39 protein-coding genes and 2 riboswitches (1 of these 41 running past the window's edge) are annotated in these 57671 nt (G+C 47.5%); of the genes, 20 read left to right on the forward strand and 19 right to left on the reverse strand.

Features of this window, described 5'->3' with window-relative positions:
- The 8 genes from BMW79_RS11840 to BMW79_RS11875 form a co-directional block, all read right to left on the reverse strand.
- On the reverse strand, nucleotides 1-321 hold the start of the coding sequence (locus BMW79_RS11840; RefSeq protein ID WP_089896867.1) for a hypothetical protein. 627 nt of this gene lie to the left of the window's left edge; the window shows 321 of its 948 coding nt (coding positions 1-321); it begins with the start codon at nucleotides 319-321; its stop codon lies off the left edge, out of view.
- A gap of 34 nt (nucleotides 322-355) precedes the next feature.
- The gene (locus BMW79_RS11845; RefSeq protein WP_218150302.1) at nucleotides 356-1507 is read right to left on the reverse strand and encodes a DUF5074 domain-containing protein; all 1152 of its coding nucleotides are present in this window, start codon (nucleotides 1505-1507) and stop codon (nucleotides 356-358) included.
- Nucleotides 1508-1521: 14 nt separating this feature from the next.
- The gene (locus tag BMW79_RS11850) at nucleotides 1522-3555 is read right to left on the reverse strand and encodes a TonB-dependent receptor (protein WP_218150303.1); all 2034 of its coding nucleotides are present in this window, start codon (nucleotides 3553-3555) and stop codon (nucleotides 1522-1524) included.
- A 121-nt stretch (nucleotides 3556-3676) separates the two neighbouring features.
- Nucleotides 3677-3884: riboswitch (cobalamin riboswitch) on the reverse strand.
- Between the two features lie 65 nt (nucleotides 3885-3949).
- A riboswitch (cobalamin riboswitch) is annotated at nucleotides 3950-4171 on the forward strand.
- A gap of 210 nt (nucleotides 4172-4381) precedes the next feature.
- Nucleotides 4382-4843: a nuclear transport factor 2 family protein gene (locus BMW79_RS11855; protein WP_089894933.1), complete on the reverse strand. Its 462-nt coding sequence runs from the start codon at nucleotides 4841-4843 to the stop codon at nucleotides 4382-4384.
- A 78-nt stretch (nucleotides 4844-4921) separates the two neighbouring features.
- Nucleotides 4922-6460, reverse strand: coding sequence for a DHA2 family efflux MFS transporter permease subunit (locus tag BMW79_RS11860; protein ID WP_089894935.1), 1539 nt, complete (start codon nucleotides 6458-6460; stop codon nucleotides 4922-4924).
- Between the two features lie 53 nt (nucleotides 6461-6513).
- Nucleotides 6514-7248, reverse strand: a complete 735-nt coding sequence (locus BMW79_RS11865; RefSeq protein ID WP_089894937.1) for an SDR family oxidoreductase — start codon at nucleotides 7246-7248, stop codon at nucleotides 6514-6516.
- Nucleotides 7249-7300: 52 nt separating this feature from the next.
- Nucleotides 7301-7885, reverse strand: coding sequence for a TetR/AcrR family transcriptional regulator (locus BMW79_RS11870; protein ID WP_089894938.1), 585 nt, complete (start codon nucleotides 7883-7885; stop codon nucleotides 7301-7303).
- Nucleotides 7886-8143: 258 nt separating this feature from the next.
- The gene (locus BMW79_RS11875; protein WP_089894940.1) at nucleotides 8144-8881 is read right to left on the reverse strand and encodes a class I SAM-dependent methyltransferase; all 738 of its coding nucleotides are present in this window, start codon (nucleotides 8879-8881) and stop codon (nucleotides 8144-8146) included.
- Nucleotides 8882-8999: 118 nt separating this feature from the next.
- Between BMW79_RS11875 and BMW79_RS11880 the strand changes: the two genes are divergently transcribed.
- From BMW79_RS11880 to BMW79_RS11945, 14 genes are all read left to right on the forward strand, one after another.
- Nucleotides 9000-9572: an RNA polymerase sigma-70 factor gene (locus BMW79_RS11880; protein WP_089894942.1), complete on the forward strand. Its 573-nt coding sequence runs from the start codon at nucleotides 9000-9002 to the stop codon at nucleotides 9570-9572.
- Nucleotides 9573-9627: 55 nt separating this feature from the next.
- Nucleotides 9628-10695, forward strand: a complete 1068-nt coding sequence (locus BMW79_RS11885; protein ID WP_089894944.1) for a FecR family protein — start codon at nucleotides 9628-9630, stop codon at nucleotides 10693-10695.
- Nucleotides 10696-10715: 20 nt separating this feature from the next.
- Complete coding sequence (locus tag BMW79_RS11890; protein WP_089894946.1) at nucleotides 10716-13910, forward strand: TonB-dependent receptor plug domain-containing protein; 3195 nt, start codon at nucleotides 10716-10718, stop codon at nucleotides 13908-13910.
- 3 nt (nucleotides 13911-13913) lie between these two features.
- Entirely contained in the window at nucleotides 13914-15380 is a 1467-nt protein-coding gene (locus BMW79_RS11895) for a SusD/RagB family nutrient-binding outer membrane lipoprotein (RefSeq protein ID WP_089894949.1), read from the forward strand.
- A gap of 266 nt (nucleotides 15381-15646) precedes the next feature.
- Nucleotides 15647-18541, forward strand: coding sequence for a SusC/RagA family TonB-linked outer membrane protein (locus BMW79_RS11900; protein WP_089894951.1), 2895 nt, complete (start codon nucleotides 15647-15649; stop codon nucleotides 18539-18541).
- A gap of 9 nt (nucleotides 18542-18550) precedes the next feature.
- Nucleotides 18551-20059, forward strand: a complete 1509-nt coding sequence (locus BMW79_RS11905) for a RagB/SusD family nutrient uptake outer membrane protein (RefSeq protein ID WP_089894952.1) — start codon at nucleotides 18551-18553, stop codon at nucleotides 20057-20059.
- A 9-nt stretch (nucleotides 20060-20068) separates the two neighbouring features.
- Nucleotides 20069-21079 carry a BT_3044 domain-containing protein gene (locus BMW79_RS11910; protein WP_177192129.1) on the forward strand — a complete coding sequence of 337 codons (1011 nt, stop codon included), beginning with the start codon at nucleotides 20069-20071 and terminating at the stop codon, nucleotides 21077-21079.
- Nucleotides 21080-21107: 28 nt separating this feature from the next.
- Nucleotides 21108-22154 carry a DUF5007 domain-containing protein gene (locus BMW79_RS11915; RefSeq protein ID WP_089894956.1) on the forward strand — a complete coding sequence of 349 codons (1047 nt, stop codon included), beginning with the start codon at nucleotides 21108-21110 and terminating at the stop codon, nucleotides 22152-22154.
- A 12-nt stretch (nucleotides 22155-22166) separates the two neighbouring features.
- A complete protein-coding gene (locus tag BMW79_RS11920; RefSeq protein ID WP_177192130.1) occupies nucleotides 22167-25286 on the forward strand; it encodes a SusC/RagA family TonB-linked outer membrane protein in 3120 nt (1039 codons plus the stop codon).
- A 10-nt stretch (nucleotides 25287-25296) separates the two neighbouring features.
- A complete protein-coding gene (locus BMW79_RS11925; RefSeq protein WP_177192131.1) occupies nucleotides 25297-26763 on the forward strand; it encodes a RagB/SusD family nutrient uptake outer membrane protein in 1467 nt (488 codons plus the stop codon).
- Nucleotides 26760-27467: a fasciclin domain-containing protein gene (locus BMW79_RS11930; RefSeq protein ID WP_089894963.1), complete on the forward strand. Its 708-nt coding sequence runs from the start codon at nucleotides 26760-26762 to the stop codon at nucleotides 27465-27467. The genes BMW79_RS11925 and BMW79_RS11930 overlap by 4 nt, the downstream gene beginning before the upstream one ends.
- Nucleotides 27468-27477: 10 nt before the next feature.
- Nucleotides 27478-29082, forward strand: a complete 1605-nt coding sequence (locus BMW79_RS11935; protein WP_177192132.1) for a DUF5008 domain-containing protein — start codon at nucleotides 27478-27480, stop codon at nucleotides 29080-29082.
- 8 nt (nucleotides 29083-29090) lie between these two features.
- A complete protein-coding gene (locus tag BMW79_RS11940; protein ID WP_177192133.1) occupies nucleotides 29091-30764 on the forward strand; it encodes an alkaline phosphatase family protein in 1674 nt (557 codons plus the stop codon).
- A gap of 26 nt (nucleotides 30765-30790) precedes the next feature.
- Nucleotides 30791-32443: a LamG-like jellyroll fold domain-containing protein gene (locus BMW79_RS11945; RefSeq protein ID WP_089894969.1), complete on the forward strand. Its 1653-nt coding sequence runs from the start codon at nucleotides 30791-30793 to the stop codon at nucleotides 32441-32443.
- A 114-nt stretch (nucleotides 32444-32557) separates the two neighbouring features.
- Here BMW79_RS11945 and BMW79_RS11950 read toward each other — a convergent pair whose 3' ends face one another.
- A complete protein-coding gene (locus BMW79_RS11950) occupies nucleotides 32558-35146 on the reverse strand; it encodes a hypothetical protein (protein WP_089894971.1) in 2589 nt (862 codons plus the stop codon).
- A gap of 745 nt (nucleotides 35147-35891) precedes the next feature.
- On the opposite strand from BMW79_RS11950, the gene BMW79_RS11955 reads away from it, so the two are divergent.
- From BMW79_RS11955 to BMW79_RS11975, 5 genes are all read left to right on the forward strand, one after another.
- Nucleotides 35892-39032 (forward strand): SusC/RagA family TonB-linked outer membrane protein, encoded by a 3141-nt coding sequence (locus BMW79_RS11955; protein WP_177192134.1) that lies wholly within the window; start codon nucleotides 35892-35894, stop codon nucleotides 39030-39032.
- A gap of 11 nt (nucleotides 39033-39043) precedes the next feature.
- Entirely contained in the window at nucleotides 39044-40930 is a 1887-nt protein-coding gene (locus tag BMW79_RS11960; RefSeq protein WP_089894975.1) for a RagB/SusD family nutrient uptake outer membrane protein, read from the forward strand.
- Between the two features lie 23 nt (nucleotides 40931-40953).
- Nucleotides 40954-41643 (forward strand): DUF3823 domain-containing protein, encoded by a 690-nt coding sequence (locus BMW79_RS11965; RefSeq protein WP_089896869.1) that lies wholly within the window; start codon nucleotides 40954-40956, stop codon nucleotides 41641-41643.
- A 71-nt stretch (nucleotides 41644-41714) separates the two neighbouring features.
- On the forward strand, nucleotides 41715-43055 hold the full coding sequence (locus BMW79_RS11970) for a glycoside hydrolase family 71/99-like protein (RefSeq protein WP_089894977.1): 1341 nt from the start codon (nucleotides 41715-41717) through the stop codon (nucleotides 43053-43055).
- Nucleotides 43056-43077: 22 nt separating this feature from the next.
- Nucleotides 43078-44307: a hypothetical protein gene (locus tag BMW79_RS11975; protein WP_089894979.1), complete on the forward strand. Its 1230-nt coding sequence runs from the start codon at nucleotides 43078-43080 to the stop codon at nucleotides 44305-44307.
- Between the two features lie 86 nt (nucleotides 44308-44393).
- Here BMW79_RS11975 and BMW79_RS11980 read toward each other — a convergent pair whose 3' ends face one another.
- The 10 genes from BMW79_RS11980 to BMW79_RS12025 form a co-directional block, all read right to left on the reverse strand.
- Nucleotides 44394-46766, reverse strand: a complete 2373-nt coding sequence (locus tag BMW79_RS11980; RefSeq protein ID WP_089894980.1) for a TonB-dependent receptor — start codon at nucleotides 46764-46766, stop codon at nucleotides 44394-44396.
- Between the two features lie 125 nt (nucleotides 46767-46891).
- Nucleotides 46892-47437 carry a cysteine hydrolase family protein gene (locus BMW79_RS11985; protein ID WP_089894982.1) on the reverse strand — a complete coding sequence of 182 codons (546 nt, stop codon included), beginning with the start codon at nucleotides 47435-47437 and terminating at the stop codon, nucleotides 46892-46894.
- Between the two features lie 35 nt (nucleotides 47438-47472).
- Nucleotides 47473-47880 carry a hypothetical protein gene (locus tag BMW79_RS11990; protein WP_089894984.1) on the reverse strand — a complete coding sequence of 136 codons (408 nt, stop codon included), beginning with the start codon at nucleotides 47878-47880 and terminating at the stop codon, nucleotides 47473-47475.
- A 251-nt stretch (nucleotides 47881-48131) separates the two neighbouring features.
- Complete coding sequence (locus BMW79_RS11995) at nucleotides 48132-49067, reverse strand: helix-turn-helix domain-containing protein (protein ID WP_089894986.1); 936 nt, start codon at nucleotides 49065-49067, stop codon at nucleotides 48132-48134.
- Nucleotides 49068-49072: 5 nt separating this feature from the next.
- Nucleotides 49073-49936 carry an NmrA family NAD(P)-binding protein gene (locus BMW79_RS12000; protein WP_089894988.1) on the reverse strand — a complete coding sequence of 288 codons (864 nt, stop codon included), beginning with the start codon at nucleotides 49934-49936 and terminating at the stop codon, nucleotides 49073-49075.
- A 98-nt stretch (nucleotides 49937-50034) separates the two neighbouring features.
- Nucleotides 50035-51282, reverse strand: a complete 1248-nt coding sequence (locus BMW79_RS12005; RefSeq protein ID WP_177192135.1) for an OprO/OprP family phosphate-selective porin — start codon at nucleotides 51280-51282, stop codon at nucleotides 50035-50037.
- A gap of 265 nt (nucleotides 51283-51547) precedes the next feature.
- On the reverse strand, nucleotides 51548-52162 hold the full coding sequence (locus tag BMW79_RS12010) for a hypothetical protein (protein ID WP_089894993.1): 615 nt from the start codon (nucleotides 52160-52162) through the stop codon (nucleotides 51548-51550).
- 112 nt (nucleotides 52163-52274) lie between these two features.
- A complete protein-coding gene (locus BMW79_RS12015) occupies nucleotides 52275-52796 on the reverse strand; it encodes a DUF3237 domain-containing protein (protein ID WP_089894995.1) in 522 nt (173 codons plus the stop codon).
- A 55-nt stretch (nucleotides 52797-52851) separates the two neighbouring features.
- On the reverse strand, nucleotides 52852-53709 hold the full coding sequence (locus BMW79_RS12020; protein WP_089894997.1) for an RNA polymerase sigma factor: 858 nt from the start codon (nucleotides 53707-53709) through the stop codon (nucleotides 52852-52854).
- Between the two features lie 63 nt (nucleotides 53710-53772).
- Nucleotides 53773-54576: an SDR family NAD(P)-dependent oxidoreductase gene (locus BMW79_RS12025; RefSeq protein WP_089894999.1), complete on the reverse strand. Its 804-nt coding sequence runs from the start codon at nucleotides 54574-54576 to the stop codon at nucleotides 53773-53775.
- 298 nt (nucleotides 54577-54874) lie between these two features.
- Between BMW79_RS12025 and BMW79_RS12030 the strand changes: the two genes are divergently transcribed.
- Nucleotides 54875-57487 carry a DUF7133 domain-containing protein gene (locus BMW79_RS12030; protein WP_089895001.1) on the forward strand — a complete coding sequence of 871 codons (2613 nt, stop codon included), beginning with the start codon at nucleotides 54875-54877 and terminating at the stop codon, nucleotides 57485-57487.
- Nucleotides 57488-57671: the final 184 nt, after the last annotated feature.

The following is a 57671-nucleotide window of genomic DNA, read 5'->3' on the forward strand; positions in this document are numbered from 1 at the left end:
ACCCGGTACATTTTTGATGGTATGGTCGAAACCCATAACCACATAGCCGCCGAAGCCACCAAGGGAAATCATATCTTCTTTTGCCAGCGCAGTGAGGGCATAATCTGCCATCTGTTTGGCGCTGTCGCCGGTTTTCCAAACGGGCAGGCCATTGGTAAACTGACCGGGCGCCGGGAAGTATTCAAACACTTTGGTCACCTTGTTCTGAAAAGGACCTGTTGGTTCCGGATCTTCTACAGGTGGTTTCACGTCTTTGTCTTTCGAACAGCTGCTGACAATAGCGGCCATCATCATAGCAGCGAGTAGATATTTACTTTTCATCATGTGCATTTAGATAGTTATAATAAATGGTTGGTTATTTACTGGACGCAACAAAAACAATATGTGCAGGTATTTCACCGGTGGTGACAGCCCATTTCTTTTTCCCGGAAGGATCAAAGCAATACAAAGTGCCGGATGATACATAGTCCCTCGCATCTGTGACGAAGATCTCCCTGGTACCAGGATTAACGGCAATGCCATAAGGCATTTTGATGCCATTTTCCGTACCATCGGTGATGAAGTTTTTATTCAGCACGGTTTCTGTTTTTATATTGACCATGTTATACGAGATAGTCCATTTGCCGGTGATGTAGCTGAACGAAGAACCGTATACATAGGCGGTATCGCCGGAGATAGCGAGATTGCTGACAGGGATGTCAAATGTTTTTTTTACCGCATCTGTTTTTGTATCTATCAGGAAAAGATTGGATGGCACTTTGTAATAATCACCCCGGGAAGTCACGTATATATCGCCATCGCTGTCGGCTTTTAAGCGATCGAGGTTAATGGCCACATCAATTTTTTTGATCTCTGTAAAAGTATTCAGGTCTATCACGGATACGGTGCGGTCGTAGTTGGGCACGCGGTAACCGCCTGAATTGGCTACATACAGTTTGTTGCCGACAACCGCCATTTCTTCCGGCTGATAGCCTACGGTTACTTTACGGGTAATGGTGAGCGTAGCAGTATCTACTTCCAATACCTGTCCTATCGGGGCATTGGGTTCTATCAGGACGGGGCCTGCATAAGAACTCACATAGGCTTTACCGTTAGCAAACGTTACATAGCGGCAATTAAGAATGTCGATCTGTTTGATGCGTTTGGTGGTAGTTACATCCATCACTTCTACCTTATTGGATACGTTGATAACGGCGTACAGTTTGCTGCCATAAATCTGTATATCATTTCCCACATCTCCCAGTTCCTTTACCGCTGTTGGATTTGCAGTAGCGTAGATGTTACTTTTATAGATGCCGGTAGTGTAATCATAATAATCCAGGGACGATTTATTGCTGCCCATATTGCCTTCATTCAGCAGGTAAAACCCGTTGTATGCAGCATGCGGATGAGCGGTGTCTACCGGTGTTACTTCCGGTGGCACGATGCTGTCTCCTTTTCTGCAGGCGGTGAACAGCAGCATGGTAGCGGCTATGGGGAGGACTGTGTTTCTTAACTGTTTCATCATGACATTCATAGCTGTTAAATATTCACGGTAAAAATGAACCGGTAATTTCTTCCCGGCATGGGGTAATTGTAAATCACATCATAGTACTGATTAGCCACATTATTGACTTGCGCCGTAATATGAAAGCGGGTATGTTGCAGCTGAAACTGCCTGCCAACAGACAGATCGCTGGTATACCACGGTTCCACATAATTTTTCTGTTTGTTTTCCTTGCTGTTATATCTTTCGCCGGTGTAGATAAAGCTGTAATTGGCTTCCCATTGTTTGTAGTCAGCGCCCAGTATCAGCGATCCGCTGTGCCGGGGAATATAGATGATCTGATCGCCGTAAAAGCTATCGGCGGGATCTGTAAAGTCCTGCGCCCGCTGGAAGGTGTAGGTGAGTTTGGTATTGAAGTTTACCTGTTGGAATAATTTCCAGACGGCGGAAGCTTTCACATCGAGTCCTTTAATTTTCACTTTGCCCAGGTTCATCATCATCCATCTGAACTGGTTATCGCCGGGTACGGCCACTATTTTGTCGGTGACTTCGTTATAATAGGCGTCGGTTTCAATGGCGGCTTGTGTGAGCCAGCCATTGGACCAGGTTTTATTCCAGGTGATACCAGCGTCGTATTGCTTGGCAAATTCCGGTTTCAGGAGATTGTTGCCCAGATCCGTGTAATACAGATCGTTGAAAGTTGGCATCCGGAAAATTCTTTTGTAGTAGGCGCGTACCCTGAAATCGGGCGAGGGCAATGGTTGCCAGGATATAAATACGGCTGGTGTGAATTGTTGCTGGTAAGGCGCTCCTGCGTTCAATTTCACGTCTTCACTCACAAAAGTGCCCAGTAAACTGGCCTGTGCGCTGAAGCGGGAAAAGGTCAGGTTGGTGGCAGCTGCGGTGAGCGTGGTATAACGGGTAGGGTAGGTGAAGTTCCGGAGATCAGCATCCATCCGGTTCCATTGAAAATCGCCAGAGGCGGAAACCGTCCACCATTTGGTGAGGATGTACTGATGGGCCATCGAAAAATACATTTCGTACTGGCGGTAATGGTTGTCGATATACAGCCTTGCGGTATCCGGTGCGAGGTAACGCGTATAGTCGTACGCGTATTTTGCATTCAGTAAAATGCTGTAATGTTTGGTAATGTCTTTGCGGAAATGTCCCTGTATGAAAATGTTCTGATCCCATTGCCGGTCTACATGCGAAAACACATTGTTGACTATGGTGCCGGGTAGTCCTCTTTCGGATTGGTAGTAGTAGATTTTAGTATTCCATTCCCCGCCATTCAATATGCCATTGAAGCCGCCTTCCACACGTACCGCGTTGATGTCGCCATTTTTCCGGTAGGCGCTGGTATCATAGGTTACATGTCCGGCGTCATCGAGTTTCCGGTAGCGGAATTTATAGCGGCCGGTAGCATTTACCCATTCTGTGCTGAAGGAGGCGGATATTTTATCTGTTACTTTTTGTTGCCAGAGCAGGGATGGATTAAACAATCCGAAGGAGCCGGTTTTGATGGTGCCGCGCAGATGTGTTTTTTCGCCGGGTGCAAATTTAGGTTTGAGGCAAGTCATGTAGATGGAGCCGGCAGACCCGAAATCTTTGGCGGGTTGGAAGATGTTGCTTTTCTGTCCGTTGTAGAGAGCAATTTCTTCCATGTTGTCCAGGGAAAATTTACCCAGGTCTATCTGGCCATTCTGTGCATTGCCCAGCTGTATGCCATCATAAAATACGCCTACATGATTGGTGCCCATGCTCCGGATATCCACGGTTTTCAATCCGCCGATACCGCCATAGTCTTTGATCTGCAGGCCTGCAAAAAAACGAATTGCATCCGCTACGGAATGGCTGCCCAGTCTTTCCAGCTCTTTTGCCTGCATTTTCTGACCGGGATTTACTTCCCGGTCGGCACGCGGAGCGGTGACAGCTACTTCCCGGAGGTCTCTGGTCTTTATACTGTCTGCCTGCTGTGCATGTACGCGCAGCATACCGCAGCAGAGCATAAAGAACAACATCCCGGATGTTTTCTTCCGCCAACCCGCGTGTTCCTTGAAACACTTCATGTATAGCCTGTTAATATTACATCAACAGCTTTCGCAATAAAAAAAGATAACCAGGAAAAGAGACAAGATGCAGGAGTTGCCTGCAGGTTGCATGTATTCCAAGCTTCATTCCACGAAAGCTTAAAAAAATAAGTGCATGGCAGGTATTCTGACTTATCTCTGCTTCGGGCGACCTTCCCATTGATGTTTCAACAGTGGTCTGATTGGTAATGCCCGGGCATTGTAGGAGACTTACAGCAGCGGGACTGTCCCGGATTTACACCGGTGTTCCCTTTTAATTATGCAGACCCCTGGATGGGGCAGCATAAACCATTGCGGAACAAAAGTAGGTTATTATTTGGTCGATTCAAAACGGAGGGAGATGGCGCTATTTGGTGATTCGTATTAGTTCCCTTAAGTTTGCGGCTGCTTTGGTTACCGGGCTTTATACGCCTTGTATTAAAAGGGAATCCGGTGTGATACCGGAGCTATCCCCGTAGCTGTAATCCTGCATACCTGCTGCCACAGGTATTGTCTTTCCGGAGTGAATACTCCCCGCCACTGTTCTGGTTTTCAGAACGGGAAGGCATCCGGAAAAGCAGGAAGCCAGAAGACCTGCCAATGGCTTTTAATCGTCAGTGCTTTCGGGTGAAAGGCCGGCGTGTTGTGAATACCTTTTTTCGTTACTTATCCTTGGTTGTCATTGAACAGCCAGGCTATTCCACTGCGGTGGCGTGGTACATGACAGGTTGCTTTTCGCGGAAAGTGATCTTTTTTTATTTGCTTATGCAACCAGTATTCTATCAATAAACCCAGGTGCCGGCGGACTTAAATGTCGTCGGCATCTTTATTTGTTTTCTATACAGTTTTCTTTACGGCGGGTATCGAGGATATGCAGGATTTTCCAGCTATTGGAAAGCTTTACCAGCAGGAAGGCATCTACGCCGCAATGGGAAAACTGGCCTTTGAAAAAGAAGCGGTACGGTGTCCAGATGGAAGCCATATTGCCATCGATCAGCACATTGTCAAACACAATGCGTTCATCGGCCGCATTGGCGGGCAGGTTTCCCACTACTGAGGCAAATTCCGGAATCGGCGTATCCTTAACGACGGTGTTGCCGGCTTTATCTTCCGTAACAGATTTCAGGGAAGCTCCTGGTGCAAAGCAGGCCACTATACCGGCGCTGTCGCTGTTGCGCATGGCAGTGAATAACTGATTAACAATGGCTTTTGCCGATGTTTCCGGCGTTTGTGCACAGGCGTTAGCACAGCCAAAAAGGAGGAGGGTGGACAAGAATAAGGGGCGCATTTTTTAATTACAATATAATGTTTTTGCATGAGCCGCCATAGGGTAATACAGGGGCGTTTGCCCCTGTATACAACTGTTTTAATGGTCCATTACAATAACATTGGCCGCCTTTTTCTTATTGCGGGATGCCATCAGCAGTAATGGCAATGCGCCAAGAAATATCAATCCTACCAGCAGAAACGCATCACTGAAGCTGAGCAGGGTGGTTTGCTTTATGACGGAGTTATCGAGCAGTTTGAGAGCCTCGCGATGGGCATCCGTTACCGTAGCGCCTTTGCTGGCGAAAAAATGGGTGTATCCGCTGAGGCGGTTGGCTACTGCTGGGTTGTCGGTATGCAGGTTACTGACGAGGTCGTAGCGGTGTTGTGCATTGCGGTTGGCGAGGTAAGTGTTTACCATGGCGATGCCAAAGGAACCGCCCAGTTGCCGCATCATGTTGTTCAGGGCGGCGCCCTGCGCGATGTCGGCCGGTGCGAGGGAAGATACCGCCAGGGTGGTAAGGGGTACGGTGACGAGCGCAAGCCCGACACCCCGCCATACCAGTGCCGTGGTGACTGCCGAAGCGCTGGCGTCCTGGTTTAATGAGGACATCTGCCAGCTGAATAGAATGAATAATCCCATACCCGATATGATCAGGAACACGGGCGAAACGCCGCGTTGCAGTAACCTCGCGGAGATGATCAGTCCGCCGATAGCCAGACAGGCGCCGGGCAGCAGCAGCATGCCGGTTTGCAGGGGCGTAAAATTCAGCAGCCGTTGTGCAAACACCGGTGTCAGGAAAACAGAACTGAAAATGCCCATGCCTGATACAAAGGTGAGTACCGCTGCAATGCTGAGGTTCCTGCTTTTCAGCACCCGGAGGTTTACGACGGGTTCCTTGATCCGCAGTTCCCACCATACAAACAACGCAATACTAAAGGCGGCGATGACCGATAACCAGGTGATGTAGGGAGCTTCAAACCAGTCGTCTGTTTCACCTCTTTCCAGCACAGTTTGCAGGGCGCTTACTCCTACGGCGAGGAACAGGATACCGTTCCAGTCGATCCGTTTGGACGTGGGGGTGGTAGCAGGTTCTTTCAGCAGGATGTAACAAACGCTGGCCACGATGATACCGATAGGTACGTTAATGTAAAAGATCCAGGGCCAGGAATAGAATTCAGTGATGTAACCGCCCAGGGTGGGGCCGATAGTGGGACCAATAAACACGCCTACCCCAAACAGTGCGCTGGCTACGTTTTGTTTTTCTTTGGGAAACTGTTCAAAGATAATTACCTGTGAAACCGATAGGAGGGCGCCACCTCCGATGCCTTGCAGGAAGCGGAACACCACGAGCATCCAGATGTTGGTGGCTTGTCCGCACATCAGGGAAAAGAAGGTGAAGGCGATGATGGAGCCGATATAATAATTACGTCGTCCCAGTTTTGCCGCCAGAAATCCTGTGATGGGGATAATGATCACGTTGGCAATGGCGTAGGCAGTAATGACCCAGGAGGTATCTTCCAGTGTGGCGCCCAGGTTACCACTCATATGCGAGAGGGCTACATTTACGATAGAAGTATCTATCAATTCCATGATGGCTGCTGTAATTACCACCAGGATCAGTACTGTCCGTTTCATTGCTGTTAATTAATATACCGGATGGTATATTTATGGAGACATTTTTTTGCTGCTTATTTTCCTGCATTCATGGTTGCGAGTGCCGCTGCGGGGGAAGTGAGCATCAGTTGATAGATTTGTTCGGTGTTGCCTACGTGTATTTCGTACTCGTTTTTTTCCAGTGCAGCGATGAATTCCGTGGCTACCTGTGCAGGAGGGATACCATTGGCTCCGCCAATTTCTTCGGAGAAATCTGTATTTACCAAAGGCGGCATCAGTTCAAAGATATGCAGCTGCGGGAAGGTGATGCGGAGTGCCTGGGTATAAGACCGGAGTGCGGCTTTGGTGGCGGAGTAGGTAGGTATATGCAAGCCGGGAACAAAGGCCACGATGGAAGTTACATTTACGATGGCGCTTTCCGTTTGTTGCTGCAGTAATGGCAGTAACTTTTCTGTGAGGCGGATCACAGCAAAGAAATTAGTATCCATTTCTTCTACTGCTTTGGCGGCAGCGTTGGCGGCGTCGGACAGTTTGTAGGCAAAAGCGCGGCCGGCGTTGTTAATCACCATATTCAGGGAAGGATAATCCTTTTGCAGGATGGACACCAGTTCGCAAACTGCTTTGTCGCTGGTTACGTCGCTCACAATGCCTTTTACGCCGGGTAATGCCTGGGTCGCTTTTTCCAGTCTGGCGGCGTCTCTGCCGGTAATAATCACCTGGTTGCCAAGTTCGGATAAATGTCTGGCCAGTTCAAGTCCGATGCCAGCGCTACCACCGGTAATTAACACGGTGTTTCCGGATGTTTTCATGTCTGTTTGTTTTATTATACCGTTCGGTATATTTATAGTGAAAAAAATGCGTTTATAGTCCGTTCACCATTTTTTCAACAGATTGCATAATGGTGTTGCGGTAATTCATTTTGCCGGTCAGTTTGGCGATCATGATACAGCCTTCAATAGTGGCGATCATGGTAAGGGCCGTTTGTTCGGCATTTACGTCTTCGCTGAATTCCCCGTTGTCTTTTCCTTTTTCGATCAGGTCCATGATCACTCCTTTCCAGGAAAGAATGGCGTCTGTTGCTTTTTGTTTCAGTAAAGGATGGGTATCGTCTGCTTCGGTGGCGGTGTTGAGAATGGGGCAGCCTCCTATGGGAAACGGATGTTTCAGGAAGTTCTCATATACATGCACATACACCAGCAGTTTGTCGCGGTAAGTTTTTTGTTTATCTAATTCCTGCCGGATAATGGTGGTTACCTTTTTCAGGTTGTAGTCAAAACAGGCCAGGGCCACTTCGTCCTTATTGGCGAAATTGCCGTAAATACTGCCTTTGGTAAGCCCGGTGGCATTGGTCATGTCCGTTAAAGAAGTGCCGGTATAGCCCTTTTCATTAAAAACAGGGGCCGTCATCTCCACAATAAACTGTTTTGTTTTCTCCGCCTTGTTCATATCCCACGTTCTTTTGACGATACAAAAATATACCATTTGGTATAAAATGAAAAATATATTTTCGGGAGAAGGGAAGAAGCGGGGTTAAAGGAAGGGAAATCCTTTGCCATGGCTGCTTTGGGTGGAGAAGACGCCCTGGATTTACAGATGGGTGATTTGTATTGCCAGGATGAGCGTATGGGGCGGTCCCCTTCTTATAAGAGCAGAGCAACCTGATACCTGCTCCCTGTGGGCAAACACATTTCATCATTATAAAATTCAACCAGGTTTCACTGCACTCACCAGCAGAAAGATAGGCCGCCGGGTTTCATCTTTCATTTCAGGATACGCCGCTATTACGTCCGGAGCCGGTTGTGGTTCTGATATGGCTGTTATCCGGAAACCGGCACCGATCAGGGCATTCAGCAACGTAGCCAGCGTCCGGTGATACTTGACCACGTCTGTATCGAGAAAGCGGGTATTCCGTAATCCTTCCTGCTGATACTGATCCACAGGCCAGTGCAGGCGATGCCCGTTAGCATCGTGGTACCAGTCCTGCGCCGCAATAGCTGTAAATACCGGATGCTCTACAGAAAGCACAAAAGTGCCACCGGGCGTTAAGCAATCAAATACTTTCCGGCAAACCGTTTCATAGGCCGCTACATAATGGAGGGCGAGTGAACTGATCACCACATCAAAAGTTCCTTCCGCAAAATCAATGTCTTCTACCGGCAGTTGAAGATATTCAATGGCGGGGTCCTGTGTGGTTTGCCGGGCGCGTTCCAGCATCCTGGCGGAAATATCCACGCCTGTTACCTGCCGGGCGCCCTGCTCCCGCGCATAGCGGCAATGCCAGCCAAAGCCACAGCCGAGATCCAGCAAACGCTTATCCTTTAATGCGGGAATCATGGTGCGGAGTAGGTGCCATTCGCCGGCAGCGTTCAGACCATCTACCGAACGCGGCATCTGGCTGTATTTTTCAAAAAAGGATGGATCGTCGTATTTGTTCTGCTTCATAACAAAGCGAATGTAAGAAGATTGCCGTATCTGGCGGGAAATGGGTGATACATAAAAATAATGTAAAAAGTTAGCAGAGCTGCTTATATTGTGTTGACCAGAATTTTTATAAATCGCTATGGAGGATTTGTTGCGTCGTATCCAATACGAAGGTGACCAGGCGGCTTTCAGGGAGTTCTATTTATCCCAGGCCCCGCAACTGCTCAACTTTGCGTTTGTATACATAAAAAGCAAATTTATTGCGGAAGAGGTAGTGAACGATGTATTTATGAACCTGTGGCGCTCGCGTCAGCGGATTCATGAAATAGCGAATCTCCGCGTTTACCTGTATGTGGGCGTACGCAATGGCATCTCCAGTTATTTCAGCCGGAATAAAGACTGGCAGCATGTGGATATCGATACGGTGTCGGAAGCATCGCTGGATTTTACCGCAGATCCGGAACAGCAACTGATTACAGCAGAACTACGCCAGCGCATTGAAGGCGCCGTTGCCGCACTTCCTCCCAAATGCCGCATTATTTTCAAAATGGTAAAAGAAGATGGACTGAAATACCGGGAAGTAGCAGAAATTCTGAACCTCTCCGTCAAAACAGTCGAAAACCAGCTCACTATTGCCATCCGCAAGATCAGTGCTGAAATATTCCTTTGTACCGGAGATCCACGGAAAACAGGTTATTTATCCAAATTATAAACACTTTTTGGGGGTTTTTGACAAAAAGTGTGTCCTTGTTACAGTATTTACATTAATGGAAGAACGAATCGATTTATTATTAGCCAGGAAATTATCAGGGGAAGCGACGGAAGCCGAATTGCAGGAGCTGCAACAATGGCTCAAAGCGCATCCTGAAACCGGTTTTGTGATGGAGGTGGTTAATACAACTCAATCTCTCTCCCCTAACAACAACCAGGAATGGGCCGCAGATAGCTGGGCCTCCCTGGAGGCGGCGATGAATGCACCGGAAGCAGCAGCCGATCCCGAGCAAACGGCCGAAATACCGGTGACCGGAAGAAAAATACGCCGTTTCCCGCAATGGGCAATGGCCGCCGCTGTGCTGGCCGTTATCGCCATCGCCGCAGCGTTCCTGTTCAAACCCCACCCTTCAAAAGATAGTATCAAAGGAACGGAGAACAATACCATTGCCACCCGCAAAGGCGCGCGGTCCAGTGTACAACTGCCGGATGGTACCACCGTATGGCTCAATAGCAGCAGCCGGCTGACCTATGGCGATGGCTTCGCCCACGGCGCCCGGGAAGTGTTTCTCCAGGGAGAAGCATATTTTAAAGTAGCCGGCAATGAACAACACCCCTTTATCGTACATGCCGGTAATATACAGGTACGCGTATTGGGTACCACCTTTAACGTAAAGGCCTATACGGGCGATGATAAACAGGAAGTGGTACTGCTGGCCGGAAAAGTAGCCGTTTCTACCGACAGGCAGCCCCGGGAACTTATCCTCGCACCCGGACAAAAGATACAGGCCTGGTCTGCCAGCGCCCCCGACAGTCTGCAGCAGCAACCTCTTGTTGTGACTACTCTTCAACTGGAAAAAGGAACAGATTCCTGCGATGAAACTGCCTGGATCAACAATCAACTGGTTTTTAAGAACCGTACTTTCCTGTCTCTCACAAAGGATATGGAAAGATGGTACAACGTAAATATTCATATCCAGGACGCCTCTCTCGAAAACGAGCTGTTTAATGGCGTCTTTCAGAAAGAGAATGTAACAGAGGCCCTGAAAGCCCTGCAGATTGCAACACCTTTTACTTTTTATCAATCAGGATCAGAAATCTATATTAAGAAGGCTGGAAGTTAAATGTCCCGACCGCGTCCGATATGAAGTCGCTTTTAGTGATCTGTACGCTTATCGCTTTGCTGGTAACCAATTATGCCACAGCACAGCAAAAGTTCACCTTTTCCTACCGGAATATCAGCATGGAAAAAATGCTGGCGCACATGGAGGAAAAGAGTGGATACAGATTTCTATACAATCCAAGGCTCATTTCCCCCGCGCCCGTCAGCCTCAAAGTACGTAACGCCACCCTGTCGAAGGCCCTCGATAAACTGCTCGGTGATTCACTGACTTACCGCTTTCTCGACAACAAACTGGTGGTCATCTCCCGGAAAACACACACAACAGCAAAAGATACCACTACCGCTACCACACAGGAACAGGTACACGACCTCCACGAAGTAATGGTAACAGCATTGGGTATACGAAAAGAAGCCCGTTCCCTGGGATACGCCTTGCAGGAGCTGAAAATAGAAGGCTCTGTGATGGTGAAATCCCGCGAAGCAAATGCCTATAGCTCGCTTTTTGGAAAAGTAGCCGGTCTTACTGTCAGCAATTCCCGTTACCTCTACAATGACCCGCAACTGTATCTCCGTGGTAAGCAGCCGCTCATCGTGGTCGATGGAGTGCCGGTGAACTCTGATTCCTGGGATCTCAATATAGAAGATGTGGCGTCTATAGTTGTGCTTAAAAGTGCTGCTGCGGCGGCACTGTACGGGCAGGAGGGCGCACGCGGCGCGATCCAGGTGATCAGTAAACGCGGCACCAGCAGCAAAAAAGGTTTCGAAGTATCCGTGAACAGTACCACCGAACTGCAAAGTGGCGCTGTGGCTATTCCGCATGCACAGCATAGCTACGGCCCGGGCGACTATTTTAAATACGCCTTCGTAGATGGTAAAGGCGGCGGTACCTACGATTATGATTATAACCTCTGGGGGCCACGGCTGGAAGGCCAGCTGATCACACAATGGGACAGTCCGAAAGATGCCGCAGGCAACCTGGTACCGCTTCCCTGGGTCGCTAAAAATAATCACAACCTGGAAGATTTTTTGCGTACCGGTATCCTGGCTACAAATAATATAGCCGTTGCCGGTAGAAACGAACAGGGCGATTTCCGGCTCAGTTTTACCCAGATGAATCAACGCGGTAGTATTCCCAATACCAGGCTGGGTATCACCACCTTCATGATGTCCGGGGGCTACAAGCTCGGCAAAAAAGTACGGGTAGACGCACAGCTGGCCTACAACAAACAATACGCCCCCAACTATCCGCAGATTTCCTATGGGCCGGAAAGTCCGATCTACGAATTGCTTATCTGGGGCGGCAGCAACTTTGATATCAAAGATCCCCGTCTGAAAAATTACTGGTATCCCGGCAAAGAAGGGCTGCAACAGCAATGGGTGGAATATACCCGCTACAACAACCCCTGGTTCAATGCCTATGAATATCAGAAAGCTTTTTACAAGGATGTATTTACGGGTTACGCATCTATGGCTTATCAGTTCAACGATCAGCTGGATATGCAGCTAAAAACAGCCTTTAACGGATACTTTACGAATCAGCATACCAACTACCCCGTATCCGGTTTGTACTATGGCGCCGATTTCAACAAGGTAGGCGCCTATGCAGAAACCGCCAACCGCTATAACCAGATCAATAATTCCCTGTTGCTCAACTATCATCGCTCACTGCTACCGGAGGTGAGCATGAAAGCCACTACAGGAGTGAATGTACAAACCATCCACTACCAGAACAGCAGCGCACATACGGCCGGTGGCCTCGTTATTCCGGGTATCTATACGTTGCAGAATTCCGTGAAGCCGATAGATAACGCGCAGGACTATACGGCCGCCAGGCAGATGCTCAGTGCTTTTTTTATGACCGACTTCAGCTATAAAAATTTTCTGTTCCTCGATCTGTCGGGCAGGGTAGATAAGAACTCCAGCATGCCGGCCAATCATGATACTTACTTTTATCCGCAGGCAAGTGTAAGTGTGGTGCTGTCTGATATATTGAAGCTGCCTTCACCGGTTTCTTTCCTGAAGCTGTCGGCTTCTGTGGCAAATGTAGGAGAAGGACTGACCACCTCCATCGCTCAGAATTACTCACTGGAACAGACCTACGATAAAGGCACTACCTGGCAGGGTTTTCCCTCTGTGAACTACGCCACAGATAATATTCTCTACAGCAAAGATATCCGTCCCGAATTCCATACTGCCTACGAAGCTGGTCTTGAAATACGTTTGCTGCAAAATCGCCTTGGACTTAAAACACAGGCCTACCGCAGTGTAGATGGTCCGCAGATCTTTAATTTATCGATCTCCAACACCTCCGGTTATAACTACCGTAAAGTAAACGGACTTGTTACCGAAAGACGGGGACTGGAACTAACGCTGGAGGCTACACCGTTACAACGTCCGCAACTTCGTTGGGATATGGCCATGAACTGGAGCAGTAATATCAGTTATCTCCGGAAAGTATATGATACGCTGGCGAATTATATGCGTGTGAAAGTGGGGGAGCGGATGGATCAGTTGTACATTAACCCGTTTGAACGCAATCCTGCCACCGGTGCGATCCTGTATCACAGCGATGGTACACCCATTATCAATGAACAGGTGTATAAATTTTACGGCTATACGAATCCCGACTGGATCGTGGGCACTACACAAACAATTACCTGGAAACAGCTATCACTGACCCTTGAGTTTGACGGCAGTTTTGGAGGTAAGATATTTAACCTGCTCAATTACAAAATGTGGCAGTCGGGCGCCAACCCGCAATCTGATAATATTTACCGTTACCAGGACTGGCTGCACCGCAATGATCCGGGCTATAAAGGTACACGTATAGGCGTGGGCGATATTGTTACCAGCGGAGAAGTAAAGTATGACGCGCACGGAAATGTTGTATCAGACACCCGCAAATTTGCGCCCAACACCACGCCGGTACTGGAGCAGAACTGGGCCAACAGCTATGAAACCGCAGACGAAAGAAACTACCAGAGTAAAACATATTTCAAACTGAGAGGTATTACGTTTACTTACCGGATGCCGCCCGCACTCATTGGTAAAATAAAGGGATTGAGTGCTGCCAGCTTGTCGCTGGTGATGCGTAATGTGATGTACTTTGCCCAATTGAAACAGATAGATCTGGACCATTGGGCATATAATGCAGAGAGCGAGCTGGAAGAGCCTTCCATGCGGAGTTTTGGCCTGAACCTGAATGTAAAATTCTAAGTTATGCAGCGTATTTGTATGTTGTTGCTGATGGTATGTACTGGTTGTATAAAGATGAACGACCTGAAAAAGAATCCCAATAAAGCGACCATTGCGCCGCCTGCCGTGGTATTGTCGGGTATAGAACAATCTATGTTTGAAAAGCCGTGGGGTGATGCGCAACGTCATGCACAGTATTACTGTATCACTTATAGTTACTACGGTAACCAGAGTTATGATTTTGGCGCTGCTTCCTTTTATTACAGTGCCCTCCGCAATATCGCGCAACTGGAAAAAGAAGCCGGCCGTATTGGTGGTGATCAGATGCGTCCATACTATGCGCTGGCTAATTTTTTACAGGCCTGGTTTTATATAAAAATGACGGCGCAGGTAGGGGATATACCGATGAGCGAAGCCATGAAAGCAGAACAAGGTATTGACCGTCCGGCATACGATACGCAGCGCGATATATACCTGCAATGCCTGCAACTGCTGCAACGCGCGCATGATACCATCGCTATACTTAATGCTACCAGGCATTATACCGTGGATGGCGATATTTTCTTTAATGGTAATCTCAAACAATGGCAGAAGCTGATCAATGCATTCCGCCTGCGGGTATTGATCAGTCTGAGTAATAAAGCCGGTGATCCGCAGCTGGCGTTGAAAGAAACATTTGCAAGTATTCTGAAACTGCCCTTGCCGGAAAGCAACCAGGATAACCTGCAGATCACTTACGGTACATCAGATGTAAGTAACTATTATCCTGCCTATACGCTTACACCGGAAGCAGATGCCAAAAGAAGTCCGCTTGGCGCCACTTATATCAATCTTTTGAAAGCATTGCGGGACCCACGCCTTTTTATCGTGGCTTTACCTGCGGCTATAGACAATGCAGATAGTTTACACAACAATGATTTTTCTTCTTATCGCGGCGCTGCTACGGGTACCCTGCAGGGCGCCCTGAATGATTCGGCGAGCAAAGGCTTTTTTTCCCTGCCGGATTATCATTACTGGTTTTCTTCTCCTGCCGGGCATCCTACGATTTTGCTCGGTTATGCAGAAGTGAATTTTTCCATTGCCGAAGGGATACAACGGGGATGGATACACGATGTTCCTGCATCCAACTATTATGAAGAAGGTATCCGTGCAGCTATGAAAGAATATGATCTTCCGTCAGATACCATCCGGAAGTACCTTGCACAACCAGTTGTGCAATACCAGGCAGCCACCGGTTTGCAGCAGATCCTGCAACAGAAGTACCTGGCTTTTTTCCAGCACGCCGGTTGGGAAGCATTTTATAACCAACGGAGAACGGGTATTCCCGCCTTTATCACGGGCCCTTCCAACCAGAACCATGGCCTTATTCCCCGGCGCTGGACATATCCGGCATCTGAATCTATCGATAACCTTCCCCATCTTACAGCAGCTTTAAAACGACAGTACAATGGCGCCGATAATATCAACGGCGTAATGTGGCTGCTGCAATAATTTTTCTCCTGCATCATTGTATTTACTTCCCGGAAAAAATATTTTTTTTCTTTTTGGGGGTATTTGAAATATTCTGTCTCCCTTATACAACAACCTGTAATCAGAACATCGTTTTATCAATCAAGTGAACAGTGAACAGCGCTTAGACAGTTAGTTTCCGGGCATTGTCAATTAATACAACAGGCTTGCAGATGCAGGCCTGCAGGGCATGCCATGGCATATCCCTAATGAGATTTTTTTGTATTGGCTAAATATCATTCACCTTGATGAATTTATTTTTACCCTTTAACCGGCCTGGTATCCTGTTGCTCCTCGCTGGTATCCTTGGAACACAAACCGGCAACTGCCAGCAGGCGCCCGGCGATACTTCGTACAGGCGTACTGTCTGGAAGAATACTGCCTTCTTTTCTGCAGCCGGTGATACACTGTCTTATAAAACGGTAAGGGAATTGCCATACCTGTATACCGGGCAATTACTGGAAGGCAGAGTGCCCGGGGTTACGCTGTTGCGTAATTCGGGGGAACCAGGTGTATCGCCGCTGACATTGATCCGGGGTATTTCCAATCCCATTGGCGGTTACAGGGATGTATACAGTAACCAGCCACTGTATGTAGTCAATGGAATGCCGCTTGTAAACAATAATAATCCATATGCACGTGCCATCAAAGAATCTGATTTCACCGATATTGGAAGTGGCATTGATGTGAACGCGCTGATAGATATGGACAACGTGCAGCAGATCCATGTGCTGAAAGGGCCGGAAGCGGTGGCATTGTATGGCGCCCGTGCAGCCAACGGTGCGATTCTTATTACTACTACAGATCCGGAGCCGGGCAAATACCATATTTCGTTTAATGCGTATGGCGGCGTAGCGGTAAAGCCATCCGTGAAAACGGCAAACGGTGATTATCAACGTAAATTCCTGCTGCCGTTTTATAACGAATATGCTACTCCTGCACAATGGAGAAGTTTTCCTGCCTACCTCGCAGATTCTACCAAATCCGTGTATTATGGTCCGGCCAACTGGGACGATCTGTATTACCGTAACGCTGTTCAGCATGGCGTAGGACTCAGCATCGCAGGTGGCAGCAACCGTGCAAATTTCCGTTTTGGTGTTGGCGAGCGCACAGAGAACGGCGTAGCCGACCAGACAGCATTGAAACGTTACAATGTATTCTATGACATGACCGTAATACCGGTAGAACGGCTGTATGTAAATACCTATGTGCAGGCACTTACTTCCCGCAGAAACCGCAACCGGTCTTTGCTGGAGCGGCTGGCAGAAGAGGAATACTATACCAACCAGCAGTATCCGCTATCACCCAATAAAGCCTGGCTGGGACAGTATTATACTTTGCTGGATAACGGAACAGACCGTAACCTGGGCAATGCTATCCAGGCAGCTATTGATGTGCGGTATGATCTGATGAAAACGCTCAGCATCCATACACAGGCTTCGATTGATTATAATGATAATAACCGCGACCTGTTTGTTCCTGCTTCCCTGAATGATGCCAACAGCTACAACGCTTATTTTACAGGCGTTAACAGGCGTATACGCTGGAATAATTATTTGTCGTATGATCGGGGGCACCTGCATGCACAAGCCGGCCAAACACTTGAAGAAGATCAACTGAAATACGATTATATCCGTGCTTACCGGGGTCCTTCAGATTTTATAAAAATCCCGGAAGTACAGACGGATAGCTCTTTCTGGCTTACGCATGATAAAACACTGACGTATGCGTATAAAGACTACCTGAAGCAAAGAACGCTGTCTTTTTATGGTAATGTGTCCTACGACTGGCAGCATAAATACACCGCTACGGTATCCCTTCGCAGCGATGGTTCCTCTATGTTCGGTAATGGTTACTGGTGGGCCGTTTCACCGGTAGCTTCTTTCAGCTGGAATATGAAGCAGGAAAACTGGCTTCGTAATGCTGCCGCCCTGGATGCGCTGGAGCTGCAAATCAGCGCCGGCCGCACCGCCAGGATGCCCGCTACGGATATGTATGGTTATGGACCTTATTATACCGTGGGGATCGGCTGGACAGGCGCCAGTAAAATATCTACCTACGGTTCTATGCCCACCCTGGGCATGCCTTACGACAACGGCTATACGGGAGGTGGCGTTAAATGGCCTTATGATGAACACCTGGATCTCGGGCTGCGTATGCAGGCTTTTCATTGGTTGTCTGCCAATGTAAATATCTATTCACGCACCAGCAGGGATCTGATGATACAGGTGCCGGTAGATCCCGCCTATGGCTTCAAAGGTAAAGTACTCAATGGCATGGATGTACGCAATAGCGGTATTGAACTCAGTTTGCAGGGGAATTTCCGCTTATCACAATGGCGTTGGTCCAGCAGCATCGTGATGCAGTACAACCGCAATAAACTGTTGCAGCTCCCCGGCGGCCTCACCACCATGGATTATGGGCAGCGTCACCTGGAAACTGGCAAACCTGTTGACCAGTTCTGGTTACTGGAAAATGAAGGCATCTACAAAAATGATAATGAAATACCGGTATCTGATAAAGGAAAAGTACTGACCTATAACGGACTGGCTTTACATGCCGGCGATCCCCGCTGGAAAGACCAGAACGGCGACTATGTGATCGATGAAAAGGACCGTGTGATGCAGGGCCATACTACACCACCATTACGTGGTGGCTGGAACAATACGCTGCAGTATAAAAAGTGGTCGCTGGATGCATCTTTTTCTTTTGCAGTGGGAAATTACCTGTTGAACAGCGCCGTGGCTAACCGCTTTGACTTTGCCAACCGGGAAGGTGCGGAAGGATTGGCAGGTATAAAAGAGATTACTTTCTGGCAACAGGTTCCCGGCGCCGGCAAGTATCCGCATTATAATCCCTGGAGCCTGGTGAAGCCTTACCAGGCGGAGCAGACATTGTTTTATGAGAAAGCATCCTGGCTGAAACTGCAGTCGCTTACTCTCAGACGTGACCTGGCAGGAGGAAGCTTTATAAAGCATACCGGTTTGCGTAAGCTCCAGGCTTATGTTACAGCGCTGAATGTATTTACGTTATCGCCTTACACCGCCGGAGATCCATCGCTGGCAGATTATTTTGGCTACAGCAGCGGATATGCGCAACCGTTACCCCGCACTTTCACCATTGGCATCACCGCAGATTTTTAAAAGTTTATTATGAACAGATCTCATTTAACGATAAAAATATTACTGGTGGCGACCCTGTTTACCACTGCCTGTAAACATACGCTGGAGGTAGATCCTACCCACCTGGTGCCGGAGGAGCATATGTGGACCACAAAGAATGATGCCCGTTCCGCTGTATTTGCCACGTATGGTTTGTTTCGTGCGGCACTTGCTGATAATAACGCCTATCTTGTATATGGGGAAATGCGCGCCGGCGATTTTAAAAGCACTACCCGCAGCGATCTGAATGCGGTAACATCCAACCAGCTGAATGCCACTTCCACAGCATTGGAAGAATGGAAGAACTGGCGCCGCTTTTATGCAGCTATTGCACAGGCTAATCTTTGTCTCGAAAAATTATCGCTGGTACATAAGAACGACTTCCGTTATACGGCGGAGGAAATGAAACTGGACATTGCCAATGTCCGTTTTATGAGGGCGCTCACCTATTTCTATCTTGTGCGTATCTGGGGAGATGTGCCGTTACTGACCAATACCGGTGATGGAAATTTTACACCCGTAAAAAGGTCGCCGGCAGATAAAGTACTGGAATTGGCTGCTCAGGATGCCACTGTGGCGCTGGCGGGGTTACCCTGGAACTACAGTGATATATCCCCTGAAATGCCCTCGCCTTACTGGGCACAACCCGGCTCGCTATGGAAAGGAATAGTTGCCACTAAAGGCGCCGCCTATACATTACTGGCCCACATAGCAGCCTGGAAGGGCGATTATCTCACTACGGAAAAGTATACACGGCTGGCAATAGATAATAAGTCGAAAGGGGGCTATACGTTTGTAAATACGGCCGGACTTACAGGTGATGCCGGTACTTTCAGCGGCGCAGGCGACAATATTATTTTCGCGCTTCCCTTTAAAAATATTTACCAGGAATCTTCTGGCAGTGGTCATATTGAAGACTGGTCACTCGCAGAACCTTATATTTCGCGTATTACGCCCGATATCTATGTTCCTAACGATACCATCCTGCGGATCTTTAACGAAAGCAATGATGAGCGTTTTAAAGTAACGGATGGTGGCGTAGCCGCCGGAAGTTATTTCACCGGCTTTGGTAACCCCATTCCTCTTTTTACCAAAATCAAACAACTGAGTGTATCCGGAAGTAATCCGCTCCGCATGTTCCAGTCGGCCATTATTGTTTTCCGCTATGAAGAGCTGGTACTGCTGCGCGCAGAAGCATTGCTGTTTCTCGGAAAAGATGCGGATGCTATCCTGCAGCTGAACGGGGTGAGAGCGCAAAGGGGATTGCCTGACTATACTGCTGCAAAGGGGCCGCTCAGAAATGCCTTGTTGCAGGAACGCCGGAGGGAGTTGCTGGGAGAAGGATGGCGCTGGTATGATCTTGTGAGATTCGAAAGCCTGGGCGCCTACACCGGTCTCAAACCGGCAGATATTGCCAATGGGGCGCAGTGGTGGCCTGTTTCAAAAGCGGTGCTATCGGTGAATAGTGAAATCACACAAAATAAATTCTGGCAACAATAAATGAATTATATGCAAGGAAAAATCAGCGTCGTTTTATTGCTGCTCTGTTGTCTGACAGGTTCATCCTGTAAGAAAGACAATACCTACCGGCAGGAAGTGCCCGCGCAAAACTTCCAGGGTACCACCTATGAATATCTCCGTTCGCAACCTTCCAATTTCAGGAATGTATTGCAGATGCTGGAAAAATGCGGGCTTGCACAAACGCTGCAGAAAGACAAGGTCACGCTGTTTGCCCCTACAGATCAAAGCCTGGAGGCGGCATTGCAGAATTATAATGTATATCGTAAAACCATGCAACAACCGCCGGTAACGTTGAATGATATTGATTCTTCTTCCTGGCGCACCATACTGGGTAATTACCTGTTTACCGGCAGCTGGGCTACCGGCGATTTTGCAGGTCAGGATGGAAAGACACTGATCAGCATGGCGTTACGGGCCATGGATCTGCGGCTGGTACAACGCACCGCCTCCGGCGCTTCGCAACTTGGCTCGGAAGTGGTGCGCCTGTCGCACATGAATGGCTCCCGCTTTGTAAAGTATTGGTTATCTGCCTATGCTACTACCTCTGATATTCATACGGCCAACGGCATGGTGTTTATCCTGGAGCCCAGTCATGTGGTAGGTTTCAATACCTTTTCCGCCAAAGCAGCTGAATACCAGAATCTCTATTCTGAATCAAAAGCTTTTGCAGATGGCTCTGCCACGCTGGCCAATGGTACTATTACCCTGTGGAATTTTTATGCAAAGAAACTCACCGCTGTAAATGCCAACACCGTAGAAACCGAAGTAGCCGACAAAAAAGCATTGAAATATTTTATGCGGCTCACCGTGCAGGCCGACAATAAAGTAACAGTGACGCCGGCACCTAAGTCGGTGATCCAACAGGTAGAGCAACATGGCGCCTGCTTCTTTGATCCTGCAACATCCTTATTTAATCTGAACTATACCTATACAGATACCAATGGTAAACAATACCAGGTATTGGAAGTAATCCGGTATATCGCTGTCAGGGAGCAATAAATAATATAAAACGACAAATGTTTTTCAGATGAAATGGCAAGATTATTTACAATGCACGCTGGTACTCAGTATCCTGGTAACCGCCTGCAAAAAGCTACCTGAGAAGAAAGATTATCTCAGCCAGAATGCCAACTTCAACCGCAAGGAAATATACGAACCGGTATTAGGTCGTACTATGCTGGAGTTAACCCAGTTCAGTGCCGACGGTTCCACTTTTCCGATGGTTTTTTCCATTGAAAACGCCCGTGATCTGCGTAGTGGAAAGCCCGCTGCCGAACTGTTTCAAGCAGTGAAGGTACAGGAATGGCAGAGAGATTATACCGGACTGGAAAAATCGCTCAGTGAAATTGAGGCCAAACGGGTATGGGTAAACGCGCCCTTCCTGGAAATACGGAAAGGCTCCGGTGATTTTATCTTTCGCGCCGCTCCTTCTTCCCTTATTAAAACTTACCCGGATACGGGCTATGCCTTTGATGTGAAAATTGTTAATAAAGGCAATGAAAGGATACTAAAAGATTTTCGTCTGCGGCCGCTAAAAGAGATCCCTTACGAACCATATGAGTATGATACGTATACACGTCAGCGTAAAATAGAAACACGGCAGCCTGCCAGCGGCCCGGTATACCGTGTGCCCTATACGATTCATCCGAGCTTCCTGCAAAAAATGCACTATACGAAAGACAGCCTTTTCACTGATACACTGGTATCCGTTTATTTTAACCGTGCATCTGAAACCGGTCATACGCTTACTTTCCGCTTCCTGGATGAAAACAGGAATGCCATTAACCCGGCCATGTTTAACAACACGAAGTGGGATCAGCTGCTCCATGGATTTAACCGCAGGCAAACCGATAGTACGGTGGTATATGATGTAGCCTATCCGATTCCGCTTACCGGTCTTAAAACGGCCTATGCAGCCAGCGGGAAAGCATTCTGCACCTTTGGATATAGCCGTAAGGGTTATGGCGGTGTCCGGGAAGACGCTTCGTTTGGGCTCAACTTCGCCATTTATGAGCCGGGCGACTGGAGCATTACTTTTTACTTCCGCAGGAACCCCATTTTCAATGATGATTAAATAATGCCTTTTATGAAATTATATCTACAAGTACTATGGCTGTTCCTGTTCAGTACGCAACTGGTGCTGGCGCAGGATAAACTGATAGCAGTAAAAGGCAGGGTAGTAGCCGCCACCGATCATACGCCTTTGCCGGGTGTATCAGTATTTCTGCAGGTAGCAGGCAGCAAACCCAAAGCTATTGGCATCACCGACGGACAAGGGGAATTTAATATCCGGGTAGCACCGGATGCAAAACTGGAATTGCGTTTTATTTCTTTTGAGCCGATGATAATAGCGGTGAATAACCGGGCTGCGATCACGGTATCGCTGAAGCCTTCGGCCACTTCGCTTAAAGAATCAGTTGTAGTAGGTTACCAGAAGCGTACCCGGGAAACAGTAACGGGATCGGTTACACGTATTACGGCCAAGGACATACAGGATGTACCGGTATCTAACATTGAACAGTTGATGCAGGGCCGCGTAGCGGGGTTAAATATTTCACAGACAACCGGGGCGCCCGGTTTCCGGGGATCGGCCTCCATCCGGGGATTATCTCAGGTAATGGTAAAAGGTGGGGGAAACAACGCTTACCTGACGCCACAGTCACCCCTGTACGTAATTGATGGTGTACCGGTAGATGCCAATGCAGGGTTTGAATATGGATTCCAGTCGAACGGACCAGGAACCAGCCCACTCTCCCTGATTCCACCGGAAGATATTGAATCCATTGACGTGATGAAAGATGCGGAAGCTACGTCGCTGTACGGTTCCCGTGGGGCCAACGGCGTTATCGTTATCACTACCCGCCGGGGGCAATCTGCTGTTCCCATTATCCGGTACGCGGGTAATATGTTCATCAATTTTCCTCCATCGCTTCGCAACACTATTGGTGGAAAGGCAGAAAGGGATTATCGTGTGAATATGATCATGAACACCCTGAATGAAGATGAAATTCACCGCATTTCCACTAATGGGTTTCTCTCGGATAGTCTCAATCCATTTTATAACAATTCTACCAACTGGCAGGATATCTATTACCAGGTAACCTACAACCAAACGCATAACGTATCTGTGAGCGGTGGAGACCAGAAACTGAACTATAAAACAAACGTGAATTTTTATAACGAGCGCGGTGTTATTAAGAATACCGGATTTGACAGGTATTCACTGAACCAGAACATCAACTTCAATCCCAATCCACGATTGCAGGTGTCGGGTTATTTGTCTGCCGGTCTTGGTAAAAAACTGAAAGGCAGCGGTAACGGCCTCACTGATGTAGGCGCCGGCAGCAGCATCAGTTCTTCGCTGTATCCCGGTCCTTCCTATTTCAATAACGTAGGACAGTTCACCGGCGCCATGTTCCGGAAAAATGATACACGTACCTACGATATCCGTACCTACCTCAATATCATGTATGAGATCCTGCCGCATCTGCAACTGCTGACAAATACCAGTTACGACTACACGGCGGATCAGGAAGATACCTTTATCCCTGCGCTGGCCAATAGCGATCAGCCCGGCATCTATGGCTACAGCGGAAGAAAGAATAATCTGTATAACCGCAGTGCCATCAACTACAACAATGTATTCAAAGGCAAACACAGTATTTATGCCGCTGTGTTTTCAGAGGCTACCATTGCGCAGGTGCAGAATAAGGTGATTAACCAGACAAACGCGCCCAATGACTATTACCACGGTCCGCTGGGTATGACTACCTATTATTCCGGCGTGTCTGGTATCCCGGTGGCAGGTGGCTTTTCTGAAGTACATTCCGTGGCACTGGCGGCGAACATCAGTTATGATTACGACAAAAAATATGTAGTGAACTTTAATTACCGCGCAGATGGTAACTCTTATTCCGGTATAAAGGAACGCTGGGCACAAAGTCCTTCTGTAGGGGTACGGTATAATTTCAACAAGGAGAATTTCCTGGCCGATAAGAAATGGCTGGACTTCGGTGATATCCGCTTTAGTTACGGCGTGAACCTGCGGCCAACCACGGATATCTACGCTTCCCTTGGATGGTATGATGTGGCGGGCAACTATAACGGTGTGACCCGTGTATCGCCGCATCTGGGCCTGATGCCCAATCCGTATCTGAAGCCCGAAGAAGTGGAGCAGTTTAACTACGGTTTTGATATGAGTATTTTCAACGGCCGGGTAGGACTTACCTTCGACGCCTACACGAAAACGGTATACAATATGCTGTATACCCGTCCGCTGGCTACTTCTACCGGTTTTTCTTCGACGTATACCAATGATGCGTCCCTGTATAACTACGGCTATGAGGTGAGTGTTACGTTCCGTCCGTTTAAGCCTACTTCTAAGATCAACTGGACCATCAACCTGAATACCGCTATTAACCGGGATGTATTATTATCGCTACCGGGTCAGGCCACGCAGATGCTGTCGGATGATAAAACGGTGATGAACCGGGTGGGCTATGGTGCGTTGTCCAACTACCTGTATGTAACACAGGGCGTATACCGCACAGATGATGATGTGCCGGTAGATCCGATTACCGGTTACCGCTACCGCAACGGCGACAACGGCTTCTATCATGCCGGGGATGTAAAGTTCCAGGATGTAAACGGCAACTATGTAACAGATGAAACCGACAAGCAGGTGTCCGGCACGCCGGTAGCAAGGATCACCGGTGGTTTCAGCTCTTATCTGACCTATAAGAATTTCAGTCTGAACTTTAATGGTACCGTACTTTTTAAACGGGATCTGATCAATAACGCCTTATCGGAGCGGATGGATAACCTGCGTTCACCTTATGATAACGGTACCCTGGTAAACCTGAATGACCTGAACTACTGGACTGGAAACGGTGATGTAGCAAAATATCCCGACCCATACAATTACAGATCGCTGACAAATTCCTACCGGGCATTACAGACGCTGTTCCAGGAAGATGGAAGCTTTATCAAGATTAACGCCATCACGTTTGGTTACACAGCTAACCGTGCCTGGTCGTCGAAGTATCATATGAATGCATTGCGTGTATACACTACCGTTACAAATCCGTTTTTGTTTACCGGATACTCCGGACCTAACCCGGAATCCGTAACGGAACTGGGGCGCGACCGCCTGGATACCTATCCTATTTCAAGAACCTTGTCATTCGGTTTAAATGTTGAGTTTTAAAAAACCTGGTATGAAGCGTATAATTTATTACTGCCTGATAGGATCAGTATTGCTGGCCACCGGGAGTTGCAAGAAGTTTCTCGATGTATCGCCACCAGACCGCATGAGTGATGCCGCCTTCTGGCAAACGAAGGGGGATGTGGAGTCTGCCATTGCGAATGCTTACGGCTTTATATTCGATATTCTCACAAAAGGCCCCTATGTGCCGGCCAATGGCGATATACGGGCGGGTGAGTTTACAGCCGGCAGCTTTGATGTATTTGCAGCTGTGGCCGCACAGGACCTGACCAACAATAGCCGGCTGAGTCGTTATAACATGAAAGACCTGAGCGACTGGTATCCTTTCTATCAGTCTATTGCTGCCTGTAATATAGACCTGGTGCGGGTACCGGATGTAAAGGCATTAACACCGGGAGAAGTAAAGCAGTATGTGGCGGAGCTCCGTTTCGTACGGGCGTTTACGTATTTCTACATTTCACGTATTTACGGAGATGTGCCATTATATGTAGACGCCTATGATCAGCGGCCCTTGCCCCGCACCCCTATGGTAGATGTATTGAAATTTTGCCTGGCGGAAATGGAGGCCATCAAAGATGATCTGCCCTGGCAATATGATGAGCCTTCCAAATGGGGCGTACGTGCAGCGAGAGGTGCGGTGTATGCACTTATTGCCAATGCCAATATGTGGGCGGCCGGTTTTGATAAAGCCAATCAGCAACAATACTGGCAGGGCGCCGCAGCAGCTATTAAAGCAATGGAAGGGTCAAAGGCATTTGATCTGTTGCAGATAGAAGACTTCCGTAAGATCTTCAAGGGACGCACAAAAGAAAGTCTGTTTGAGTTTTCGGTAAATGCCAACTACGGAACTACCACCCGGTATGTAAGTATCGGCCAGTGGACGCTGCACTCACCGCTGGTACTGGATTACGCGACCAGCGACTGTTATTTTGACGCCGAATACCTGAAGAAGATCTTCCCATCGGATATGCCCGATAAACGGCTGGATCTCTGGTTCTTTTCTCCTTTCGCCAACAACACCAGCGCCATGTTTGTGAAATACAGCAATGTGGTGAACATGGCCACTTCTACTTCCTGGTTGCTCGATGATGATCTTATTATGTTCCGCTATAGCGGCGAGCTGTTACTGGGAGCGGAGGCGCTGGCCAATCTTAACCAGGATGGGGAGGCGATCCGGTTGCTGAACCTGGTAAGGGCCCGCGCCGGCGCGCCGGCTTATAGTGGTACCGGCAACGATGCGCTGAAACAGTTTATTTTCCTGGAGCGGCAGCGGGAACTGATCGGGGAAGGAGTACGCTGGTACGACCTGGTACGCACCGGCCGTGTAACAGATCCCACCCAGTGCAAGAGTTTTCTGACACCGGAGCAGTTCTCCCATGGCGGCTGGACCTGGCCCATCGATGCAAAGGCAAGAAACTTCAATCCTAACATTACGCTAAATACCTACTGGACAAAATGAGCAAGGCCCAACTATTACGCGGAAAAACCGGCATCCTGGGTTTACTGGTACTGCTAGCGGCAGTAAGCTTCTCTGCCTGTAAAAAAGATTACTATCATGATTCCGGACTACAGTCGGGTAAATACGCAGGTTCCAGTTTTGAGTACCTGCAATCCAAACCTTATTTTTTTGACAGTATCGCCACCATTGTACAACTGGCAGGATTGGAGAAAGTACTCCGCGACTCGTCCGTTACTTTTTTTGCGCCGACAGATCATACCGTTAAACAGGTGATGGATGACATCAACAGGAGCCGCTACGAGAATTTCCAGGACTCCGTTACCCTGGCTGATGTACCGGGGGAAGTATGGCAGAAATATCTCTCCCGGTATATTTTCAGGGATAAGTATATGCTGAAAGATGTACCCAGGTTCCTGTACTCACAACAGGATCTGTACCCGGGAATGAACCTGGAATCCTGGCAGGGCTATGTGATGAAGCTTGGGGTACTGTTTTCCGACTATAACGGCACCCGGGATGTAGGTCCGCGTAAGCTGCTGCTTATCGATGTGGGAAGTCTCGAAACCCCGAATAACATTGTAGGTAATGTGGCCAGTTCTGATATGCAGACTCGTAACGGAATTGTTCATGTACTTGATGATGAGCATTCATTTGGTTTTGACAGCCGGAGCTTTTCCAGACTGGTAGAAGAATATCTAAAGTAACGCAATGACCATGAAGAACATCACAACATATTTAACCAGGACAGCGGCAGGTTTGTTGCTGCTCATGGCCTGTAAGAAAGACAACTACGTTGGGAAGGACCCTTACGCAGATGCCAGGGCGCCATTGAATATCAAAATAGACAAAACCACCGCAGATCCGGCAGCCGGAGTGCCTGGCACTACGGTTACTATTACCGGTAGTGGTTTTCTGAAGTATAAGGACAGTGGCATGGTGGTGAAATTCAATGAAGTGGCAGCAACGATCACTACTGTTACCGAATCGACTATCACCGCAAAAGTGCCCGATAATGCCAGCAGTGGTATTATATCACTCACGGTAAACAGGCAATTGTTTGCGGGGCCTACTTTTCGTGTAACCGGTCCTGTTACTCCTGATCTGCAATTCCGTTCCGTACCCGGTGCTGATAAAAACACCATCATTACGATTGGTTTTGTACCGGGCGGCAAATACCTCATTGGAGGCAGCTTTACCGATTATGATAACTCCGGCGCAAAAAATGGTTACAAAGGCCTGGCGCGTATTAACCCCGACGGCTCATTGGATCGCGATTTTAAGGTGGGCAAAGGGATAGACGGTTTTGTTACCTGTGTAGCAGTGCAGGCTTCCGGAAAGTATATCATCGGCGGCAGCATCAATAACTATGACGACCGCTTTAAAGGCGGTTATGTACGCAATATTGTAAGATTACTTCCTGGTGGAGCATACGACAGTACCGTGGTAGTAACACAGCTGGGCAACCATGATACCGTACCTGCGTTAAATGCGTATCTCGATGCTTCTGTTGAAAATATCCTGCAAACGCCCGATAGTGGCAAGTTGGTGCTGGTAGGCAACTTTACTTATTTCATGCGCAAGAATTTTGCAGGTATTACCACGGATGGTAAACGTGATTCTGTGATGACAGACAGTATACGCATGGAAGGATTGGTACGGCTCAATGAAAACGGTAGCTTCGACTCCACCTTTAATTATGATGCGGCGCGCCGCCGCAGCTATGAAGGCGCCAACGGCCCTGTTACCGCTTCGCAGATACAGCCGGATGGCAAAATTATACTGGCCGGATTTTTTACCCGCTACCATGGACAAACGACGGGTCCTGTAGTACGGCTCAATACAGATGGCAGTATTGATAACACTTTCAACACCGGTGCTGGTCCTGATGATCGTGTCAACTTTGTGGAGCTGCTGAAAGACGGGCGTTACCTGATTGGTGGGGTATTTTCCAAAGTAAACGGTAAAGAAGCGCACCGGCTGGCAGTATTGAATGCAGATGGTTCCCTGTACAATGGTTTTAGTGTAGGCGTTGGCGTGAATGCGGGGCCCAACGGACTGCCTTCGCGTGCCATCCAGTTGAAAAACGGGAAGATTTTTGTGGCCGGTTTTTTCGACACGTTTTCCGGGGTGAAACGCGCCGGTACAGTGATACTGGATGAAGATGGTAAGATGAGCAACGGCTACAATACGATGGGCGGTCTCAGCGGATCTATTTCCACTATGCTGAATGTACCCAATGGCAATGCAACAATTATGGCAGGTAGTTTCAGCCGCTACGACCTGCTTCCACTGAACAGTATTATGTTACTACGATATTAATCCATATGATGAAGAAATTATTTCCCTTGTTTCCGGTGTTGCTGCTATTGTTGCTGGCAGCCTGTTTCAAAGAAAAGATGGCAGTAGTGGGCCTCCCCAATGATATCGACCCCAACGACACCACGCAGGCACCGGTAAAGAATGGGGTGAAGCGAAAGGTATTGCTGATCGGTATTTCAGGGGTGCGTGGCGATGCCATGCGCGAAGCAACTGCTCCCAATATCCTGGGTTTAATTCCCCATGCCGTGTATAGTTTTGATGCTGTAACACAGGCGCCCACCAATAGCGGCGCCACGTGGTCGTCGCTGCTGACCGGCGTATGGAGCGATAAACACGGCGTTACGGATAATACTTTTGCGGGTAACCGTTTCATCCGTTTCCCTATGGGGTTCCGGTACCTGAAAACATTGCTGCCCCAGCTCCGGACATTGTCGCTGCAAGCATGGCCAGCGGTAAACAATCAGCTGGTAACACAGGCCGATGTAACCGTAAGTTTGCCTGATAACGATGCTGCTGTTCGTGATTCGGCCGTAAACCGGCTTAAAACAGATCCCGCAGATATTGTGGTGGTAGGTTTCAGCCAGGTGCAGACAACGGCGCACAACAGGGGCTATGGCCCGGCTGTACCTGAGTATATGTCGGCCATTACTACGGTAGATGGTTATGTAGGAGATCTGCTGACGGCATTGAACAGCCGTCCGGAGAAGGAAAAAGAAGACTGGCTCATTATCGTTACCTCCGATCACGGTGGTACCGGCAACACAGAAGGCAGCAGCAGTTTCCCGGAACGGAATATTTTCACCATTATCTCCAATAAGAAATTCACGAAAAAGGAGGTAGTACCACCGCTGAATTCCCTGAGAGCGATCCGTTATTCAGAGATCGGGGATTATGCCTACAGCAAAGATCCGCTGTATAATTTTGATAGTATTAAACAGTTTACAGTAGCCTTGTCGGTGCGTAGTGCCGGCTTCGATTATGATCCTTCTTTTATCGGTAATAAAAACTGGGCCAGTGGAAACAACGCTGGCTGGCTGTTATGTCCGAAGGGGAGTGATAAATGGAAGTTTCAGGCGGGCGACGGCGCAGGTGGCGCCAGGGTGGATCTTACCTCCACCGGTCCGGCTATCACAGATAACATGTGGCACACCATCGCTATTACAGTGGACCGCCGCACTGCGCCGGGTACGGTGGTATTGTTCCAGGATGGGGTACAGGCGGGAACCAGCTCACTAAATAACCTGTCGCCTTTTGCTCCCAGTAATGATATTAAACTGGCAGTTGGAGAAGACATTACCGGTACCTACCGCGAAACGGATGGCGGCGCAGATTTTCAACTGGCTAATATTCGTATATGGGACACCGTATGGGCCAAGGCCGATATGCAGAAATATAATCACTGTGATACCGTACAGGTCACTAATCCATATTATTCCCGCATGATAGGCTGGTGGAAAGGAATAGAGAACACGGGTAATAAACTGACAGATGCCGGTCCGCTTAAACGCGATCTGACACTGCATAATCCCGCCCAGTGGCTTACACAGGAAATCGATTTTTGTAACGGAGCAATACCGGCGCCGGTACCGCAAACAGTAGATGTGCTGCCTACCCTGTTGTCGTGGTTGCATATAGCAGTTGATCCAGGCTGGAACCTCGATGGTGTTTCCTGGCTGCCTTAATTATTCCCTGATTTTAAAGATGTATCATGATCAGACATTCATTATTACGGATATCAGCGTTTTTATTATTGCTGGCCGGTAGTTGTAACAAACCGGCATTATTTGAACATAACGTTGCCACCGACTCGTTGCCTCCTGCTATCAGGAAGAAAGTACTGGTGATAGCCATTGAAGGTGCACGCGGACAGGTAGTGCGGGATGCTGACATTCCCAATATGAAGGCGCTGTTACCCAACAGTATCTATAGCTGGGATGCGGTAACAGATACGGCTACTGCCGATGCGGCGTCCTGGGCCAGTCTGTTTACGGGAGTTATTAATTATAAAAATGGGGTATCCGGTGCGGCCTATACAGGGAACCAATTCACGGCCTATCCTGCTTTCACGCAGCGGTTTGGTGAAAGAAAACTGGATATTACCGCTATCAGCAGCAGCACTTCGCTCAATGATACCCTGCTGAAGGGAAACACACTGGTAAAGACCACCGGTAATGATGCCGCCACCAAAGACAGTGCCGTGGGGAGATTGCAGCACAGCGATCCTGATATACTGGTAGTGGCACTCAGCAGTGTACATACAGCAGGTGTAAATAATGGATTCTCGGATAACGCTGATGCTTACACGACAGCTATTCACCAGGCAGATGCTTATATAGGAGAGGTATTGGGCGCTATGCGCAGCCGTAAAAATTATGCTTCCGAAGACTGGCTGGTGATCATTGCCTCCAATCATGGTGGTACAGATCAGGGCACTTATGGAGGAAGCAGTTTTGCGGAGCGTAATAACTTCCTGTTGTATTACAACAGGAGTTTTACAGGTAAGATGCAGGAGATGCCTTTGCTGAATGTGCCTTATGAAGGCACTTTCCCCTTCTTCTACCGGAAGGATGGAAAAGATCATGCAGCTTATACAAAGGACGAAGCCTTTCATTTTGGGGATGCACAGAACTTTACGATTGAGTTTAACATACAAACTACCTATGCCGGTGGTGATGACCATGGTATTGTGTCAAATAAAAACTGGGGCTCCGGAGGAAATATTGGCTGGGTAATATATAAAACCAGCGGCAACATCCGGCTCAACTACCGTGGGGCCTCGGCATCCAGGATAGACGTGCGTACCGGGCCGCCGGTAGCAGATGGTAAATGGCATCATATCACGGTGACCTTCGACCGGCAGGGGGTAGTGAATTTTTATAAAGATGGAAAGTACTTTGTTTCCGGGCCCAGTATTAAAGGCATGGGCACTGTTGATGCAGGACTTCCTTTTGTGGTGGGTACTGATGGTACGCTGAACTACACCGACGGCTCTTCCGGCGATAACTATATTGCAGATATCCGCGTCTGGAACAGTGTATTGCCGGAATCAGTGATCTACGACTGGGCCTTCCGGCCGGTTACCCCGCTGCATCCGGCCTATTCTTCACTGATCGGTTACTGGAAAGCAAACGAAGGTCCTACGGGCAATATCATCAGGGACTATAGCCGTACCGGGGCAGATCTGGTCATCTCCAATGGTTTGCAATGGGATGTAAAAAAAGATATCCTGAATCCTTCAGATGTGGATGCCACTTTGCTGGTACCTCATTCCATGGATCTGGCAGTGAACGCACTGGCCTGGATGGGCGTGAAAATGCAGCAGGGCTGGCAACTGGATGGGAAAACAGCGATTGTGCAATAAAAAAGAGCGTATGATAAATAAAGGCTCCGGGTAATTACATCCGGGGCCTTTTATATATATGCGGTGCAGTCTTTATTATTTTATTTTCAGGAAAAACGTAAACCTGCTTGTCCTTTAGTGGGTATGCCCGGTTATTTCCTGGAAGGATCTTTCAAAATCCTGTCCGTAGCTTTCTTTGTATTCTTTAGCAAACCGCTGGTACACTTCCTTGGCCATGCCATGGCGTCCCAGCAGTATCAGCGCTTTACTTTTGTGCACCAATGCTTCTTCATTCAGCGTGTCAAAAAAGAACAGGCAGTTGCTAAGCCGCACAATCAGTTCTGCGTCACTGGCCATATCGGTGGTCGTTAAAAAAGAGAGGATGGCATCCGTGATATAGTTGGAGATATCCGCCCGAATATGATCCAGCCATTCGTACTGGCTTGTTTTCAGGAAGGCACCTCTGCCGGCGATGTGCAATAACTCCAGCATCCAGTTCCGGTCCATCGGTGAGCGGGTTGCCGACAGCCTGATATATTGCTGGTAGTCGATGTAAATAGATTCGTTGTGTATTTCCAGCCGCCATTTGCCGGCTTCTTTTATTACCTGGTAATCGCCTACTTTCTCCAGCAGGTTCTTCAGTTTCAGGATATTAACGGAGTAATTGTTTTTGGCATCTTTCTGTAGTTTATCGGGCCATAGCGTGCTATAGAGTTTCTCCGGTGCAATGCCTTTGCCATCTTTTAATGAATAGATCAGCAGCAACAGGAATAATTCTTTTAAGAGCGGTGTAAATTGTTGTGTAATATCCTGGCCCTGTGCGTCAAATACTTCGAACGGTCCGAAAAGAAAGATGGCTGCAATTTCCCTGTTTTCTTCTGCAGGAGGTGTGATAGCAGGTGGTACGGCTACCGGAACGGGTATATCCGCCGGCGCTTCACTTTCCACAAAGGGAGTTGCAAGGGCGGGGGCCGGCAGTGCAGCAGGTATCACTGCTTTAACAGGAGATTTTCTTTTCCGGTAGAGGAGGAAGCCAGCTCCTGCAGCAATTAATACTACAAACAGGTACCACCAGTATGCTTTTTTCTCTATAGGTGCAGCCGTCCACGGACCGGCTTCATTAGGTGGAAAAAAGATCGTGTGTACTTTAACGTTGGTAATATTTTCTTTTGAATTATAGAGGGTAACTGCCACCAGTTTTTTACTGAGCGGGCAGTAATAGAGATCGGCAAAAGAAGCGATGTCATAAAATGAATACGGAATGGCATCACCCATCAATTGATATTCGGGTGTATGGAAGTTGCCCTTGATCAGTTGGAGGGAGGTATTGAATTTATCGGTAGGATAAATAAGTGCATAGAAATCACTGCTGCCGGGAATGGTGATCATGCTGTTGGCAAAACAGAATTGCCGCTCCGGCTTGGGATATTCCAGCACAGTATGGAAAGTCCGGTCCCGGATGCTATAGGCCATGAGGTCGTAGCTATATTGCGGGTTAATGCCCTGGTCGCCCGATTTGCTGCCATAGCCCCCCACAATATAGAGGGTATCTTTCGCTGTATTCATACCCAGTGCGGTCAGGTAGCGGGGCATTGGTTTTTCGCCGCCGTAGGGTACTACTTCCCAGGTTTTGGTAGGGAAATGATAGCGTTGCAACAGGTTTTTATATTGTAATTGTCCGTAGCCACCCAGCACGTACAGGGAGGAGTCGACCGGAGAATAGCATTTATTCACCTGCCAGAATACGGTGAGGGAATCCGTGGTGAAGTTCACGTCCCATTCTTTCGTGGCGGCATCATAGGTGCTGACCCGTTTTTCATCTGCATAAAAATTATACAGTTTATTATTAACGGGGTCAAAAACGGATTGATTACCGGGAGGCAGCAGCTGCCGGCTGCGGGCCAGTTTTTCCCCTTTGAGCTGCATATTGCTGAAAGATAGTTCGTATAACGAATCCAGTGATACGATATACAGTACCTCCCGTTTGCTGTCGAACGCTATGCTGGCAGCGCCTTTGGTGTTGAAGTCAAGCGCTTCTTCCCACTTCCGGTGCTTGGGCCGGATCCACAGGGGATTTCTGACTTCAGCTACTCTTTTTGCTACTTCATCTATGGCCTCATTTCCTTTGCTTTCGGACAGGGGGAAGTAATGTTTCAGTTGTCCGTTTTCCCGGATCCGGATATCCCTGATATTCATCGGCGGAATATCCAGCGTCTGAAATCCTTCAAAGCTGTTGGCGCCAAAATAGATATTGCAGCAGGTACCGGCGGTAAAATTGCCTTTGCCTTTGCTGATAAGTTGGTCGTTCATATAGAATGACGCTTCCTGCAGGTGTGTATCGAATTTGATGCGCACCTGGCTCCAGTTGCCGAAAAGCCGCGATGAGTCTATATTATATCCCCCGATATAATTTTCCCCGATAACAAAATTAAGGCGGGCGAGCCGCTGGTTGTACACCAGGTCGATACTCTGGTGGGTACTGGTGATCAGCCGTACAATGTACCCGAAATAGGTTTCATGATAAGGCAGAAAGGTAAGATCGAAAGAGAGTTCGGTATTTTGTTGTAAACAGATGGGCGCAGTGGGCGTAAGGTGCAGGGACGTTCTTTTCTCCTGTACCACCTCATGGCTCAGGAACTGCAAACCATGTGACTGGCAATATCCTTCGTGGCTAACAAGAAAAACAGCGCATACGCAAAAGATATATCTAAATATTCGATCCATTCTATCTAATAAGGAGTATAAAATAATTACCTGGCTAAGACGCTGGTGTAATTAATATCGGAATTCTATCAACGTGAACAGTAACATCAATAACTAACTCGTGGACAATATTTGTCCCGTTTATGCCAGTAGGTCGTTTTTAACTTGGTTGAACCAGGGTAACCATTCATCATCAAATTAGCTCCGTCAGTTGGCTCGTGGTACAGTACTTTTTAACGCTACATACTATCTCAGATTATCCCCGGAGCAATATTATAAAATTATTCCTAAGAATAATTAATTATTCCACTTTTTTAAAAATCGGGTGTCGCACATCGCTTTCTGATGTTTTTAATTGAATTTAATATATTGATAATCATTTATTTAGAAGGGGTCTGAAAAATTAATTTCCCAATTAGTCGGTTCGTTAACCGGTTTATTAGGAACCCGTTAATTTATTGCAGCAGCATATTGAAGTAAAAGATTCCACGATCATGAAGCAATTTATATTCCTCCGGACAGGTATATCCCGTATGATATGTTTCCATCAGACAACATCCTTATTAATACGTTTTGTTGATACGCATCAATAGTCGGCCGTAAAATATGTGTTGAATTTACCCTTTATACTTAGTAACCAAAATCAAGTATGTATGATGTACTGTATTCATTTCTTTCCACCGTAATGCCCGGTGGTGATCACCAGGAAGAATCAACCGGTGACTGTTTTGCAAAAAATAAATTTATCCAATGCAATAGTAACGTTATGAAAAAAATCTATTACCTATTCCTTTTAATATGTATCTGTCCGTTAGGTCTGCTTGCCCAGCAAAGGACCATTACCGGTAAAGTCACAGACGCCAAAGACGGCGCTCCCATACCGGGAGTAAGTGTAACGGTGAATGACAATGCTCCTGTCCGTTCCGGTGCCACCACCAATGCCATGGGGGTATTCACGATCAATGTAGATGCCCGTGCCACAGAACTGGCGTTCTCCTTTATGGGAATGAAAGGCGCCATCGAAAGAATTAATGGCCGTACTACCATTAACGTTAGTTTGTCGGCTGGTGAAGATCAGTTGGGCGAAGTAGTAGTAGTGGGATATGGTACCAAACGAAAAGAAACCCTCACCGGTGCGGTATCGAATATTACTGCCCGTGAAATCCAGACTTCCACCAACGTGAGCCTTGCCCAGAAAATCCAGGGTAAAGTTGCCGGCCTGATGGTACGTCAGCTGGGTGGTGAGCCGGGGAACTTCGATAACATGATTAATATACGTGGTTTCGGTACACCATTATATGTTATAGATGGTATTGTGAGAGATGGATCATCCGAATTCCAGCGACTGAACCCGGATGACGTAGAAAGCATTTCCTTCCTGAAGGATGCTTCTGCCGCCATCTATGGATTTAACGCCGGTAATGGTGTGGTGATTGTTACCACAAAGAAAGGCGCCAAAGGTAAAACTGCTTTCAACTACTCCGGTACGGTGGGTATGATGAAACCAACCGATGTACCCCGCATGGCGAATGCCTCCGAATGGATGCAGATGCGTAACGACGCAGCGGTATTAGGTACCGGCGCTCCCTTCCTGTCGAAAGAAGAATTACAGAAATGGATCGACGGTGTTCCCGGCTATGGCTCTACCGACTGGTACGATGTTACCATGAAGAAAGCAGCCAACCAACATCAGCACAACCTGTCTGCTACCGGTGGAACCGACAAAACCCAGTACTTCATGAGTATCGGTTATTTCGGCGAAGGTGGTTTGTTGCGTAGCAATGACCTGAACTACCAGCGTTTCAACCTGCGCTCCAACATCACTACCGAACTCACCAAGAACCTGAAAGCAGAGGTACTCATCGGTGGCCGTTATGACAAGAAAACTTCTCCCGGTGAAAACTTCTTCAACATCTTTAAAGGTACCCGCGTAACGCTGCCTACAGAGCAGCCTTATGCCAACGGCAACCCGGAATATCCTGCGGTGGTAACACCTTCCAACCAGAATCCGCTGCTGCTGTCGCAGAGAGGCGCTACCGGTTACAGCGAAACGGTGAACCGCAACGTACAAACCTCCCTGGCACTGACTTATACCGTTCCTTTCGTAAAAGGGCTGTCCATAAAAGGACTGGCCGCATATGATATGAACAGCTACCAGGGAAAAGATGTATCCAAGCCCTATAATCTCTATACCTATGTAAATGAAGAATACATTAAGTCGCCACAGCGTGTAGGTACCGGCGCTATCAGCAACGGTTTTGGAAATGGCAACCGCCTTACTTTACAGACGCAGCTGAACTACAACACCAGCATTGCCCGCCAGCACAACATCGGAAGCTCCCTGGTATTTGAGCAACAGCAATCCTGGAACCGCAACGGTGACCTGAGAAGATTATATAGCTTTTATACCACCGATCAGCTTGGCGGTGCTTCCGAAGCAGGTATGACCAACGGTGGTAACGAAGGACAATCTGCCTACCAGTCCCTGTTAGGCCGCTTTAACTACGATTACAAATCAAAATACCTCATAGAATTTGCGTTCCGTTACATGGGTAACTATGCGTATCCTTCTAACAGCAGATGGGGCTTTTTCCCGGTAATTTCCGGTGGATGGAGGGTGTCTGAAGAACCTTTCCTGAAAAACAAGGTTCCAGCGCTGTCTAACCTGAAACTGCGTGCTTCCCATGGTAAAATGGGTGAAGACGTGGGTGCGCCGTTTCAGTGGATTCCAGGTTTCTCCACCACAGGTGGCGGAAGATATGAATTTGTAAACGGTGCCCTGACCAATGGTGCAGCTGCTCCCGGTATTACCAATCCTAACCTTACCTGGGCCGTAAATACAACAACGGATCTGGGTATCGACATCGGTTTGTGGAACAACAAACTGGGGCTGGAAGCGGATGTATACCGTAAAACAAGAACAGGTTTGCCAGCGAGAAGGAATGTGTCTTTACCAAATACTTTCGGCGCCGGCTTACCGGAAGAAAACCTGAACAGCGACCGCGTACAGGGGGTGGAGTTTACCATTACGCATAATAACCGCATTGGTGACTTCTCCTATAATATCTCCGCTAACTTCAACTTCTACCGTGCACAAAATCTGTATGTAGAAAGAGGTGCTTATCAGAACAGCTATGATAAATGGAGGAATGGTACCGACTACCGTTACAATGATGTGATCTGGGGATATACTTACCTCGGTCAGTTCCAGAACCAGGACGAAATTTCCAACTGGCCATTGCAGAATGGCGGACAGGCGAATATCCGCGAGTTGCCCGGCGATTTTAAATATGCTGACAATAACAACGATGGTGTAATAGATGACAGGGATATGCTGCCGATGTTTACCGGTGCCAATGGTAACAACGACAACCAGAACCCAAGTGGTAAGAATCCAAAAATCAACTACGGTCTTTCTATTGGTGCAGCCTATAAAGGTTTTGACCTGAACCTGCTGTTCCAGGGTTCTGCTATGTATACCGTACGCTTCAGCGAAGTATATGCAGAGATGCTGGCATTCCGTGGTAACACACCCGCTTACTTCTTCGACAGATGGCATAAAGCAGATCCTTATGATCCAAAGAGTGCATGGGTTCCCGGCAAATGGCCAGCTTCCCGCTTTAACGGCGACGTAGGTAAAATGTATGCAGAAAGCTCTGTATGGAGAAAAGACGCTTCCTATGTGAGATTAAAAAGCCTGGAACTGGGTTATACTTTTGGTCCGCAGTTACTGCGTGGCAGCGGCATCCAGAAGATCAGGATCTTTGCCAACGGCTTTAACCTCTTCACGATTACAGATCCATTCGTAAAAGCGTTTGATCCTGAAAGACTGGAAGGTCTCTTCAATGCCGGTTTCAATTATCCCCTCACGAAGAATTACAATTTCGGGATCAACGTCAACTTCTAAAAGCACGCAACATGACTATCAATAAACTTTCCTTTACTATACTGTTGGCATCAGGCCTGTTGTTTTCCGGCTGTAATAAAGTGCTGGATCTGAAGCCTACCGACAAAATCCCTGCGGAAGCCCTGTTTGGCGATCCGGAAGGCGTGAAATTATACATGGCCAATCTTTATTACCAGTTACCGATCGAGGACTTTACCTACTTCCGGAACGGTTTTAACTGGAACAGCGGCGATCCCAACAATGGTGGATTTGCACCGGCCATGGCTACTGATGAAGCAGTACATACCGAGTTTGGTGATTTTGTGGGAGATGGAGATTTTAACTGCTGGGAAAGCTCCTATAAGCTGATCCGCGATGTAAATTTGCTGATTGATGCGATTCCTACATTAGCGATCCGTGAGGATGAAAAAGCAGCCCTGGTAGGAGAAAGCGCCTTTATCAAAGCCTACGCTTATTTCGCATTGGCAAAAAGATATGGTGGCGTATCCATTATCAAAGGTTCCCAAAAATATACCGGTGACGCAGAAAGTCTGAAAGTACCGAGAAGCACTGAAAAAGAAACCTGGGATTATGTGCTGGAACTCTGTGATCAGGCTATCGCTAACCTCGGAGACGGGGTAAGCAGAAGAGCTTCCAAATGGACAGCTTATGCGCTGAAATCAAGAGCAGCCCTTCATGCGGCCTCACTGGCCAAATTCGGTGCACGTGCGCCTATGTCCGGTGCCGCAGTAAATGCCAAACTGATTGGCATGGAAGCTGGTGCTGCCACTGCTTACTACGAAGCCTGTAAATCCGCTTCCCTGGCGCTGATCAATGCCGGTAAATTTGAACTGTTTATGCCAAACCCGGCAAACCCGGCAGCAGCAGCAGAAAACTACCGCCAGTTATTCCAGGATCCCGCCAATAAAGAAGTGATCTTTGCAAAAGGATACACGTTGCCCGGCGCCTTCCTCGGTCATAACTACGATATCTGGTATCAACCCGCACAGGTAGCCAACGGATGGCCTCACCCAGGCAGGATGAATCCTACCCTGGACCTGGTAGACAGCTACGAAAGCTATGATAATCCGGGGCATTCCTCACCGGTAGTAACTTCTACCGATGGCAATATCACCGATTACAACGGGTATAAAGCTTCCCGTACTTACATCCAGTTCGATACGCCAAACGACATCTTTAAAAATAAAGATGCCCGTTTATGGGGAACTGCGATCCTGCCATCTACCCTCTGGAAGAGTATCCCGATCATCATCCAGGCAGGTTATGTAAAACCTGATGGCAGCGCGGTAATCCGTACCAATGATCATATCGACATTGGCGGTACTACCTATTATACTTATGGCGCCGCCAGTACCAGCCAGTATTCCGGCTTTGACACCTACGGTGGTAATAACACCCGCACCGGTTTCTCTTTCAAGAAATTTATGAACCAGAATGCGCCGATCGTTCCGGGATGGAACCAGAGCACTACCGACTTCATCGATTTCAGGTTAGCTGAAATAATGCTCAACTATGCAGAAGCCGTGGTGGAAAGCGGAACAGGAGATGCTGCCCTTGCCGCCAAAGTGATGAACGATATCCGTAAAAGAGCCGCTCATACTACCGACATTCCGCTGACCTCCGACAACGTACAGCGCGAACGCAAAGTAGAACTGGCTTTTGAAAACAAACGTTTCTGGGACCTGATCCGCAGAAGGGAATATCATACCGAATTCAATAACCGTATGCTGCACTCCCTGCTGCCATTGAGAGATTTGCGCGCTTTACCGGCCACCAAGTACATTTTTGTCCGTGTAGATGTGCCCAATACGAATACCAAGACATTCCAGCCTAAATCCTACTACCGGCCAATTCCGGGGATCGGCTCCAACGGCCTGATTCAAAACCCGCAGTATTAATGTGTGATTCTAAAAAAGATATTATGAACAAGCTGAAATATATATTCTTTGCCACTGCCCTGGCACTGGGAATGACTTCCTGTGAAAAGGATAACTACGACGGGCCTACGGCGGGACTGTCAGGCCGCTTCGTGGATGTTAAAACCAAGGAGCTGATAGAGCAGGACATTATCCTGGGTACTACCATTGAAATCATAGAACATGGGTATGCCTCCCGCACGCCACAGGCGCTGATCGTAAAAACAGACGGTACTTACGCCAATACCATGCTCTTTGCCAACACTTATACGGTAACACCTGTACGTGGTAATTTTCTGCCGGTAGACTCACAGGTAGTGGACATTAAGGGGCAAACGACGCTCGACTTTTCCGTTACGCCTTACATCCGCGTGCAGGATGTGAGTATTGTAAAAAGCGGCACCAAGGTGGTAGCCACTTTCAAACTGGAACAGAATGTGATCAACAATGTGAAGAAAATAGGGTTGTACGCACACTCTGATGCCAGGGTTGGTGAGCCGATGCGCCTGGTAGCGTCTGAAATCAACCTGAACGCTCCCAGCGATCCTACCCATGTGTATACCCTGGAGATAGATCTGGCGGCGAACAGCAACACGCTGAAACCCGGTAACAAATACTACTTCCGGGTAGGCGCACTCATTGATGCCGGAGAGGCGAAGCCTAACTACCGGCCCGCAGTAAGACTGGACATTTGATTCATCCGCGACGATAGAGAGAGTCCCGCCGAAAGGCGGGGCTTCTTTCATCTTCCTAAAAACCTGATGGTATGAAAAAAATAAGTTGGCTTTTTTTTATTTGGATGATCTGCGTGGTAACTACTGCCTGTTCCAAAAGTCAGAAAAATGGCGATGATACTACACCACCAACAGTGAATCCTCCTGTTAATGAGGACGTGGTGTATGATGAAACCGGCTGTTTGTACAAGAGCTATAAAAATCTTGTGATGGCGGGCTACCAGGGCTGGTTTGCTGCTGCCGGTGATGCCTCCGAAAGAGGATGGTACCACTATCAGAATGGTAACTGTGGCGGATTCTTACCCGGCTGCTCTGCGGTTGATTTCTGGCCTGACATGAGCGAATACACCAAAAAATATAAATCTCCTTTTCAGTTCCCCGGCGGAACAGATGCTTACCTGTATAGTCCTTATGACGAAGAAAGCGTAGACCTGCATTTTAAATGGATGAAAGACTACGGCATCGACGGCGTGTTTATGCAGCGTTTTGTAGGAGAAATCAAATCTTCGAATGCAAAAGGAAAAAGACATTTCAATAAAGTGCTGGAGAATGCATTGAAAGCGGCGGAGAAATACCAGCGCGCCATTTGCGTGATGTATGACCTCAGTGGTTGTACCAGTGAAGATGTAGCTTACCTGGAAGAAGACTGGAATGAACTCCAGACCTTATTCTCCCTGTTTGACAATAAAAAACATCCTACGTATGTGCGGCATAAGGGCAAACCGTTGTTGTCGATCTGGGGTGTTGGTTTTAATGACAACAGGAAATACACCATTGCCAATGTAGACCAGCTGGTGACCAAGCTGAAAGGCAAAGGCAACAAAGTATCTATTATGCTGGGTGTGCCTTACTACTGGCGTTCCCTGAAAAATGATACAGAAAACTCTGCGCAGTTACATGCGCTTATCAAACGTACGGATATTATTATGCCATGGGCAGTGGGCCGCTATGACAACAACAGCTACAGCAATGTAGCCGGTGGCGAACTGGCCGCAGACATCCAATGGTGCAACACCAATAAAGTAGATTATGTGCCGTTGGTATTCCCGGGTTTCAGCTGGGGCAATTTAAAGAATGATGTGGCCGCGTATAATTCCATTCCGCGACTGAAAGGAGATTTCTTATGGAAACAGGTAGCAGGTGCCCGTTTGTCGGGAGCACAATCCTTATATGTAGCGATGTTTGATGAGATTGATGAGGGCACTGCTATCTATAAATGCGCCAGGGAAGGGGAATTACCGTTACATGCCGACAAGAAATTTGTGGGCATAGAAAGCGATCTGGCTTCCGATTATTATTTGTGGCTTACAGGCCAGGCCGGCCGCTGGTTTCATGGAGAAGCCGGATTTGGCGCCACGAAGCCGGTACGATAATCTTCACCATTAAATGATTGACATGAGAACCCTGTTTTTATTGTTGTTGTTGACAGGTACCCGTCTTATGGGATTTGCAGATGTACCTTTTAAAAGTATCCGGGCGTTTAATGTTTTGCCGGGAAATTCGGGAGAAGTAAATAAGGTAAACCTGCAAAAGGCCATAGACTGGGCCTCCGTACACGGAGCTGCATTATTTGTAGAGCCATCAGATATTCCATACACCATTAAAAGCGGGATCATTCTGAAGCCGAATGTATCGCTGGTAGGGGCCAATGGTCCTGTGCCGCGCGGGACCAAACACCCGGACAAAAACGCGCCGGTAGGCAGTGTATTCCGTATAGTGGATGCAGAACAACCTTTTATCACCGTGGAATCGTCTACCCGCATAGAAGGTATCCAGTTCTGGTATGCCAACCAGGAATTAACAGATCCGGCTAAGATCATTCCTTACCCGGCTACGATACAGGTCAGCAAAACATCCAGCACACAAGGTGTTACTTTGTCCAGGCTTACTTTTTACGGCGAATACCTGGCTATGGACTTCAATGCCAGCAAAGCTTTGATCTGTGAGTTGATTCTCATAGAACATTGCTATGGCTACCCGTTGAGCGGGCAATTTATCCGCATAGACTACTGCTATGATATTCCGCGTTTCCTCCACTGTCATATTAATCCCGCTATTATGCGGAAGATGGGGCTGCGCTTTTCCAAAGCAGTAATAGATAATGTAGTGAAACAAAAAACATATGCGTATTCCGTAAATCATACCGACAATGCGCAACTGATGGACCTGTTTACTTTTGCTACCTGGGGCGGTATTTATTTGGGAGACGAGAGTTATGGACAGCTGACCAATTTCAACCTGGATTGTGTAGCCGTGGGTATTTACAAAGGTGGCAACAACGCCAAGAACCGGAACTGGCAGATTGCACAGGGATCTATTATTGCCAATGCCGGCGCCACCGTGGAAGAAACACATCCGATCATCATAGAAGGACAGGGTCATACCGCCCTTACCAATGTGGAAGCGTTTTCCGGTGGCAATGGCGCCTTAACCAACCTGGGACAGTCGTATGATTATATGCTGATCCAGGGCAATGAACTGCTGACAGTATCCATGGTAGGCTGCCGTATGCGCAACTATGTATCCGCCACGCCTTTTACCATCCGGAATCCTGCAGCAAGATTGCAGGCAGTGGCCTGTGTGGATAAGGACGAGCAGTTTTTGAATACAACGATAGGAAAATAGTTGTGTATAAACAGTGGAGTCGAGTTGAAGAAGAGAAGGCGTCTCAATTTTGAGACGCCTTCTTATTTTATGTATGGTATTACAGATTAGAATTTCAATGCCACGCTGCCGTTGAAATTACGCGGCATTTGCGGAATCGTGGTACTCCATCCCACCCAGTATTCCTGGTTGCTGATATTATTGACTTTAAAAGCGATGGCAAACCGGGGTTTGTCGTAAGAGATGCCTGCATTCACGATCGTATAGGCTGGTAAAGCATATTCACTTGTGGTGCTGAGGATTACTTTATTATCGGAGGCGTAGTTGCCGCCAACACCCAGCCCGAGTCCTTTCAGTGCACCGCTGTAAAGACGGTAGCTCAGCCAGGTATTCACTGTATTTGCGGGGCCTGCGCTGATGGGGCGGAAGCCGTCCAGTGTAGGGTTGCTTTTTTCGATTTTGCTGTCGTTGTACGCATAACCTGCGATAATATTAAATCCCCTTGCCGGTGTCGCTGTAATTTCAGCCTCGATGCCTTTGCTGTATTGGGTACCATTTTGCACCGTATAGGTAGGGCGGTCCGGCACATCCATGCGGGTGATATCCTTTACATTGATCTGGTAGTAGCTGATACTTCCGTTAAGTTTCCCGTTGAGCAGGTTCGCTTTGAAACCCCCTTCGAACTGATTGGCCTGACTGGGTTTGAAGCTGCTGAAGGTACCGTCGGGTTGTTGCACTGGTGCGATGTTCTGGAAACCGTTCATGTAATTGGCGAATACGGACAACTGATCTTTTACAATCTGGTATACCAGTCCGAATTTAGGCGAAACGGCAGTTTGCGCATATTTCCCGGTAGTGGTATCACGGGTAATATTTTTCGTGCCACGGTTATCGAAGCGGTCGATGCGTACAGAGGCCATCACGAGAAACCGGTCGGTGATGTTCAGCACATCCTGGAGGTAGGCACTGTAGATGTTTTGTTGTGCGATGGATTTGGTATAGGCCATTCCTTTAAAACGATCCAGTAAGGCAAGCTTTGTCAGTTGCGTATAGGCGGCACCGGGTTTGGAAGCGCTGATCACATCGAATGGAAGCGTAGGGGCGCCGCTGCTTTTAGTGGTCACGCTGTAAATGTCAATACCTGCTACCAAACGGTTCCGCATATGTCCAATCCTGAAATCGCCGTTGAAGTTTTGCTGGAAATCTATGGCGTTGGCATTGCTGTATTCGGTGTAGTTCATATTACGTATCAGGGAGTCATTACCTGGCTTCATGCTCAGGTAACCGCTCAAACCATTGGCAGTGCTGCTGAGGTAAGTGAAGTTGGTATGACTGCTCCATTGGCCGGACAGCTGGTGATCCAGTGTCAGGTAAAGGTTGGCTGCGGTGTTGGCCGTAGTAATATCATCGCCGCTGAATCGTTTCCTGAAATCGATCTTCAGATCTTTCGGACTGCGTACGCCGGTAGCATAAGATCCGTCGGCGAACATGCGGTAAAAGCTGTTGCCTTTTTCGTTGCGGTATTCTGCGTCTACCGTGAGGGTGGTTTTATCATCCACTTTGTAGGTGAGGGTAGGCGCGAGGAATACGTAGTTTTTAAAACCTGCGTCCTGGAAGCTGCCTTCATTGTGTTTAGCCGCATTTAAGCGGAACAGCAATGTTTTTTCTTTATTCAACGGCGTGTTTACGTCGGCCGTGAAGCGGCTCAGGCCATAGCTGCCAACAGTATAAGCAACTTCTCCCTTAAAATGATCAAATGGCTTTTTGGTAACCCGGTTAAACAAGCCGCCAAAAGAAACAAAGCTGCTGCCGTATAAAGTGCCGGAAGGGCCTTTGATGGCTTCCAGTGTTTCGATATTGGCCGGATCAACGGTGCCACCGCCAATATTACCGGGAATACCATTGCGGAGAAACGACTGTGTCGAAAAGCCCCGGGAAGTAACGGTGCCGCCTGCACTGTTATTTTCAAGTTGCATAACCACACCGGGTATGTTTTTGATAGCATCTGCATAGCTCACCACCATTTGTTCCTGTAGCAACTCTTTGGTAACGGAAGTATATACCTGCGGATTCTCGATATTCTTTAACGGCATCTTGGCCACATATTCGCTGCTGATCCTGGTGAGTCGTTGCTTGTTGCCGGTGATAATTACGGCTTGCAGCGCTTTTACGGGGATGCTGAGCGCAATGTTTACATGGGCGCGTTGTCCTTTTTCAACCGTTACTTCCTGTGTTACCGGTTGGTAGCCTGACAGGGAAATCTCCAGTTCATAATGACCTGCTTCCACGTTGCGGAATATAAAATTGCCGGATTCATTGGTGGTGGCATTGCGGTGGCTGTTTTTGATGACTACCTTTACCGCCGGCGCTGGTTGGCCATCGGAAGTGGTTACCTGGCCGGTAATGTTGGTTTTATCCTGTGCATAGAGCCATGCTCCTGGTAGCAGGATGCATAATAGCAATAGTAAATGTTTGTGCATATCTCGAGGTTGGATTATAGCCTGCGAAGTTATGGCGGGTCCGTAAGGGGGATTTTCAGGATCGGGAAATTTATTTGCGGGATCGGGAAATATTACAAAAATAATTTTAGCTCCGTGGCGACTCGTTACAGCAGTTCTTTGCTATGCAGTAGTTTTGCGCCTTTTTGTGTGAGTTCCAATAACATGCTGTCCATTCTGCTTTGTACGTCATCGCCGGTGCCGATGCAATCTGTCAACAGGTAAACCTGGTAGTCTTCCTGCAGTGCGTCCAGTGCGGTTTGTTTTACGCAATATTCTGCGAGGAAGCCGCTTAAAATCAGTGTGTTTATGCCACTTGCTTTTGCATATGCTTTAAAATCCGGGGAAGAAAAGGAACTGTGTGCTGTTTTTGTGAAGATGTTGAAATGGTTATCTACATTAATATCCAGCTGATTACCGGTAGTCCCCGCAATGCACATGGATACCCCTTGTTCAAACTGGCCGGGCTGGTAGTCGGAGCGGATGATCACAAATTTTTCCTTATCCAGCGATGCCAGCAGATGATTGACCTGGTTCTTTGCTGCCAGTATTTGTGTGATGCCTGGGTGTTTGGAAGCGTATAAGCCTGCGGGATGCGTAAAATCCTTTTGTGCGTCGATGATGATAATTTTCGCATTTTTCGTTATCTCCATTTAGATATGTTTTATTGGCCAGATAAAAGAGTGGTTTAATCCAAAGTGCCGCAACGTATTTTGGACCAATGAACTTTCCCTCTTTTTACCTTTATATCTGTAGTGCAAATACCGTGACTGTCTTTGGAATAAAGACTGATCTGATAATTTTTCTCTTCTTTGGGCGATACATATACGCGAAGAATGTCGGCATCATTCATATATCTGGCATTATGAGCTACCTGGAATGTTCTTCCTTCTGCCACAGTTAAAGTACATGTATCGAAAAAAGCGGAGGTGTCAACAAGTAGGATGGCTTTATGCTTATCTTCTATAAATTGAAGTTTAAAGACCTTTGCGTTGCTGCGGTCTAAAATATATTTTAATAACCGGCAGTCCGCTTTTTGTTGTGCATATGAGAATAGAGACATCACCAATAGGATAAAGGAAAATAGTATTTTCATGGCTTTGATAATTATGTACAGTATTTAATATACAAAAAAAAAGAAACATGAAATGGTTCTTAGTGGTATTCGTTTGCCTGAGTGCCTGCCATTATGCGAGCCAGGAACAGAAAAATAGCAACAGACAAGGTGATTAGTACGCCATATGTCAATGGTATAAATCCGGCGTTGCCACCACGAACTATTTAAGCTGCCGCAATTATCAGTTTTAGAAAGCATTTCTAAAGATGCGATTTTCATGTGTATAACTGTTAACTTAAGAACCTGCCCGATTTTCTGAATTCCAACGGTGAAATATTCGTTTTTGTTTTGAACAGTTTGGAAAAAGATTGCGGATATTCAAATCCCAATTCAAAGGCAATTTCATTGACAGAAAGGTTTGTCATGATCAGTTTTTCTTTCGCCTTCTCTATTATTTTTTCCTGGATGTGTTGCTGGGTGCTGTTGCCGGTCAGTGTTTTGAGTAATCCGCTTAGATAGTTGGGAGAAATATTTAACTGAGCAGATATATCCTTTACAGTAGGTATTCCGTTTGCTTCCAGTACTTCCTGAGAGAAAGCCTTTTCGAGTAATGCTTCCAGCTGGCTCACGATCCCGTGATGGCTAATCTGACGGGTAATGAACTGCCGCTGATAGAAGCGTTCGGAATATCCCAGCAGGGATTCAATAAAGGAAATAATAATCCCCTGGCTGAATTTATCAATGTTCGTACTATACTCCTGTGCGATATTCCCAAATAATCCATTGATCGTTTGTTCTTCGCTATCGGAAAGGAACAGTGCCTCATTTACCGAATAATCAAAAAACTCGTATTGTTTTATCTTCAACGCCAGTGGATGATTCCAGAGAAAATCCGGATGGAGCATCAGTAGCCATCCGGATAGTGCTATTTCTTCCAACCGGTCGGGATGAAAGCTGAAAACCCGCCCTGGTGCTATAAATTTCATCAGGCCTTTATCGAAGTCATATTCCTGGTGACCGTACTTCATTTTCAAACAGGCCTGGGTAGATCTGCTCATACCTATAAAATAGAAATCTGTCGTTACCAGCAGATCTACATTCCTGGGTTGCTCTTTTAACGCAGTAATGTTCAACACACTGATCAGCGGATGTTTGGTAGGAGGCAGGCCTCTCAGCGTTAGTAGCGCCTGGATGCCTTTTATTTTCAAGGGCAGGTTTCCGGCCATAATATTTAGTTTTTATGATACCAGTCAGCAAACTCCCTGGCAAAATCCTGCAATTTTATTTTTCCCGATACAGGTTGGTGAAGATAGTAATCCTGCTGCGCTTTTCCGTTATGCATGGTCTCCTGCATTTCTACCAATAATCCGGCCACCTCCGGGGATACGCCGTTTGCCTCAAGGGCCTGTTTCACCTGTTCACCGGGAAGCACTGTCCATTGAAGTTCAGGGATGCCGATGGCGGCTCCTATGATCCGGGCTGCCTGAGTACAGGTCAGTTCCTCACTGACAACGTAGATGGCTTTCAAGCCAGCATGGACCGGTGTATGGATTTCTTCCACGATAGCAGCAGCAATGTCTTCCGGTGCCACAAATGCGATCAGGTCGTCTCCGCCATAATTGGATGCAATCATGCCCTGTTGGCGGATCATATCTTTCAGGTGGTAGAAATTACTGTAGAAAGGCCCCGGCCGCACAAAGGTCACTGATGTTTCCGTCAGCGCCTCAAATTTTTTCTCCGGCTGAACCGTTTGCAAGAGGTGCGCTACCCAGCCGGAAAGCACAATCACACGCTTTACCCCCGTTTCCCGGATGGCCTGCACATAATTGTCCATGTTGGTATCCCATATGTCGAGGTTCCATGCGGTGAAATCCAGTGGATTCATACAATAAACAAGATCTGCCCCTGTGAAGGTTTTAACCAGGAAGGAAGGATCCTGGATGCTGCCGATGGCCGGTTGAGCACCCATGGCAGCTATCTGTGACCGCTTACCGGCATCCGTGCTGATAAGGGTCACCTGGTGGCCTTCCTTTACCAGTAATGCAGTGAGTGGTTTGCTGATATTACCGAGAGAACCGGTGAGTACAATTTTCATGTGTCATGATTTAGTGTAGGCAAAGGTCTTCCGGAACAGGCAGGTAAAAGTGTTCAGATCTCAGAACATTGTAAGAGAATGTATGAATGGAACTGGTGCTATAGTACCCATTGTAATCTGGTAAGCACCTGGTTGGTGAGCCCGGTTTTATTAAATCTGTCGAGCGTGGAAATACCATATGCCACGCTAACGCGCCAGTGCTGCGTCGCCCACCAGTTAACACCCATATGCCACTTATTCAGAATACCGCCATCAATAGATTTGTCCTGTAAATCGAGCCGGGAGAACCTGGCTACCAGTTCCCATGCACCGCTTTTTTTCTTCGGCATAATTCTTCGGGCATAGGCTACTGTTTTGTCGTACGGCCGGTTTTCACCGGTGAGCACCCAGGAAGCTACTATATTCCAGCAGTTAAATGAAAGCGTGGATATATCGGCGGTTGTCCAGTTCTGCACCCATTCGGCCGTTACAGAATAAGATTTGCTGGTATACAGGAATTCGCCTGCCAGGTTCCATGCGTGTGAGGCGTCCATGCTTTTGGTATCTACATAATAGTCCGATACATTACTTTCTACTTTACCGCGATACCTGAGTGAATGGTAGTCTGCGCCGATATAACGCATACTGGCGCCAAGATGCAGGTATTTATCTCCCCCGGATGACAGTACTGGCAAACCCGTAATGCGAACCGTAAAATCATTGCCACTCTCCTTTAAGGGAACACCTGTTACCCAGCCGTCATTGAACCATCCTACGCTATACGTCATCCTGCTCTGCAAACTGTTGAACATATATCTTATCCCGATATTTCTTGAAACAAAAAATGGATTCAGGATACGTTCTGTCTGAGGGATATTGACCGCATCTCCCACCATTTCATAGATATGTGTTTCCTTTATTTTTCCAATGGTAAGCTTTCCGTATTTATCTGCTTTGCCAAGCGGAATTGTTAAATAGGCATCTGTTAATCCGAAGGCATTTTCAGAAGTATCTCTGGCAAAGCCTCTGAACTCGGCACTGATAAAGTATTGCCACGGGTTTTTGAATTTCAGTAGTCCCGAAAACATCAATCTTGCTGCCCTTAGTTCCAGTTTGTTTTGTTGTGTGGATACCTGGGCTTTACTGGAATCGTTTTGAAAAAATGCGGTGTAATCCAGTAACAGTACAGCGCCAATTTTGAACGACAATCTTTTCCCATCATATTGTGTCCAGTTGACCCATTTCTGCGGTACATCCGGAACCAGGTAGGCAGAAGTTTTATTGGTATCGGTAACTATCTGAGGATTTGTAGTATCGATGGGTGCGGTATATTGCCCATAGCAAAGGTGGTTTGCAGTGAGGAGCATGCAAAACATTATGATAAAGCAACGGATATTGATAAAGTCAGATTGCGTTTTCACCGTATTGGTATTTATACATCAGATAAATGATGTCGGTTTGTTAACCCATAGTTATTGATGAAAACGTTATTGCTGATGCGTAGGAAGGAGAGCGCAATGGCTGTTATCAGAACAGCGGGGGATCATAAATTGTTTAATTCCGGCCAATTTAATGTTAGGTCTGGCCGGAATTATCAACAGGTGTTTGCAATAGTTTTTGTACGCCTGAGGTTTAAAAATTATAGATGACGGCATTGTCAGCTAAAACTTTTACTGATTCAGCAGTTATGCTATCCGTGAATCTGGGCTGAACAGAGGGATTAGACGGATAGTTTTTACCATTGAATTTCACCGCATAATTAACGCCTTTGCTGGGTATGATTAAATCATTCCATCCCTTTGTTTTGTTTTCGCTGATGGTTATCGGACCGTCAACGATCGTAAAGAGGTTGATTTTTTTTCCTTCATTATCCAGGAGATAAACAGTACAACCAGCATTGCCACAGAAGTAGCTGCCCTTCAGACCCACAAAAATTTCTCCTTTGCCGTCACCGTTTATGTCAGCCACACCATAGCTAAATTGCCGGTCTTTTTCAGTGAGCGTTTTAAGATCATTTTTAACAAGGTCAGTCACCAGTACTTTTCTTATCAACCCGGCAGCGGTGCTATCAGTCTGGGCCGGCACATTTTTATTTGCGACGCTGCTGTCAGCGGGAGAAACATTTACTGCTGTATCTTTTGCTATAATGAGGCTATCGCCGGTAGACGGCTTATTGCCGGCGTTGCAGGAAAATAAGGTTGCCAGCGCAGTAGCGGCCATAGTCAGTTGTAAGTGCTTGATTTGCATATCGAGGTTAGTTTATTTCTTTATTTTGGCAAATATCACGCCATTGGCATGGTGCTGCGCCCGTTTTCCGTAGTCACCAATATGGCTTAGCCATACTGGTGACTACGGAAGATTATTTGATAGCATATATCCGGTAAATGATTTTACCCGGCGACGGAAAACGGCCTACACCAACAGCCACCGTATGATTCAGCCAGGCATATTTCGGAGAGCTGGTTTCAAATACCGGCACTGATCTGAAATAATAATCAGAAGGAGATAGTTCACTGCCTTTGCCTTCCCGCATTAAGACCGCGTTTTTTCCACTGGCATAATTATAGCCGGAATAAGCGATGTAAATGAGCGCACCATCATTTGTCTGAATGGTTGCGCGTACATCCATTTTAAAAGTGGAGGAGTCAACCACAAGTCCCCATTCACCGCCACAGTCCAGTACTTTACCATTAATTTTATCCCCTTTCACCTGGCCGTCTTTAAAGGGGTAAATAAGCCGCGTGCCCGTTAGCACCTTTCCTATGGCCTGGGGTGGGTGAAGACTTATTTCAAAATCAAACAGGAATTCTGATTGAAGTTCCTGTGCATGTACAAAAATGGAAATAGAAAAAAACAAGGCAAGAAAAGCTACTTTTTTCATTTTTAGAAGGGTTTGAGTGTTGAAAGATGGCTACAGTTTAAGTTAGGCTGATATATTACTTTGCATGGCTATTGGCCGGCTCAAAAAAATCACCGACATCAGCGATGGCAGTCCTGGTACATCTCATAATAATATCCTGCAGATCCGTGCCGGGGCTGTGCAGTGGGTCAATCGCTTTTATCAGTGTTGTTCTCAGGGCAAAAAGTGCCGCCCTGTCAAATTTACCGGATTCTTTTACCAGTTCCAGTTTCATGCGCTGCTCCTGTTGATTTTGCTTCGGGTTAAAGATGCCATTTAACTGACTGCATTGGTCGCAGATGCCGTTTTTATTGATCAGGGCGCAGCGGTGATCGAAAATGTCTGTCATGGTATCCCTGGAATGATGCAGGAGATGCTTTATTACGCCTTCCGTTTTCTCCAGGATCAGGCAGATGTCTTTTACCGGGAAATCGTATACGTCTTTTAAAATCAGGGCCACCTGGTTTTCTATCGGCAACGTTTTGGAGATGCAGGTGAAGCAAAAATCAATATGCTCTTTCATGTCATAGGCGCCTGCACCGGAGGTCTGGTGCACTATCCGGAACGATTGCTGTATGTCTGGTGTGCCAATGGCGAGGCGGGCGCCCTGATCCTGTGCATCTGCCGGCCATCTCTTTAATTTTCTGAGATGGTCATAGGCCAGGTTGGTCGCTATTTTAAATACCCAGGTTTTGAGGGAAGACTCCTGCTGAAACGTACTTATTTTGTCAAATGCCCTGATGAATGTGTCGTGCGTCAGGTCATCCACATCATTGCGATCGGTGAGTAAACGATAGAGATATGATTTCAGCGGGTGTTGAAATTCGGCGAACAACGTTTGAAAAGACCTGATATCACCACTCAATGCTTTTTTTAATATTTCCTCTTTTTCCATGGAATCTGTTTTATGTAGGGTAATAAAGAGGGGTTGCAGAAAGGCTGCGACCCAATAAATATATTATAATAAATTTAGTTTTCCGCAATCCAGGTCGATAATATGGCTATTGAACGCTACGCCATTTTCAGAAGCCAGGAAGGCTGCTGTTTCACCCAATTGTTTCAGTGTAGGCCCTGCTGGCAGGATATTAAACCTGGTATAGTTCAACGCCATTTGTTCTTCGGATATGCCTGCCCGTTGGGCGAAATCGTGGATCATGCCTGATATTTTCCTTGTTTCCATCAGGGCGCCGGAGCTGATGCACATCGACTTGATGTTATACTGTCCGAACTCCGCTGCCATAACCCTTGTTAACCCCTCGATGGCGGCGCAGGCGGCTGCAAATCCGGCCATGTTCGGCGTTTTAGTCCTCGCCATAGATGCCGTGAGGAGCAGGATCGTTCCCTGGGAGCCGGTTTGGATCATATACCTGGCAGCTATCCGCGAGGTAAGGAACTGCGATCCGCAAATTTTTTGCAGGGGATGCAGGAATTGCTCAAAAGTGGCTACAGTGGTGGGTGTGCCGCTGCCTGCATCCTGGTAGTAACTGCCGATGCCATTGAACACCATGTCCAGTTTCCCGTTTTCCGCCACCACTTTTTGTAAATATTGGTCGATGGCCGTTTCGTTCAGCGCATCTACCTTGCCTGCTTCCGCAAGGCCGCCACCGGCTACGATCTCCCGGGCCAGTGCATTTACCGCGTCCAGATTCTTTGCAGTAACATACACCTTCGCACCGTGTTGCGCAAAAGAACGGGCAACGGCGCCGGCAATTTCTCCCGATGCCGCAAATACTACGGCTACTTTGTCTTTTAAGTGATCCATTTTGTTGAGCTTTCTCTTTTTGACGAATGAGCCGTATTAAATGATCGGTTTTTGGGTAAATAATTTGAAAATTTATTTAAGTTGTTGAATATGAGCATTGAATGTGAGTTTGAAGGAAGGCGCCGGTTTGTTATCTCTTCTCCCGAAAAAGGAAAAAGAAATGATTTCCTGGTACGTATACACCGTATATGAACCGCTCGCCAAATAATTCTTACCTGAAAATTTATTTTTTCTATATTGATCGATGCTTTAGTTGAAGCACCGAATAATCCTAAATAATTAACACAGCGAACAAAAAATGATGAAATTTTCTCTTGGCTTAATCTATTCTCTCACAGTATTTATTGGCGCGAAACAGTTTATCGGAGACCCTCCAACCAAAGCTCCGAATCCACCCGATTTAACGATTACCCGGTTTGCCGGCCCTGATGTAACTCCCAGTCCGGCGTGCCTGGCAGTAGCGCCCACCGGCGAAGTGTTTGTAGGTGTGGATATGATCGGTTCATTGGGTAAAGACCCGGGAAAAGGCCGGATCCTTAAATTAATTGACAAGGATAATGACGGTAAAATGGACCAGCACATTGAGTTTGCAACGGTCGATAATCCCCGTGGCATCATTGTACAGGGTAGCAAAGTTTTTGTTTTACACACCACCTTCTCCAAAGAAACCGGCAAGGCAACCGGTATGGCGCTTGTTGTTTTTGAAGATAAAGATGGAGATGGCAAAGCAGACGGCCCTGCTCAACCGCTGGTAGAAAACCTCAGTAACACCAAATACATCCAGGAGCGTGGAACAGACCATGCCACCAATGGTATCAGAATGGGCATTGATGGCTGGATCTATATTGCCGTTGGTGATTTTGGATTCCATAACGCAACGGACCGTTCCGGTAAAAAGCTCACCATGCTGGGCGGTGGTATTGTAAGGGTACGCCCCGATGGCACCGAAATGGAAATATTTACCCATGGTACACGCAACGTGTATGACGTGGCCATTGATCCCTACATGAACGTATTTACCAGGGAGAATACCAACGACGGTGGCGGATGGAATGTGCGGTTTTCGCATCATCTCCAATCCGGTGAATACGGCTACCCGGTATTGTTCCAGCATTTTACTGATGAAATCATCCCGGCCCTGGCAGATCTGGGCGGTGGCTCCGGTACCGGCGCCTTATATATGGCAGAACCAGGCTGGCCCGAGAAGTACAGTAATGTGCCTATGATGGCGGATTGGGGAAGAAGTATGCTCTATATTCACCGTGTAACACCAGATGGGCCTACATTCACCCAGAAAGAAGAAGATTTCCTGGAAGTGCCACAGATTACCGATCTGGATGTGGACGGATCAGGCAGACTTTTCCTCTCTGCATGGGATGGCGCCGGCTATTCCGGTAGTCCGGACAAAGGTTATGTGATCCGGGCAGTTCCCAACAACTGGACATACCAGCCGTTTCCTGATGTGGCGAAAGCTTCCATAGAAGACCTGGCCCGCTTACTTAAATCGGCCAGCGCGGTAGCGCGTTTGAATGCCTCCCAGGAATTACTTGCCCGTGCAGATAAACAAGGTATTGCTGCTGCACTGGCGATTGCTACTGACACACAGTTACCATTATATGCCCGTGTAGCCGGTATCTACACCTATGCACAGGCAACAGGCGCTGAAGGTATCCCTGCTTTAACTGCATTAACAAAGGATGCAACAATGAGAGAACACGCATTGCGCGCCCTGACAGACCGGAAAGCTATCCTGAACGATGTTGCAACCGGGCCTTTCCTGGAAGGATTGAAAGATCCGTCTCCGCGTGTACAGGCAGCAGCTATCATAGGACTGGGACGCTTAGGTCGTATTGAAACGGCTAATGCTTTACTGCAAACCAAAGTGCCCGCCTCGTTTGTTGCACCTGTTAAAGACGTAGAAGGACCGCACGCCACACCTAATGCGGCGCTTGTACTGCCACATCTGGCAGTTCGTGCCCTGGTAAGTATGCATGCCGTTGACGAAGCTGTAGCAGCCATCAACAGTGCCAACAGTACCCTGGCCTTGTGGGCCCTGCGCTATATGCATGATCCAAAAGCAGTAAACGGATTAATCACGGCTTATCCGTTAACGAAAGACGAAGCCGTAAAAAAGCAGATCATCATCACCCTGGCACGTCTCTATAAAAAAGAAGATACTTACGATGCATCCTGGTGGTGGGGAACCAGACCTGATTCACATGGTCCTTATTACAAAGCAGTCACCTGGGAATCATCTCCGGCTATCGAAAAATTCCTGAAAGCCACCTCTCTGAAAAAAGGTCCTGCCGGTCTCGCGTTTTACAGAGACCTGGATGCCCGCAACAGGATGGATATTCCGGCATTTGCGCCAGAGAAAAAGGCCCTCGCAGCTGCCACCAATGAGCCTAAGGTAGACCTGGAAAAAATTAAAAGTAAAAAAGGACAGGTAGGTAAATCATCTATCGAAGATGTTTTACTGGCAGTTAATAAATTAAAAGGAGATCCTGCCAAAGGAAAATTACTCTTTACCGCACAGGGTTGTATCGCCTGCCACAGCATCAATAAGGGCGACGTGATGAAAGGTCCGTTCATGGGACAGATCGGATCTATCATGAACCGGGAACAGATCGCTGAATCTATTCTTAAACCTAACGCCTCAATTTCACAGGGCTTTGCTACTGTGATGATCACTGCAAAAGGGAATAAGTCTTACATGGGATTTGTGACCGAAGAAACTTCTGCTAAAGTAGTAATGAGAGATATCAGCGGCCAGGTAACCACTGTGAAAACAAGCGATATCCTGACCCGTAAAGAAATGAAAACATCTATGATGCCAACAGGGCTTGCGAATGCATTGTCGTATGAAGAGTTTGCATCGCTGGTAACGTTTTTGTCGCAGCAAAAGAAGTAAGAATCATTTAAGTTCTCAATAATAAAGAAGCCTGCCCACTGAGCGGGCTTCTTTATTATTGGCGTCACCCGAAATACAAAAGGTGAATTCATAACAAGTCCACCAAAATAAAAAGGACGAACCGGGATGTATTCCGGTTCGTCCTTTTTTGTATTCTCAATAGTATATCTGCACAGGGTCGTAG

The organism is Chitinophaga arvensicola, assembly GCF_900110835.1.
GTDB classification, from domain to species: Bacteria; Bacteroidota; Bacteroidia; order Chitinophagales; family Chitinophagaceae; genus Chitinophaga; species Chitinophaga arvensicola.

Coding starts and splice junctions, on each gene's coding strand:
- BMW79_RS11960 (WP_089894975.1), top strand. CDS start 39,044: ATGACTATCAATAAACTTTCCTTTACTATACTGTTGGCATCAGGCCTG.
- BMW79_RS11900 (WP_089894951.1), top strand. CDS start 15,647: ATGAATTTATTTTTACCCTTTAACCGGCCTGGTATCCTGTTGCTCCTC.
- BMW79_RS11860 (WP_089894935.1), bottom strand. CDS start 6,460: ATGAAACGGACAGTACTGATCCTGGTGGTAATTACAGCAGCCATCATG.
- BMW79_RS11915 (WP_089894956.1), top strand. CDS start 21,108: ATGAAATGGCAAGATTATTTACAATGCACGCTGGTACTCAGTATCCTG.
- BMW79_RS11870 (WP_089894938.1), bottom strand. CDS start 7,885: ATGAACAAGGCGGAGAAAACAAAACAGTTTATTGTGGAGATGACGGCC.
- BMW79_RS11990 (WP_089894984.1), bottom strand. CDS start 47,880: ATGAAAATACTATTTTCCTTTATCCTATTGGTGATGTCTCTATTCTCA.
- BMW79_RS11985 (WP_089894982.1), bottom strand. CDS start 47,437: ATGGAGATAACGAAAAATGCGAAAATTATCATCATCGACGCACAAAAG.
- BMW79_RS11965 (WP_089896869.1), top strand. CDS start 40,954: ATGAACAAGCTGAAATATATATTCTTTGCCACTGCCCTGGCACTGGGA.
- BMW79_RS11930 (WP_089894963.1), top strand. CDS start 26,760: ATGAGCAAGGCCCAACTATTACGCGGAAAAACCGGCATCCTGGGTTTA.
- BMW79_RS11920 (WP_177192130.1), top strand. CDS start 22,167: ATGAAATTATATCTACAAGTACTATGGCTGTTCCTGTTCAGTACGCAA.
- BMW79_RS11925 (WP_177192131.1), top strand. CDS start 25,297: ATGAAGCGTATAATTTATTACTGCCTGATAGGATCAGTATTGCTGGCC.
- BMW79_RS11975 (WP_089894979.1), top strand. CDS start 43,078: ATGAGAACCCTGTTTTTATTGTTGTTGTTGACAGGTACCCGTCTTATG.
- BMW79_RS11885 (WP_089894944.1), top strand. CDS start 9,628: ATGGAAGAACGAATCGATTTATTATTAGCCAGGAAATTATCAGGGGAA.
- BMW79_RS12005 (WP_177192135.1), bottom strand. CDS start 51,282: ATGCTCCTCACTGCAAACCACCTTTGCTATGGGCAATATACCGCACCC.
- BMW79_RS11875 (WP_089894940.1), bottom strand. CDS start 8,881: ATGAAGCAGAACAAATACGACGATCCATCCTTTTTTGAAAAATACAGC.
- BMW79_RS11945 (WP_089894969.1), top strand. CDS start 30,791: ATGATCAGACATTCATTATTACGGATATCAGCGTTTTTATTATTGCTG.
- BMW79_RS11905 (WP_089894952.1), top strand. CDS start 18,551: ATGAACAGATCTCATTTAACGATAAAAATATTACTGGTGGCGACCCTG.
- BMW79_RS12030 (WP_089895001.1), top strand. CDS start 54,875: ATGATGAAATTTTCTCTTGGCTTAATCTATTCTCTCACAGTATTTATT.
- BMW79_RS11940 (WP_177192133.1), top strand. CDS start 29,091: ATGAAGAAATTATTTCCCTTGTTTCCGGTGTTGCTGCTATTGTTGCTG.
- BMW79_RS11845 (WP_218150302.1), bottom strand. CDS start 1,507: ATGATGAAACAGTTAAGAAACACAGTCCTCCCCATAGCCGCTACCATG.
- BMW79_RS11980 (WP_089894980.1), bottom strand. CDS start 46,766: ATGCACAAACATTTACTATTGCTATTATGCATCCTGCTACCAGGAGCA.
- BMW79_RS11850 (WP_218150303.1), bottom strand. CDS start 3,555: ATGAAGTGTTTCAAGGAACACGCGGGTTGGCGGAAGAAAACATCCGGG.
- BMW79_RS11950 (WP_089894971.1), bottom strand. CDS start 35,146: ATGGATCGAATATTTAGATATATCTTTTGCGTATGCGCTGTTTTTCTT.
- BMW79_RS11955 (WP_177192134.1), top strand. CDS start 35,892: ATGAAAAAAATCTATTACCTATTCCTTTTAATATGTATCTGTCCGTTA.
- BMW79_RS11880 (WP_089894942.1), top strand. CDS start 9,000: ATGGAGGATTTGTTGCGTCGTATCCAATACGAAGGTGACCAGGCGGCT.
- BMW79_RS12025 (WP_089894999.1), bottom strand. CDS start 54,576: ATGGATCACTTAAAAGACAAAGTAGCCGTAGTATTTGCGGCATCGGGA.
- BMW79_RS11895 (WP_089894949.1), top strand. CDS start 13,914: ATGCAGCGTATTTGTATGTTGTTGCTGATGGTATGTACTGGTTGTATA.
- BMW79_RS12020 (WP_089894997.1), bottom strand. CDS start 53,709: ATGGAAAAAGAGGAAATATTAAAAAAAGCATTGAGTGGTGATATCAGG.
- BMW79_RS12015 (WP_089894995.1), bottom strand. CDS start 52,796: ATGAAAAAAGTAGCTTTTCTTGCCTTGTTTTTTTCTATTTCCATTTTT.
- BMW79_RS11855 (WP_089894933.1), bottom strand. CDS start 4,843: ATGCGCCCCTTATTCTTGTCCACCCTCCTCCTTTTTGGCTGTGCTAAC.
- BMW79_RS11910 (WP_177192129.1), top strand. CDS start 20,069: ATGCAAGGAAAAATCAGCGTCGTTTTATTGCTGCTCTGTTGTCTGACA.
- BMW79_RS11970 (WP_089894977.1), top strand. CDS start 41,715: ATGAAAAAAATAAGTTGGCTTTTTTTTATTTGGATGATCTGCGTGGTA.
- BMW79_RS12010 (WP_089894993.1), bottom strand. CDS start 52,162: ATGCAAATCAAGCACTTACAACTGACTATGGCCGCTACTGCGCTGGCA.
- BMW79_RS11890 (WP_089894946.1), top strand. CDS start 10,716: ATGAAGTCGCTTTTAGTGATCTGTACGCTTATCGCTTTGCTGGTAACC.
- BMW79_RS11935 (WP_177192132.1), top strand. CDS start 27,478: ATGAAGAACATCACAACATATTTAACCAGGACAGCGGCAGGTTTGTTG.
- BMW79_RS11995 (WP_089894986.1), bottom strand. CDS start 49,067: ATGGCCGGAAACCTGCCCTTGAAAATAAAAGGCATCCAGGCGCTACTA.
- BMW79_RS11865 (WP_089894937.1), bottom strand. CDS start 7,248: ATGAAAACATCCGGAAACACCGTGTTAATTACCGGTGGTAGCGCTGGC.
- BMW79_RS12000 (WP_089894988.1), bottom strand. CDS start 49,936: ATGAAAATTGTACTCACCGGTTCTCTCGGTAATATCAGCAAACCACTC.